Below are 56403 nucleotides of genomic sequence, written 5' to 3'. Positions count from 1 at the left end.
CTACCGCAAGGCCATCGAGGACGGCGCAGACGCCCTCGAATGCGATGTCCGGCTCACCGCCGACGGCCACCTGGTCCTGGTCCACGACCGTCGGGTGAACCGCACCTCGAACGGCCGCGGCGCCGTCTCCGCCCTGGAGCTGGCCGATCTCGCCGCCCTCGACTTCGGCTCGTGGAAGGACCGCGAGGAGTCCCCCGACTGGGACGCCGACCCGGAGCGCACCTCGGTCCTCACCCTGGAGCGCCTCCTGGAGCTGGTCGCGGACACGGGGCGGCCCGTCCAGCTCGCGATCGAGACGAAGCACCCGACCCGTTGGGCCGGACAGGTGGAGGAGCGCCTCCTCTTCCTCCTCAAGCGCTTCGGCCTGGACGCCCCGCCGGCCGAGGGTCCGCACCCGGTCAGGGTCATGAGTTTCTCCGCGCGCTCCCTGCACCGGGTCCGGGCTGCCGCGCCGACGGTCCCCACCGTGTACCTGATGCAGTTCATCTCGCCCCGGATGCGCGACGGGCGACTGCCGGCCGGGGCGGCGATCGCCGGCCCCGGGATGCGGATCGTCCGCAATCATCCCGGCTTCATCCGCAAGCTCCAGGGCGCGGGCCATTCCGTTCACGTATGGACAGTGAACGAACCAGAAGACGTTCAGCTCTGCGCTGATCTGGGTGTGGAAGCGATCATCACGAACAGGCCCCGTCAAGTTCTGTCCCAACTGGGGCGCTGACATCCCGGTTTGCGCACCGGCCACCACCACCCCCTCCGTCACAGGGTGTGCCCCGGCGCATCCGCTCCGCATTCACCCGGCGCGAATGCGTCAGAGCGGCCCGCTTCGGCGGTTTCCGGTCCAGGCCAAGGGGGCATCCAGACCATGCGTGGGGCTAAGGAGGTTCCGGGGGTGGCGTTGGTGGTGGCACAAGAAGTGCCCACGTCGTCGTGCATGGACGTACGCCATGGTCCTGCGGGCGTGGGTGAGGCCAGGCACCGGATGCGCGAACAATTGCGTATCAGCGGGGTGGCCGAATCAGTCGTGGACGATGCCGTACTGATCCTTTCCGAACTGCTCAGCAACGCGTGCCGACACGGCAGGCCGCTGGGCGCACGGGAAGTCGGGGACGGGGAGATTCGCGCCGCATGGCGCATTGACAGAGCGGGGCGGCTGACGGTCGAGGTCACGGACGGGGGTGGGCCCACCCGGCCTGTTCCTTCCACGCCCTCGGTCACCGCACGCGGCGGCCGGGGGCTGAACATCATCAGCGCCCTTGCCCAGGATTGGGGTGTCCGGGATGGAGCGGCGGGTGAGGTCACCGTCTGGGTGGTCGTCGCCTGTGGGCCCCGGCACGAGGATTTCGCTACGCGCGTTGCGCCCCCGGCGATCGACTTCAGCACGGCGTTCGACGATCTCGATGCCTGACCCCGTGGAACCCGGGAGCCAGGCGCCCTGGAACGGGGATCCCTGACCGCACAACAGCTCAACATCAGCACAGCAGTACCGGTCATCCGTACAGGCGGCCGTCCGGGAGCGCACGCCGACCGTGCTCCCGGCCGCACCCCACCGGTTCCGGCGGTACGAACGGCTAGGCTCGCGCCCAGACACGACGCCGTACCGCCGCAACCGGGAGACACGCACGATGGCCAAGAAGCGCCCCGCAGCCAAGTCCGCAAAGCCGCAGCTCAACAACGGTGAGATCCCCGTCGTGGGCGCCCGCGAGCCCTGCCCCTGCGGATCCGGGCGCCGCTACAAGGCCTGCCACGGAGCAGCCGCCGCGCACGCCGTCACCGAGCACGTCCAGCGGCCCTTCGAGGGTCTGCCGGGCGAGTGCGACTGGGTCGCGCTGCGCGAGCTCGTGCCCGCCGCCACCGTCCCGCTGTCGCTGAAGGGCGGCCTGCCCGAGGGCGTCCCCTCCGTCACGCTGGTGACCGTACTGCCCATGGCCTGGCCGGCGCTGCGCCGTGAGGACGGGTCCGTGCTGCTCGGCCTGCAGAACGAGACGACCACCGGGGACCTGAGCCGCGACATGGCCGACACCCTGGAGCGCGCACTTGTCGCGGAGCCGGGAACTCCGGTCGCCGCCCGCCGGGTGCCCGCCGAGGGTCCCCGACTTCAGGATCTCCTGGACACCGACGGCGGTTTCGAGCCGGTTGTGCACAGCGGCTTCGAATTCTGGATTCCGGAATCCGAGGGCGGCCAGAACGCGTCCCCGGAGATCGCCGCCTCGCTGGAGCGCGCCAACGCGGCCGCCATCCCCACGGTCAAGCTGACCGGCGTCGACGCCGCCTACTGGTGCGAGACCCCGGACAAGAACCACCTGCGCTGGGTCATGCCGCACCCCGAGGAGAAGCTGCTCGACGCCCTCGCGCGGCTGCACGCGGCCGGCACGTCCTCGCTCGGCGAAGGGACGAAGCTCGTCGGCTCCTTCCGCGCCCACGGTCTGATGGTCCCGGTATGGGACCTGCCGACCGGAGTAACGGCCGACGACGTCGAGAAGCCGGCGGCGGAGTTCGCGGAGCGGCTGGCCAAGGCGCTGGCCGCGGATGCTCCGCTGACCACGGAGGAGCGCCGGGCACGCGGCGGCCTCACCAACCGCCAGGTGACCCTCAGCTGACGTCGCGGGTCCGCGTGGAGTCGGTGACCGGAGTCACAACTCCCGCTAATCGTCTGCAAATCGGTGTCTGAATATCAGAGATCGAATTTGCGAACAGGCGATCTCTTGTTACCGTTCTTGTAGCCCGGTCGCTGGTGCATCCCCCGTCGCCAGCGACCGGGCCCTTCCATTTACGGCGGTGCTCAACCGTCACCTGGCGCCGGTGAGTTGCTCCCGGACCGCAAGAGCAGCTGCCCTTCATCATCCGGAACTGCAAACTCCGCAACGGCCGAGTAACTCTCCGGACCTCCGGACGAGTCCTCTTTCGGCGTCTCGCACAGACCGGGTTCATCACCGGCGCCGACCGAACAGCGGATCTGCACCGTACGCCCGGCAGGCGCCATCACCGTCAGCACGGCATGCAGCGCGCGGCCACTCGTATTCCTGTAGTAACTCCTGCCCCATGTCTGGCCTTCGGCCACCAGCACGCACGTCTGCGCCTCGACGCCGTGGGGCGAGGACAGTTCGGGCCCGCAGCGGGAATCGGTGCGGGGCTGCTCCGCGGGGCCGCGCTGTGCGGCCGCGGCCGGCTCCGCCGCGCGCCCGGTCGGCGTGGGAGAGGTACGAGCGGGGTCCGAAAGGCCGAGGGTCTTGAACAGGCCGCCGCCCTTTCCGTCGTCCTGACCGGCAAAATCAGGCCCGGCGATCGCGCCGGCGAGCGGGAGCGACAAGATGATCAGCACACCGGCGCCGATACCGATCAGGCGGAGATTCATTCGCCGAAGATAGCGACGCGGGAAAGGGGCGCGGAGATGCCCGCGCCCAATTCCCTTGGAAACTCGCCCCGCTGACACCCGTACGAGTGATCTCGCGGGACCTCGCAGGTCAGTACGCGAGCCGGCTGCCGCCGCCGGGTGCACTGCTGCTCGCCTCGACCAGCGCGTCCACGACCGCCTCGACGTCGGGCAGCCAGAGCTGCGCCCCCGCGGCCTGCGACGGCCGCGCGCCGGGGGACTCGGGACCGGCCGCACCCTGCGGCAGCGCACGGGGCTCGCGCTCCCAGCGCACCCGTCCGCCAGTGGACGCGGTGGACGGCGGCAGGAGCAGGTAGCCGCCCTCGCCGTGGAACCGCAGCGAGGACGGAACGCGGTCCTTCGCGTAAAGGAGTTCCCCGAGCCGCTCCAGCGAGTACGGCGCCACGAGCAGCGCCCAGCGGGTGGGCGTGGCGACGACCGGTCCGAGCCTCAGGCCCTGCGCCTCCAGTCGCACGAGGGCCCGCGCGGCCGCGCCGGCCGGCAGACTCACGGCGCACGGGGCGGTTCCGCCGGTTGCCATCAGGACGGGTGCGGTGGGCCGGTTGGTCCACCACCAGGACACCATGCGCGGGTCGGTGGAGGCGGCGAGCAGACCCGGGTCGAAGGGATGGGCGCCGGGGACGACGCAGTCGGGGTCGGGGCAGGCGCAGCGCGTGCCGTCCGTACCGGACCGGCCGACGCCGGGCAGAACGGGCCACTGCCATGCGGTGGCACACGTGAGCGCCGCCTCGAGTGGAGCGGAAGTGCCACCGCTGCGCCCCCGGTCGGGGCGTAGGGACTGAAAGCGATCGCGGAGCCGCTGGAGACGCCTTCCGAGGATCTCGCGCATGAGCGCTCGTTCCTTTCCGTTGAACGCCGAGGGCCACATCACACCATGTAACCGGTGACTCACCACACGTACAGGTTTCGCGTCACTGTCCGCCAGGGGCAGGTTCACGCGGTCCGTGCAGTTTCTTACGGGTCCGTCAAACGTCCGGCGGGGGTGGAGCGCGACCCGCGCCGACTGCCGAGACCGGCTGCCGCCGCTTAGGACGACAGACCGCGACCGAGCGGTTCCCGGTACGCCAACTGACCTCGGCCACCACCGAGTACGTACCCGACCCCCCTGCGCAGCTCGTCCAGTCGACCTTAAAAACCTACTGCTTCCAGCTTTTTCCGGCCAAGTTCTAGCCTTGGCCCGACAGTGAGTTGCCGCCTCATGGACACCAGGATTCCCACCTGGGCAATGCTGGACATGCATCCATGTGTGCGTGTAGATGTGGATTCCTTGATGGCGGCGCAGCACGGTCTGGGGGTTTGCGATGCTATTCAGCGAATCGCACCAGGTGGAAAGGCGGACGCCATGAGCGCCCCGCATCTGCCGAAAGTGGCTGGAATCGATCCAGCAGTCACCGCGTCACCGCACACTGCGGCGCCCGCGCCAGCCCTACCCACCCCCGCACCGGCTCCTCCGACCGCACCCGGCAGCCTCATCCAGGACCGGCTGGCGGGCATGGTCTCGGACCTCACCACCCTGCACGAGCTCACCGAGCGCCTGACCCGCGCCGGCGACCTCGACGCCTCCCTCCACGAGTTCCTGCGCGCCGGAGCCGCACTCGTCGGCGCCCGCCGCGGCCTGATCGTCCTGGAGCCCTCCGACGGGCTCGGCCCCACCGCCACCATCGGCCTGGGACTCGGCCACGCCGAACTGGGCCACATCGAGACCGTGCCGCGCAGCGCGACCTGCTACGGGCGGATCCTCGACGGCCTGCCCGACGCCCAGGGCGGCTCCGAAGTCCTCCCCGAATCGGACCCGCCCCCCGGCACCGGCGGATTCGCCTCCCCCGTGGACCCCCGTCACCGGGAGGTCGCCGCTCGCCTCGGCTACGCCGCCAGCTACGCGCTCCCGCTGGCCGCCGAGGCCACCGGCCGGCTCGGCGCCGCCGTATGGCTCTACGACGAGCAGGCAGAGCCGAACGACCGCCAGCGCGACCTGGCCGGTCTGTACGTGCGGCATGCCGCCGAGCACCTGGCCCGGATGCTGGAGGTGGAACGATCCCGCACCCGCCTGGCCACCGTCGCGGAGGAACTGCTGCCCAGCAGGCTCCCCCGGATCCCCGGGGTGCAGCTCGCGGCCCGCCACCACACGGGACCGCTCGGCGGGGGCGACTGGTACGACGCGCTGCCGCTGCCCGAGGGCGCCCTCGGACTGGCCGTGGGCTCCGTCACCGGATCCGGCCCGAGCGCCGTCGCCGCCATGGGGCGCCTGCGCGCGTCGCTGCGGGCCTACGCCGTCATGGAGGGCGAGGACCCCGTGGCCGTCCTGTCCGACCTGGAACTGCTGCTGCGACTGACCGAACCCGCCCGATCGGCCACCACGCTCTTCGCCTACTGCGAGCCCGCCGGAGGCCCGCAGACCGACGGCCAGGGCAGCAAGATCATTCTGGCGGGTGCCGGGCACGCCCCGCCGCTCGTCATCGGCGAGCACCGCACCGAGTACGTGGAGACCTCGCTCTCCGCTCCCCTGGGCATGCTGTCCTGCTGGGAAGCACCGAGCATGGAGATCGAACCCGCCCCGGGAGAAACGGTGCTTCTCTACACCGACGGGCTGCTGCGCCACACCGGCGACCCCATGGACCGGGCCTACGCGCGGCTGCACGCGGCGGCGGCAGGGGTGCCCCGCGCCGCCCGGGAGGACCCGGCGGCTCTGTGCGACCACATCCTGCGGACCGTGCTGCCCGACGGGCGGCCGACCGACGCCCCCGAGGACATCGTGCTGCTCGCAGCCCGCTTCGAGTGATCCGCCGTGGGTCCCGGACCGCGACAACCCGCACGATCCGAACCACGTTTTCCCCGTACACGCATACGATGGACGAGGTCCACACCCAGGTCCGTACCGTCGTAGCTGAGGAGAAGACGTGGCTGACGAGCTCACCCCGGAGACCCCGGAAGAAGAGCAGCCCAAGAAGACGCACAAGCAGCGCAAGAACGGTCTGTACCCGGGCGTCAGCGACGAACTCGCCGAGAGCATGCGCACCGGCTGGGCCGACACCGAGCTGCACGGACTGGAGCCGATCGCGCAGGCCGCGCACACCGCCGCCCGGCGCGCCGCGCTGTCCGAGCGCTTCCCGGGAGAGCGCCTCGTCGTTCCCGCGGGCCGTCTGAAGACCCGCTCGAACGACACCGAGTACCCCTTCCGCGCCTCGACCGAGTACGCCTACCTCACCGGCGACCAGACCGAGAACGGCGTTCTCGTCCTGGAGCCGACCGGCGCGACCGGGCACACCGCGACCATCTACCTCCTGCCGCGCTCCGACCGTGAGAACGGCGAGTTCTGGCTGTCCGGCCAGGGCGAGCTGTGGGTCGGCCGCCGCCACTCCCTCACGGAGGCCGAGCAGCTGCTGGGCATCCCCGCCCAGGACGTGCGCGAGCTCGCCGCGGCCCTCACCGAGGCCGAGGGCCCCGTCCGCGCCGTGCGCGGCCACGACGCGGTGATCGAGTCCGCCCTCACCGACAAGGTGACCAAGGAGCGCGACGAGGAGCTGCGCGTCTACCTCTCCGAGGCCCGCGCCGTGAAGGACGAGTTCGAGATCGGCGAGCTGCAGAAGGCCGTCGACTCCACCGTCCGCGGTTTCGAGGACGTCGTGAAGGTCCTCGACAAGGCCGAGGCCACGTCCGAGCGCTACATCGAGGGCACCTTCTTCCTGCGCGCCCGCGTCGAGGGCAACGACGTCGGCTACGGCTCGATCTGCGCCGCCGGCGCGCACGCCTGCACCCTGCACTGGGTGCGCAACGACGGGGCCGTCCGCTCCGGGGACCTGCTGCTGCTCGACGCCGGTGTGGAGACGCACTCCCTCTACACCGCCGACGTCACGCGCACGCTGCCGATCAACGGCAGGTACACCGACATCCAGCGCAAGATCTACGACGCGGTCTACGAGTCCCAGGAAGCCGGCATCGCCGCGGTGAAGCCGGGCGCGAAGTTCCGCGACTTCCACGACGCCTCCCAGCACGTGCTGGCCGAGAAGCTCGTCGAATGGGGCCTGCTCGAGGGCCCCGTCGAGCGTGTTCTGGAGCTCGGCCTCCAGCGCCGCTGGACCTTGCACGGCACCGGCCACATGCTCGGCATGGACGTCCACGACTGCGCCGCCGCGCGCACCGAGGCGTACGTGGACGGGACGCTGGAGCCGGGCATGTGCCTCACCGTCGAGCCGGGTCTCTACTTCCAGGCCGACGACCTGACCGTGCCCGAGGAGTACCGCGGCATCGGCGTCCGGATCGAGGACGACATCCTCGTCACCGAGGACGGCAACCGGAACCTGTCGGCCGGGCTGCCCCGCACCTCGACCGAGGTCGAGGCCTGGATGGCGCGCCTGAAGGGCTGACGCCGACCGGACCGAGGTCGACAGGACCGACGTCCGCGCCGAAGCGTGCCGGTGGGCGGGATCCAGGACGGGGTCCCGCCCACCGGCGTACTACGACGCCTTCAGCACCGCGTCGTCACGCCACTTCAGCATCTTGTCGAAGCTCACCACGGCGCCCCGACCCGGCCGGTTGCGGAACCGCACGTGGTCGGATAGCTCGGCGATCAGGTGCAGGCCCCGACCGTGCTCGGCCAGGGCGGGTCTGCGGCGGGCCACCGTGGCGGGCGGGAATCCCGGCCCGGAATCGGTCACCTCGATGCGGCAGCAGTCCCCGTCCAGATAGGCCGTGACGTGGTACGCCTCGACACCGTCCGGAACGTCGCCGCCCCCGCCGTGCTCCACCGCGTTCGCACAGGCTTCGCTCAGCGCCACCGAGAGATCGAAGGAGATGTCCGGGTCCACCCCCGCGGTCTCCATCGTCCCCAGCAGCAGCCGCCTGGCGAGCGACACGCTCGCGGCTTCGCGCCTCAAGTGGAGAGACCACCAGATGCTCATACGGTTACCTATTGCCGCCCGCGAGGGGCCGTAAGCGCCCTTGGGCCGTCCGGGACCTCGTTGCACACGTCCGGCGGATGCAGCTCCGCGGCAGAGCGGTGTATGCGGCGGCGGGCGCTCCGTACCGCCTCGGTGGCGGGGACGACTCTGTCGAAACCGCCGGCGCAGAGGGGACTCATGGGGACCTTCCGGACCTGCCGTATGGAGGACATCCGCGCAGTGCGATGATGTCCCGGCCATGTCTGCCCCCCACGTGACGCACGCCGGAGCCGGCCTCCGGCTGATCCGGGCCGCGGTGTTCACCGCGGTCTGTGTCGTGCTGTCCGCGGCCGGGCACGCGCTGGCGTCATGCGCCACTGTGCCCTGGTGGTCCCTGTGCGTCGGCTTCCTCGCCGTCTTCGCCATCGCGGCCCCGCTCGCGGGACGCCGCCGGACGCTGCCCGGTCTCGCCGCCGGGCTCACCGCCGGACAGCTGTCGCTGCACGCGCTGTTCGGCCTTGGCCAGCACACCACCGCGGCCGCCCAGACACCCGGCAGCGCCTCCGACGGCTCGCTCGCGGAACTCGCCGCGCGGCTGGTGTGCGGGGGCAACTCCGTGCCCCTGAGCCCGGCCGACGCCCGTCGGATCCTGGAATCCGCCGGCCTGGACCCGGTCGCCCTGGCCGAGCAGGCCGCGGAGCAGGGGCACGGCGGGCACGTCGCCCAGGCTGTCACCACCGTGCCCGAGACCGGCCTGTTCAGCCCGGCCATGCTGCTCGGGCACCTGCTGGCCGCCCTCGTCGCAGGCTGGCTTATCGGCCGCGGCGACGCCGCGCTCTTCCGGCTCGTCGAGCTATCCCGGCTCACCGCCGAGGCAGCCCCGATGCGTCCGCTGCGCGCCGCAATCGCCATCGTGCGCGCCCTCGGCGCCGGACTCGGCGCGTCCGTGCGCACCCCCCGGACCGGGCGCCCGACCAGGACCGACCCCGCCGCCTCCACGGGCCGCGAAGCACTCCAGCACATGGTGATCCGCCGCGGGCCGCCCGCGGCGTTCGCCCTCGCAGCCTGACGCGGCACCCGCCTTCCCGGGACACCCAGCAGGAACCCCGGTGCCGCGTACTCCGCGCGCGCCCGTGCGCGGAGCCACAGCCACCACTGCTTCCGTGGAGTGTTTCTGCCATGAAGACCTCTCGCGTCTCCCTCGCCGCCGCCCTCGCCGCCGGCTCCGTCCTCGTCCTCTCCGGCACCGCCTTCGCGCACGTCGGCGTGCAGCCGGTCGGGGAAGCCGCCAAGGGCGGGTATGCGACGCTCAACTTCAAGGTCCCCAACGAGCGCGACAACGCCTCGACCACACAGCTCGAGGTCAACTTCCCGGTCGACCAGCCCCTCACCTCCGTCATGCCGCAGGACGTCCCCGGCTGGACCGTGAACGTCGAGAAGACGAAGCTCGACAAGCCCTTGACCGTGCACGGCAAGCAGGTCAACGAGGTGGTCACCAAAGTGACATGGTCCGGCGGCAAGATCGGCCCGGGGATGTTCCAGCAGTTCCCGGTCTCCGTCGGCAAGCTCCCCGAGACCGGCGACCAGATGGTCTTCAAGGCGATCCAGACCTACGACAACAACGAGGTCGTCCGCTGGATCGAGGAGCCCAAGGAAGGCGCCGCGGAACCCCAGACCCCGGCCCCGGTGCTCAAGCTGACCGCCGCGAAGGGCGACGACCACCACGCCGGCGCCAAGAGCGACGAGGCGAAGAACACCGAGAAGGGCGCCGGCAAGGAAGCCGGCCACGGCCACGACGGAGCCTCCGCCGACCACGGCTCCGACACCACCGCGCGCGTCCTCGGCATCGCCGGCATCGTCGTCGGACTCGGCGGTATCGCCTTCGGCATCGCCTCACGCCGCCGCTCCGTCTGACGGGCAGCTCCATCCGACCGGCCGCGCCATCCGGCGGGCCGGTCCATCCGACCGGCCGCGCCATCCGGCGGGCCGGTCCATCCGACCGGCCGCACCCCGACACGGTCGCGCCCGGCATCCCCATCACCACATCCCCGATCCCAGGGACATCTCTCCATGCGCACCACACGTGTGACGGTCGCCGCGCTCCTCGCCGCGGCCGTACTCACCCTCACCGCCTGCGGCGGTGAACCCGCCAAGAGCAACAGCGGAGTCACCCAGATCTCCGGCGGCCAGGACGCCAAGAAGGCGGCCACCGTCCTGGACCGCCCCTTCAACAAGCCGGAGCTCGTCCTCACGGACACCACCGGCAAGCCGTGGAACCTCCGCGAGCAGACCAAGGGCAAGCCGACGCTCATCTACTTCGGTTACACCAGCTGCCCCGACGTGTGCCCGCTGACGATGAGCAACGTCGCCGTCGCCAAGAAGAGCCTGCCGAAGGAAGACCAGGACAACCTCCGGGTCGTCTTCGTCACCACCGACCCCGAACGGGACACACCCGAATCGCTCGGTGCGTGGCTCAAGGCGCAGGACCCGTCCTTCATCGGACTCACCGGGGACTTCGCGGCCATCCAGGCCGCCGCACGGACCCTCGGCATCGGTATCGATCCCGCCAAGAAGGGGGCCGACGGAAACGTCGTCTCCATGCACGGCGCGCAGGTCATCGCGTTCTCGCCCAAGACCGACGAGGGCTACGTCCTCTACGGCGAGGGCACGACCGTCGACGACTACGCCAAGGATCTGCCGAAGCTCGCCAAGGGGGAGAACCCGTGAACGCCCGCACCATCCGTACCCTCGCCGCCGCCTTCTCCCTGACGGCAGCGCTCGCCATATCCGGATGCTCCGGCGAAGCCGAACCGCAGCTGGTCGTCAAGGGCGCCTTCATGCCCCAGCCCGTGAACGACAAAATGGCCGGGGCTTTCATGGTCATCGGCAACCCCACCGAAGAGCCCGACAAGCTCATCGGCGCCACCTCCCCGCTCTCCGACGATCTGCAGATCCACGAGACCAAGGACCAGAAGATGCAGCAGGTCCAGTCGATGGACGTGCCGGCGGACGGCGAACTCCGGCTGGAGCGCGGCGGCAACCACATCATGTTCATGGGGCTCAAGAGCACTCCCAAGGTCGGCGACAAGGTCACCGTCGAGCTCCGCTTCGAGAAGGCCGGCTCCGTCAAGGTCGAGCTGGACGTGAAGGAACGCACGTACAACGCGCAGGCTCCGACATCCACGGCCGGCCACGGCCACTGACGGACCGAGGACTGACACGTCATGACGGCCACCGCCCCCGCCCCCTCCACGGCCCGCGCCCGTGCCACGGCCTCCCTGCCACGGCTCGCGCTGGTCCTCGCAGCTCTGCTGGCGACCCTGTTCACCGCGGCCGCACCGGCCACGGCGCACGCCGCACTCACCGCGAGCGACCCCACGGACGGGGCGGTGGTCGCCACGGCACCCGCCCAGGTGACGCTCTCCTTCTCGGAGCAGGTCGCCATGGGCGACGATTCGATCCGCGTCCTCGACCCCCAGGGCCGGCGGGTGGACACCGGTGAACTGCGCGACATGTGCAGCGGGCACACCATCCGCTACGGCACCGCCCTCCACTCCGGCCTGCCCAACGGCACCTACACCGTCGCCTGGCAGGCCGTCTCGGCGGACAGCCACCCCATCTCCGGTGCGTTCACCTTCTCCATCGGCGCACCCTCGGTCACCGAGGTCTCCCTCCCCACTACGACGGCGGGCGGCGGGCCCGTCGGTATCGCCTACGGCATCGCCCGCTATGCCGCCTACGCCGGCTTCACCGTCCTGGTGGGCGGCGCGGCGTTCATCCTGCTGTGCTGGCGCCGGGGTGCCGCCGAGCGGCCGCTCCAGAAGCTCGTCGTGCGTGCCTGGGTCACCCTGACCGCCGCCACCCTGGCGATGCTGGTGCTGCGAAGTCCCTACACGGGGTCCGGCCGGTTCGCCGACGCCTTCGACCTGGCCAGCCTCCGGGCGGTCCTGGAGACGAAGACGGGCGCGTCGCTGGTCTCCCGACTGCTCCTGCTGGGCGCGGCCGCCCTCTTCGTCGCCGTCCTCTTCGGTGTGTACGCGCGCCGCCCGGAGGACGCCGGGGCAGGGGAGGAGAAGGCCAGGGACACCCGCGACCTCACCTTCGGCCTCGCCATCGGCGGCGCCGTGGTCTCAGGCGGCATCGCGGCCACCTGGGCCCTGTCAGAGCACGCTTCCACCGGTATCCAGCCCGGCCTCGCGATGCCCGCCGACATCCTGCACATGATGGCCGTGGCCACCTGGCTCGGCGGTCTCTCCGCGCTGCTCGTCGCTCTGCACAAGGTGCCGGGGATCGAGCGCTCGGCGGTCCGGCGGTTCTCCCGAGTCGCCTTCGTCAGCGTGGCGGTCCTGGCCGTCACCGGGGTCTACCAGGCCTGGCGACAGACCGGCACCTGGTCCGCGCTCACCGGCACCGAGTACGGGCGGCTGCTGCTCCTCAAGGTCGCCCTGGTGGCGGTCCTGCTCGCCGCCGCCTCCACGTCGCGGAAGTGGACCGCCCGGCTCGCCGAGGCCCCTGCGGCGCTCGAGGAGGCCGATACGAAGGTGGGCGCGCAGGTTGCTGCCACAGTCGACGATGTTTCACGTGAAACAGAGTCCGCGGCCGTACCCGGGGACCCGGAGCGTGCCGCCCAGCTCGCCCGCCAGCGGGCCGCTCTGGCCAGTGCCCGCGAGAAGCGGGTGCGGGACGCGGACCCGGACCGTGCGGGCCTGCGCCGCTCCGTCCTGGCCGAGGCGGCGGTCGCCGTGGTCCTGCTCGCCGTCACGACGGTCCTCACGAGCACCGAGCCCGGGCGCACCGTCGAGCAGGAGGCGGCCCGCGGATCCACCGCCCCCGCGGTCCCCGACCGCGCCGTGAAGATCACCTTGCCGTTCGACACCGGCGGCCCGAACGGCAAGGGATCCGTCCGGCTCGAGCTCGACCCGGGCAGGGTCGGCGCCAACACCCTGCACCTCTGGGCGGACACCGGCGACGGGCAGCCCTTCGGCCTCCCCGAGATCAAGGTCGCCTTCACCCTCCCGGCCAAGGACATCGGCCCCCTGCCGGTCGTCCCCGACCAGGCCTCCCCCGGGCACTGGACCGCATCCGGCGTCCAACTGCCGCTCGCCGGCGAATGGCGCATCGACGTGACCGTCCGTACGTCCGACATCGACCAGACCACCGTCCAGAAGACCGTGAAGATCGGCTGGCCAGCGTGACCGAGAGCAACCCCGACATCGAGATCTCCCGGCGACGGCTGCTGGGCACCGTCGGCGCCGTCGGCGCCGCCGGACTGGCCCTCGGCGGCGCGAGCGGCGCCCTCGCGCACTCCGCGCTCGCCGACTCCGTCAGTGGCTCCGCCACCGGAGCGGCCGGGAGCCTTTCCTCCCTCGGAGCAACCCAGGTGGCGTTCCACGGGGACCACCAGGCCGGCATCACCACACCCCTGCAGGCGAAGGGCCACCTCGTCGCCTTCGATCTGGCCCCCCGAGCAGGCCGCACCGAGGCCGCGGCGCTGCTGCGCCGCTGGTCCGACACGGCACGACGGCTCATGGCAGGTCAGACCGCACCGACCGCCGACAGCGGTATCGCCCTCGACGCCGGGCCGTCCTCTCTCACGGTCACCTTCGGCTTCGGACACTCCTTCTTCGAGCGCACGGGCCTCGGGGCCCGCCGCCCCACAGCCCTCGACCCGCTGCCAGACTTCTCCTCCGACCGGCTCGACGCCCAGCGCAGCAACGGCGACCTGTGGGTCCAGATCGGCGCGAACGACGGACTGGTCGCCTTCCACGCCCTGCGCGCCCTCCAGAAGGACGCCGGTGAGGCCGCGCGCATCCGCTGGCAGATGAACGGCTTCAATCGGTCCCCCGGCGCGACCGGGACCCCGATGACCGCCCGCAACCTCATGGGGCAGGTCGACGGCACCGGCAACCCGAAGCCCTCCGAGCCCGACTTCGACAAACGGATCTTCGTTCCCGCCGCGGGCCCCGGGCCCGCGGAGCACGCCTGGATGGGCGGGGGCTCGTACGCCGTCGTGCGGCGCATTCGCATGCTCCTCGACGACTGGGACAAGCAGTCCCTCACACAGCAGGAGCAGGTCATCGGCCGGACCAAGGCCACCGGGGCGCCATTGACGGGCGGCGGCGAGACCTCCGAGATGGAGCTCGACAAGATCGGCCCCGACGGCAAGCCCGTCATCCCGTCCAACGCCCACGCCCGGATCTCGGCCCCCGAGCAGAACGGCGGGGCCGCCATGCTGCGGCGTCCCTTCTCCTTCCACGACGGGATCGGCTCCGACGGCGCTCCCGACGCCGGGCTCCTGTTCATCTGCTGGCAGGCCGACCCGTTGCGCGGGTTCGTACCCGTACAGCGCAAGCTCGACCGCGGGGACGCGCTGTCGGCGTTCATCCGGCACGAGTCCAGCGGCCTGTACGCGGTTCCGCCCGGCCCGCGCAGCGGCGAGTACGTGGGTCAGCGGCTACTCGAAGGGTGAACAGCACCGCGGTGGCCGGCACCCCGGCATTAGGCTGATCGCATGTCAGCCACCCGCTTCACGTATCTCGGTCCCGAGGGCACCTTTACCGAGGCAGCCCTGCGCACCCTGCCGGAAGCCGCGACCCGGGAGCTCGTCCCCATGGTGTCGGTCCCGGCCGCCCTGGACGCCGTGCGCAACGGCGAGGCGGCCGCTGCCCTCGTGCCGATCGAGAACTCGGTGGAGGGCGGGGTCACGGCCACCCTCGACGAGCTGGCCTCGGGCGAACCGCTGATGATCTACCGCGAGGTCCTGCTGCCCATCGCGTTCGCCCTGCTCGTACGCCCGGGGACCGCCCTGTCGGACGTGAAGACCGTCACCGGGCACCCGGTCGCCCAGCCCCAGGTACGCAACTGGCTGCGGGCGAACCTGCCCGACGCGGTGTGGGAGTCGGCTGCCTCGAACGCCGACGGCGCCCGGCTGGTCCAGGAGGGGCGCTTCGACGCCGCCTTCGCGGGCGAGTTCGCCGCCGCGACCTACGGCCTCGTGCCGCTGGTCACCGAGATCCACGACGCGGAGAACGCCGAGACCCGGTTCGTGCTGGTGGGACGCCCCGCACGGCCGGCCGCACCGACGGGCGCCGACAAGACCTCCGTCGTGCTGTGGCTCGGCGACGACCACCCCGGTGCACTGCTGGAACTCCTCCAGGAGTTCGCCGTCCGCGGGGTGAACCTGATGCTGATCCAGTCCCGTCCGACCGGACAGGGCATCGGCAACTACTGCTTCGCCGTCGACGCAGAGGGCCACATCTCGGACCGGCGGGTCAGCGAGGCGCTCATGGGCCTCAAGCGGACCTGCCCCCAGGTCCGCTTCCTCGGCTCCTACCCCCGTGCCGGCGTTGCGCAGAGTGACGTCCGTTCCCCGCGGCACGGAACCTCCGATGGCGACTTCACGGCTGCCTCCGACTGGCTGGCGCGCTGTCTCGACGGCCGGGCGTAGCGCCGTCCACTGTCCACAGAGTTATCCACAGGCCCAGACGGGAACCTGGGGACAAGTCGACAGGTCGGCATGGCAAGGTCGACATATCGGTCGGGCGGTCCGGGTTTCGCACCGGGAAGCAGAAGGTGAACGGTGTCACCTGTACATCGCCGATCAACTCTTTGGAGCGAGTCTTTCCCACCCGAATGAGTGTGTGAGGGCGGTTTGAACCCTGATTCACCTCGACCATCCATCGATCAGGAATGATCTATTCCTGTGTCCACAGATGTAGCACACAGCCTGTGGATAAGCTGCGGGCGACCGCAATTCCTGTGGACAAGAAGCATCTCCGGCGCTGCTCAGGGGCGGCGCGGGAGCTGACATTGTGCCCCTTTTCGGGGAATGGGCCCTCTTTTATCGACAGCCCGAGAAGGGTCACTTCCGGTCAACGATCAAGACTTGTCCATTCGTTGCAATTGGGACATAGTGCCACGCAGCGTGATATCGGTGTGATCCCAGGAAGCCCAGGCCGGTAGCCTGGAGGGGTGATTGACCTCCGGCTGCTCCGTGAAGACCCTGACCGTGTCCGCGCCTCGCAGCGCGCTCGTGGAGAGGACGTCGAACTCGTCGACGCCCTGCTCTCCGCGGACGAGCGCCGCAGGTCCTCTGGCATGCGCTTCGACGAACTGCGCAATGAGCAGAAGTCGCTCGGCAAGCTCATCCCGAAGGCCTCCCCGGAGGAGCGGACGGAGCTGCTGAAGAAGGCCGAACAGCTCAAGCAGGACGTCAAGGCCGCCGAGGCCGAGCAGAACGAGGCCGACGAAGCCGCCAAGCGTCTGCTCCTCCAGCTCGGCAACATCGTCCACGAGGACGTACCCGTAGGCGGAGAAGAAGACTTCACCGTCCTGGAGACGCACGGCACCATCCGCGACTTCGCCGCCGAGGGCTTCGAGCCCAAGGACCACCTGGAGCTCGGCGAACTGCTGGGTGCCATCGACGTCGAGCGCGGTGCCAAGGTCTCCGGCTCGCGCTTCTACTACCTGACCGGTGTGGGCGCCCTACTGGAGCTGGCGCTGGTCAACGCCGCGATCGCGCAGGCCACCGAGGCCGGCTTCATCCCGATGCTGACCCCGGCGCTGGTCCGCCCGCGTGCCATGGAGGGCACCGGCTTCCTCGGCCAGGCCGCGGAGAACGTCTACCACCTGGAGAAGGACGACTACTACCTGGTCGGCACCTCCGAGGTCCCCCTCGCCGCGTACCACATGGACGAGATCATCGAGGGCGACAAGCTGCCGCTCCGATACGCCGGCTTCTCCCCTTGCTTCCGCCGTGAGGCCGGTACGTACGGCAAGGACACCCGCGGCATCTTCCGAGTCCACCAGTTCGACAAGGTCGAGATGTTCTCGTACGTCGCACCGGAGGACGCCGAAGCCGAGCACCAGCGGCTCCTGGAGTGGGAGAAGCAGTGGCTGACGAGCCTGGAACTGCCGTTCCAGGTGATCGACGTCGCCACCGGTGACCTGGGGGCCTCTGCCTCGCGCAAGTTCGACTGCGAGGCGTGGATCCCGACCCAGGGCAAGTACCGCGAGCTGACCTCCGCCTCGAACTGCGACAGCTTCCAGGCCCGCCGCCTGTCGATCCGCTACCGCGACGGCAAGAAGACCCAGCCGCTGTCCACGCTGAACGGCACCCTGTGCGCGGTTCCGCGCACGATCGTGGCGATCCTCGAGAACCACCAGCTGGCCGATGGTTCCGTGCGGGTGCCCGAGGTGCTCCGTCCGTACCTCGGCGGCCGCGAGGTCCTGGAGCCGATCACCAAGTGAGTTCGGCCACGTTCCCGTACAAGCTCGTCGCGACCGACCTCGACGGCACGCTGCTGCGTGGCGACGACACCGTCTCGGAACGCACCCGTGAAGCGCTCGTCGCGGCCACCGCGGCGGGCGCGGCCCACATCATCGTCACCGGCCGCGCCGTGCCCTGGACCCGGCACGTACTGGACGATCTCGGCTACAAGGGGATCGCCGTCTGCGGACAGGGCGCCCAGGTCTACGATGCGGGCTCGCACCGCCTGCTGACCTCCGTGACGCTGGACCGGCAGCTCGCCGGGCTGGCGCTGTCGAAGCTGGAGGCCGAGGTCGGGCCGCTGGCCCTGGCCGCAAGCCGGGACGGGGTGGACGGCGAAGTCCTGTTCGGGCCCGGCTACCAGGTGCAGGAAGGCCTCCCGGCCGTCTACCTGGAGGACACCGCCGCGGTGTGGACGGCTCCGCTCAACAAGCTCTACATCCAGCACCCGGAGCTCGATGACGACCAGCTCGTCAAGGTGGCCCGGGAGACCGTGGGCAACCTGGTCGACGTCGTCATGGCGGGGCCGGGGATAGTCGAGATCCTGCCGCTGGGCCTGACGAAGGCCACCGGCCTGTCCCTGGCAGCGCGTCGGCTCGGAGTCAAGGCGGCGGAGACGATCGCCTTCGGCGACATGCCGAACGACATCCCGATGTTCGGCTGGGCCGCTCGGGGGGTGGCCATGGCCAACGCCCATGCCGAACTCAGGGCGGTGGCCGACGAGGTGACGGCTTCCAACGAGGAGGACGGGATCGCGGTGGTGCTGGAGCGTCTGCTGGGCGCCGCTTAGCGCCGCACGTACGGGAGGTCCGGGGTAGCCCGCGCCAGAAGGCGCGCTCGAAGTGGCTGCCCCGGACCTTTTGTTGCTCCCCGCACGGCTCACTCTGCCCCGCCCCGAAGCCCCGTACCAGCGATTTTCCGCGCCTCAGCCGCGGGTTGGACGGCGCTGCGCCGTAGGCGACGGCGAGCAAAGCCGGCCGGCGCAGGCGACTGTGCTCGCCCGGCCCGCGGAGCGCGGCGTCGCGAAAGCGGAGGCCGAGCAGTCACGTTTCACGTGAAACGCGTCGTTGTTTCACGTGAAACAACGTGGCGCGTGAGCGGCCAGCACAGCAGTCCGACGGCGAGCGCAATGGCGTGGCCGAGGGCGGTGAAAGTGCCGCCGGTGGCGAAGGGGATCCCGAAGAAGGCGATCACTCCGGCCAGGTAGAACCATCTCCAGGGTGTGGGGAGCCGGTAGCTGAGGACCCCGATGGAGGCCGCGAGCCCGTAGCTGACTCCTATGTCGACGACGTGGGTCATGCTGCGCGGGGCCCGGTTGTCCTGGATGGCCGTCAGGAGCACCTTCTGGCTGATCAGGGTGGCGACGACGTGGGCGGTGGCCACGATCACGAGCCAGCGAAGGGTTCCGAGCCAGCGTTCGACGGGTGCGTGGAACATCTCGAACAGCACGGCGTAGAGGGCGAGAGAGGCCGGGTTCTCGATCCAGAATGCACTGCTGATGAGGGCGCGCACCGGGCGCTGGACCAGCTGATGGATGTTGCTGCTGTTGCGTTGGAGCAGTACACGGTCCAGCTGGTCCGGTGCTATCGCGACGATGATGCTGGTCACAGCGATGATCAGCAGCCAGATGTGCGTTCCGGGCGAGGAACGTATCCAGGACCGCAGGGGCCTGGACGGCTCCGGGTCGGTGCGCTCGATCATGCACCGATGATGACCCGCAAAACTGTGCCCCGCCCGGCCGGTGGGCCGGGCGGGGCACAGGTGCGCGAGCGCTGCGGCCAGTCCTACTCCTCGCCTGCCAGCGTGAGGCGGCGCAGCTTCTGGCCTGCGTAGACGGTGGCTCCGACAGTGACCGCGACGAGCAGGACCGACGCCGTCGGCAGGGCCACCGTGGCGTCGACGTACCCCTCCCCGGCGACCTTCTCGGCCAGGGCCAGGGCCCACTGCTGGACGCTGAGTGTCTTGGCTCCCGAGACCAGGCTGCCGAAGAGTGACTCCCAGATCAGGGCGTAGACCAGGCCGAAGACGACTGCGTGCCGGCTGACCGTGCCGAGCAGCAGGAAGAGGGCGCTGTAGGCGATCGAGGCCACGAGCGCGGCGATCGTGTAGGCGACGGCGATCTGCTGGCCGTTGCCGTTGAGGATGAATCCGGCGATCAGGGTGGGGATCGCGGAGAATGCCATGGTGACGGCGATCGCCACGATCAGCTTGGTCATGATGATCTTCGGGCGCTTCACCGGCTTGGCCAGCAGGTAGACGATGGAGCCGTCGTCGATCTCGGGTCCGATGGCGCCGGTACCGGCGATGACACCGATCAGCGGGACCATGGTGGCGAGGGCGAAGCCCCCGAGGAGGTCGGCAGCGACCTTGTCGTCCACACCGACGAAGGCACGGACGACGAAGGCGATGACGATCAGCAGGGCGGGAAGTGCGAAGAGGATGAGCGCGCGGCGCCGACCGAGCAGGGCCCGGTAGGTGAGCCGGGCAACGGTGGGGTCGTACACGTACATGGGTGCCAGCTCCTTTCAGGCCGTGACGAGGTAGGAGAACACGGACTCGAGGGACTCGTCGGAGGGCGAGACCGTCAGCAGTCGGATGCCGTGCTGCCGGGCCACCAGGGGCAGCAGCTCGGTGAAGCGGCCGAAGTCGACGGCCTGGATGCGCAGTGCACCCTCCTTCAGGTCGACCTCGATGCCGGCCGTGGAAGGGTCGGCGATCAGGGCTGCGGCGAGCGACCGGTCGTCGGAGGAGCGGACCAGGTAGCGGTGCGGTCGGTCCGTCATCAGGCGACGGATCTTGCGGAAGTCACCGGAGGCGGCGTGCCGGCCGGCCACGACCACCTCGATGTGCGAGGCGAGCTGTTCGACCTCCTCCAGGATGTGGGAGGAAAACAGAACGGTGCGTCCTTCGGCGCCCATGCGTCGCAGCAGGTCCATCAGCTGCATGCGCTGGCGGGGGTCCATGCCGTTGAACGGCTCGTCCAAGAGCAGGACGGACGGGTCGTGGACGAGGGCGGACGCCATCTTCACGCGCTGGCGCATGCCCTTGGAGTAGGTGGAGATCTTGCGGTCCTGCGCGTACTCCATCTCGACGGTGGCGAGAGCTCGCTGCGCGGCCGCGTCGTCGAGGCCGTGGAGCTCGGCGTTGGCGACGACGAACTCACGGCCGGTGAGGAAGTCGTACATCGCCTCGCGCTCGGGCACGACGCCCACGTGCTTGTAGATCTGCTCGTTGCGCCAGATCGGGGCGCCGTCGAGGGTGACGGTGCCCGTGGAGGGGGCGAGGAAGCCGCCCATCATGTTGATGAGGGTGGACTTGCCGGCGCCGTTGGGGCCCAGCAGTCCCGTGACGCCGGGGCCGATGTGCATGGTCACGTCGTTGACGGCGACGACGTTCCCGAACCAGCGGGAGGTGTGGTCGATATCGATGGTGGTCACAGCCCGGCCTTCCGGTAGCGGGCCATCAGGGCGGCGTAGGAGCCGGCGATCAGGCCGAGGGCGACGAGCAGGTAGACGAAGCCGATACCGGCCGAGGGGCCCTCACCACCGGGGAAGGCGGAGGTGGCGCCGAGGAACGCGGTCTGCACGCCGTCGATCAGAGTGATCGGGGAGAAGAGGCCCATCCAGTCGATGGCTCCGGCGTTCCCGGTGCTGTAGGCGATGCCCTGCACCGCGGTGACCGCCCCGTAGGGGATCAGGAGCACTGCGATGATCGCGGCGACGCCGAACCCGCGGCGTGGCGTGAGCGCGGCCATCACCAGGCCGATCCCCGAGAAGAGCAGCGACAGCAGCAGAACCGACACGAGTCCTTGCCCGAATCCCTTGGTCTGGTCGGCGAAGTCGAACTTCGCCAGGAGCGCGCCGATCCACATGATCAGCAGCGGGGTCGCGGTGAGGATGAACATGGCCGAGGCCATGGCCGCGTACTTGGCCACGACGTAGTCGACGCGCTCGATGGGCCGCGAGAAGTAGAGCGGGACCGTCTTGAAGCGCAGGTCTCGCGAGACGGACTGCGGCGCCTGGGAGGCGAGGTAGAGGCCGATGACCACCTGCGTGGTCAGGGCATACGTCGTGTACTTGATCGGCAGGTCGGTGGAGCCGGGCACCGCGATGGCCACTGCGACGATGATGAGCGCCGGAACGCACATCACCGCGAAGAGCAGCATCGGGAGGACCTTGGACTTGGCGGACCGGCCGAGCCCGTAGGCGCCGCGCAGGGACTGCGAGAACAGCGACGTGCGGGCGTAGGCGCGGCCGAGCCGGGGTCCGTCGTAGGACCGGTAGCCGATGTTGTGGATCTGTGTCGACGTCTCAGGCGCCATCGGAACCGGCTCCCTTCTGCTGAGCGGTGTACACGGGCTGGTCGTTGTCGCGGAAGACCTCCGCAATGTGGTGGCGGCGCTGTTCCATCCGGACCAGGCCGATGCCCAGCTCCGCGACGGTGTCGCGGATGGTGTCGTAGGTGTGCTCGCCGGTGGCCTCGACGAGGAGGATGTGGCCGGCGCCGGGCAGGCCCTGCTCGGCGCCGGCGTGCAGGGTGAGGCCCGCCTCGGTCAGCGCTTTGCGCAGGGCGGTGGTGCCGTCCGGGTGGGCGTCGGAGTCGGTGACTTCGACCGCGAGGGTCGTGGTGGTCTGGGTGAAGTCGCTGGTGGAACTGGAGCGCAGCAGCTTGCCGCCGTCGACTACCACGACATGGTCGCAGGTCCTCTCCAACTCGCCGAGGAGGTGGGATGTGACCAGGACGGAGATGCCGAAGTCGGTGTAGACCCGGCGGATCAGACCGAGCATCTCGTCACGGCCGACCGGGTCCAGGCCGTTGGTCGGCTCGTCGAGGAGGACCAGCTGGGGGTCGTGGACGAGGGCCTGGGCGAGCTTGACGCGCTGCTTCATGCCGGTGGAATAGCCGCCGATGGGCCGGTAGCGCTCCTCGTACAGCCCGACATGGCGCAGGGTGTCGGCGGTGCGCTCGCGGGCCGCGGTCGGCGGCAGCCCGGACATGCGTGCCATGTGGACGACGAACTCGGTGGCCGAGACGTCGGGTGGCAGGCAGTCGTGTTCGGGCATGTACCCGACGCGTTCACGGATGGCGCTGCCATGCGTATTGACGTCGAGGCCGAGCACGGCGGCGCTGCCCTCGGTGGCGGGGGACAGTCCCAGCAGAATCTTGATCAGCGTGGACTTGCCGGCTCCGTTGGCGCCAACGAGCCCGGTCACGCCGGGGCCGATGTCCAGGGAGAGCCGGTCGAGGGCGGTCACTCGGGGGTACCGCTTGCTCAGGCTTTCAGTCGCGATGACAGTCACGGATCCGACGTTAGTGGCGCGGCTCTCGTGAGGCGTCAGACCTGGAGCTGGATCCCGTCTCCGCCTTCAGGCGTACATGCCCGTACTGGAGGCTGATGTGGACCGGACAACTTCGTCCACAGGTCCGTGCACGGCCCTTGACGTGATCTCCGCTCATTGTCACATTCATCAGTGTCAACTTACGGGCGCGTACGGCTACACGGATGGACGGCGACATGGCTGGGGACACCAGGCAACGCACCGCACGGGACTCCGGACGGCTCTCCGCCGACCTGAGCGGCTTCAGAGAGGTGCAGCGCCTCTCGTACGAGTGCGCCGAGGCGGTCGCTGCCCAGCTGCGGCCCGGAGTGACGGAGCGCGAGGCCGCGCGCATGCAGCGCGAGTGGCTGCGCGACCGTGGCGTGCGGGACTGGTTCCACCTGCCGTTCGCCTGGTTCGGGGACCGCACCGCCTTCGCGAACTTCCGGATTCCCCTGCAGTTCTTCCCGACCAACCGGCGGCTGGAGCCGGGCATGCCGTTCATCCTCGACATGGCGCCGGTCTACAAGGGCTTCTCGGCGGACATCGGCTACTCGGGCAGCCTCGGCCTGAATCCGGTGCAGGACCGGCTCATGTCCGATCTGCAGGCGCACCGGTCGCTGATTCTGGAACAGGTGCGCGAGCGCCGCTCCCTGCGCGAGATCTACGAGGAGGTCGAGCGGCTGATGAACCGGCAGGGGTATGCCAACCGGCACCGCGCCTACCCGTTCGGCGTGATAGCCCACAAGATCGATCGGGTGAAGGAGCGACGCTGGTCGCCGACCGCGTTCGGATTCGGCACCCAGTCCCTCAAGGGGCTGGCCAGTGACGCCCTGCGCGGGCACCGTGAGGGCTGGTCCCCGCTGTGGAGCCCCTACCACTTCTCCGACCATCCGCCGCAGCCCGGCCTGTGGGCGGTGGAACCGCACCTCGGCTTCCGGGGCACCGGCGCGAAGTTCGAGGAGATCCTCGTGGTCACCGACTCACGGGATCCCGAGGAGAGCGCGTTCTGGCTCGACGACGATCTGCCGCACGTGCGGCGCTGGGCCGAGGAGGAGAAGGCAGCATGAGCGGCATGAGCGGCATGGGTGGAGCAGGAGCGGCGGGGCTCGAGGGTGCGCGGGAGAGCTGGGTGCGCACCGGCGGGATCGAGTTGTGCGTGGTCGAGCTGGGCGAGAAGGGCCGCCCGACCGTGCTGCTGGTGCACGGCTACCCGGACAGCAAAGAGGTCTGGACAGAGGTCGCCGAGCGGCTCGCGACCCGCTTCCACGTCGTGCTCTACGACGTACGCGGCCACGGGCGCTCCACCGCGCCGCAGCCGCTGCGCGGCGGCTTCACCCTGGAGAAGCTGACCGACGACTTCCTCGCGGTGGCGGACGCGGTCAGTCCGGACCGGCCGGTGCACCTGGTCGGCCACGACTGGGGTTCCGTGCAGGGCTGGGAGTTCGCGACGGTCGGCCGTACGGAGGGGCGGATCGCGTCCTTCACCTCGATGTCGGGGCCTTCCCTGGACCACTTCGGGCACTGGATCAAGAAGCGCATGGCGCGGCCGACTCCGCGTGCGGCGGCGCAGCTCCTCGGGCAGGGCGCCAAGTCCTGGTACGTCTACATGCTGCACACACCCGTGCTGCCGGAGCTCGCCTGGCGCGGACCGCTCGGCAAGAGGTGGCCCGCGATGCTGCAGCGCGTCGAGAAGGTACCGGCCGGCTCCTACCCGACGGCCTCGCTGCCCTCGGACGCGGCGCACGGCGCCTGGCTCTACCGCGACAACGTGCGCCCGAGGTTGCGCCGGCCGCGCTCGGACGCCTACGCCCATGTACCGGTGCAGCTGATCACTCCGACCGGGGACGCGTTCCTGTCGGAGCGGCTCTACGACGGCCTCGAGCGGTGGGCTCCGGACCTGCTGCGGCGGACCCTGCCCGCCAAGCACTGGATACCGCGCACCCGGCCCGACCAGCTGGCCTCCTGGATCGCCGACTTCGTCACGGCCCGGGAGGAGCCCACCTCGCGGGCACCCGAGCAGAAGGCCCCGGCCAAGTACGCCGACCGTTTCGGCGGTCAACTGGTCCTGGTCACCGGCGCGGCCAGCGGCATCGGCAGGGCCACCGCCTTCGCCTTCGCCGAGGCGGGAGCACGGGTGGTGGCCGTGGACCGGGACGCGGAGGGCGCGGCGCGCACGGCCGACATGGCGCGGCTCGTCGGCGCCTCCGAGGCGTGGGCCGAGTGCGTGGACGTCAGCGACGAGCAGGCGATGGAGAAGCTGGCGGTGAAGGTCGCGGCCGAGTACGGCACCGTCGACGTCCTGGTCAACAACGCCGGGATCGGCCTGTCCGGACCCTTCCTCGACACCACCGCCGAGGACTGGAAGAAGGTCCTCGACGTCAATCTGTGGGGGGTCATCCACGGCTGCCGGATCTTCGGGAAGCAGATGGCCGAGCGCGGCCAGGGCGGGCACATCGTCAACACGGCCTCGGCCGCCGCCTATCTGCCCTCTCGGACCCTGCCCGCCTACAGCACCTCGAAGGCCGCGGTGCTGATGCTGTCGCAGTGCCTGCGCGCGGAGCTCGCCTCGAAGTCCATCGGCGTCTCCGCGATCTGCCCCGGCATCGTCAACACCAACATCACCGCCACCTCGCGCTTCGCCGGGGTGGACGAGGCCGAGGAGAAGCGCCGGCAGGAACGCTCCTCGCGGCTGTACGGCATGCGCAACTTCCCGCCGGAGAAGGTCGCCGACGCGATCCTGCGCGCCGTGGTCCGCAACGAGGCGGTGGTGCCGGTCACGCCCGAGTCCAAGGGGGCCCTGTGGATGTCCCGCTTCACGCCGCGCGTCCTGCGGCGCATCGCACGCCTGGAACCCCGGCTGTGAGCGGGGGCCCGTATCCGATCGCCCCGCGCCGGGTGCCCTCCGACTGAGGTAGGCCGTGGAGAGAGCTCGGCACGGCCATACCCCGCTACTTCCGGCGGTCGTACCATCCCTCGCAGGAGGGCTCGCTGCGCAGGGCGGTCGAGCACCTTGCGGCTTCATCTGCCGTCCGGGCCGCAACCGGCGCGGCCGGCCGAGCCGCGTGTCGTAGGGAGCGGGATTGTCCGATCAGGCGGTAGCCGAGTACCGGATCGAGGATCTGGCGCACCACAGCGGAGCGACGGTGCGCACGATCCGCGCGTACCAGGACCGCGGTCTGCTGCCCAAGCCGGAGCGGCGCGGCCGCTCCAACGTCTACCGGGACACACACCTGGCGCGGTTGCGCCAGATCGCCGACCTCCTGGACCGCGGCTACACCCTGGCCTCCATCAAGGAACTGCTGGAGGCCTGGGACGCAGGGCGCGGGCTGGGCGGAGTACTGGGGCTGGTCGCCGAGGTGCACGGGCCGTGGACCGACGAGGAGGCGGCCCGGATCAGCCGTGCCGAGCTGCACGAACGGTTCGGCGGCCTGCCGGACGACGAGGCGGTGCGCGAGGCCTGCGAGCTGGGTGTGCTGGAGCGGATCCCGGGACGCCCGGACCAGTTCCTGGTGCCATCCCCGCAGGAGCTGGCGGTGGCGGCCGAACTGTACGCGGCCGGGGTGCCGCTCGCGGCCATCACCGGCCACTTGCGGGAACTGCGCGGGCAGGTGGAGCACATCGCCTCGCGATTCCTGGAGTTCACCACCGAGCACGTCTTCGCGCGTTACCTCGGGCAGGTGCCGCCCACAGACGCGGACGCCGCGGAGGCGGCGGCTATGGTGCGGCGGCTGCGGCCGCTGGCCCAGCAGACCGTGGACGCGGAGCTGGCGCGGGCGATGCGACTCTTCGCGACCCGGCACCTCCAGCGGCACCTGGGAGCGGCCGGGGGACCGGACCCGACGGGCCCTTCGCCGGTGGCGTTGCCGGCCGGGACGGTTCGGGCGGTGCAGGAGCTGGTCGGGGCCGACCACGTGGCGGAGTTCGTGCGCGCCGCGACGGAGCGGGAGCTCCAGGCCCGGACGATGAACGATCTGGCGCGCCGGGGTGACCGGTAGCGGGATGCCCCGTCCTGGGACGGCCGACAGCGCGGTGACCCGTGGCGGCTGAGCGGACCCGGTCCACAGGTTCCACAGGGCGGATCACGCGTTTGCCGTCAAAACCCGCCCAAACGGCTGTGGACAAGTCCCCTTTTCCTGTGGGCAACTGAGACGGCGTCTCAGCCGATGGTCCGGTACGCGGTCCTGTCGGGGCCCACGCCTTCCGCCGGCCCGGCCCCGGGGATCACGGCCGGCACGGCTGCCCCGCCCGGCCCCGGCTCGGCCTCGCGGGCCTCGAGGCCCCCGGGGTCCTCGATCTCGGCAGCGTCCTTCGCCCGGGTCCCGTAGAGGAAGGCCGCCAGGGCCAGACCGAGGATCCCGCCGAGGAACTGGGCGGCGATGAAGCCCGGCAGCGATCCGGGCGAGATGCCGGTGAAGGAATCGCTGAAGCTGCGCCCGATCGTGCCGGCCGGGTTGGCGAAGGAGCCGGACGAGGTGAACCAGATCGCGGCTGCGATGTACGCGGCCACCGCCGCCGGGACGAGACCGGCGCGCCCGATGCACCCCAGCCCCTGGATCACCAGGACGAGGCCGGCGGTGGCGATCACCTCGCCGACGAGCAAGTGGCCCCCGTCGAGCGCCTGGGTGGCGAAGGCGCCGGGGGTCCGGCCGAACATGGCCTCCGCGACAACCGCGCCGCCGATGGCTCCGGCCGTCTGGGCCACGACGTAGACGACCGCCTCGCGGCCGCCATGCCCCTCGCCGCCGGTCCTGCGGGCCCACCAGGAGGTGAGGGTGACCACCGGGTTCAGGTGGGCGCCGGACAGCGGCCCGAAGAGGGTGATGATCAGCCCGAGGCCGATGGCCGACACGAACGAATTGGCGATGAGGGCGACACCGGTGTCGGGGCTGAGCTCGGCGGCCTTGAGCCCGGAGCCGATCACGACCACGAGCAGGCCGGCGGTCCCGATCAGCTCGGCAGCCGCACGGCGTGGCAGAGAGGAATGGGCTGTCATGGTTTCTCCCCCAGGCAGACGTGATAGTGGAAAATATATTCCGCATCTTGGAATGACGGTAGAGGGAGTCCACAGGTCGTATCCCGCCGGGCGGCGACGAAAATGCCTGCCGGAGGCCTTCACGAGCGGGCACGCTGGGGTCCATGGATGAAAGACGCACCGTGAAGGTGTCCAAGTACATCTCGAAACACCTGCGGCACCAGCCCGAACGGATCGGACTGACGCTCGATCCGCACGGCTGGGTGGAGATCGACGATCTGCTGAGCGCAGCCGCAGCGCACGGCTTCCACTTCAGCCGCGCCGAGCTCGACCACGTGGTGGCCGCCAACGACAAGCAGCGGTTCGCCGTCGTCGGCACCCGCATCCGGGCCAGCCAGGGCCACACCGTCGCCGTGGACCTGGACCTTCCGGAGGCCGAACCTCCCGCCTACCTCTACCACGGCACCGTGGCCGCCGCCCTCGACTCGATCCGCGCCGAGGGCCTGCGTCCGATGGCGCGCCACCACGTGCACCTGTCCCCCGACCGGGAGACCGCGACCCGCGTCGGCTCGCGCCGCGGCCGGCCCGTCGTCCTCAGCATCGACGCCGGGGCGATGCGGGCGGCCGGGCATGTCTTCCGGATCAGCGCCAACGGGGTGTGGCTGGTGGACGCCGTGCCGCCGCAGTTCCTGCGCTTCCAGTAGCCCGGCCGGCAGCCCCTGCGCGGACGCCTGGTGCCGAACTGTGGCTGGCCCATGCCACGGGCGACGACGAGCGGGCGGAGCGTGCCTTCCGGAGCTGGCTCGCGGCGGAGCGCGACGACATGAGCGACTGCCAGGCCTGCGAACTCGGGGGTCAGGGCCACTACGCCGTCCTGCAGGGCGAGGACACCGAGGCCCTGGAACTGTGGCGGCCGGTCCTGACGGGGAAGCTGGTGTGCGCCGAGGAGCCTCACCGCGTCCTCGCCAGTTCGCTGCTGCCGCTGCTGCGGCTCGGCCGGACCGACGAGGCGCGTTCGAACCACCTGCGCGGCTACCGCATGGCACGCGGCAACGAGAGCCTCCTGCCGTCGGTCGGCAAGCACATCGAGTTCTGCGCGCTCACCGGCAACACCTCGCGCGGCCTGGAGATCCTGGCCGAACACGCCTCCCACGTGGCGCCCCTCGCGAACCTCGACGACCGGCTGGCCTTCCACGGCGGCATCCTCGTCCTGCTGCACCGCCTGCGGGAACTGGGCCACGGGGATCTCCCGGCCGTCCCCTACGAGGGCATTCCCCGCACCGTCGCCGGGCTGTACGAGGTGCTGTACGCGGGCTGCCTGGACGTCGCCGGCCAGTTCGACGCGCGCAACGGCACCACGCGAATCTCGCAGCGATTCCTCGCCCGGGTCGTCCGGGAGCCGCTGGCGGCGGACCTGCCGCTGGGGGTGCGCAGCACCGGGCTGCCCCGGCCGACCGCCTCCCCCGTGGAGGCCGCTCCCGCCGTGCCGGGGCCGGACACGGCGACGCCCACCGGTTTCTCCGAGCTGGTGGCCCGGGCCCGCAGCGCCCGGGACCTGAGCCATCCGGATGCGGACGCACTGTGGGCGCAGGTGGCCCTGCGGCTGGACGCGCAGCCGGGTACGGACGCGCTGGTCCGCGCAGACCTCGCGGACCAGCAGGCGCTGGCCGCCGCGCGGCGCGGGGCCGAAGAGGCGCCCGAACTCCTGGCCGCCGTCCGGGACGAGTACCGGGCGCTCGGCCGGGCGGAGCGGGCATCCCTCGCGGAGCTGCGGATGGCGGGCGCGGCCGCCCAGTCCGCAGCCGCGCCCGCCGAAGTCCGCGAACTGCTGCGGGCAGCCCTGCGATCCGCCGAGGCACTGGACCACGCCGAACCACTACGGGCGCGGCGGATCGCCCTCGCAGAGCTGTCGGCGATCCGGCTCGAGTCGTACCTGCGCACGGTGGAGGCATCCAGCCCGGGCGGGCAAGCCGGCCACGGCCATTCCCACGACGAGGACCAGGAACACGGTCACGGTGAGCTCGCCGCCGAGCTGACCGCCTTCATCGCCGCCCACGAAGAAGCCGCACCGGATCTGGTGGCGGAAGCAGAGGAGATGCTGGGCCGGGTGACCCTGGCACAGGGCGACCCGGAGCGGGCCCTGTGCCTGCTCGCGACGAGCGCCGCGCGGGCGATCACGGCGGGCCGCCCCTGGCAGGCGGTGGACCCGCTGGTGCTGCGGGCCGGGGTGCTGATGTCGCTGGACCGCACCGAGGAGGCGGAGCAGGCGGCACGGTCCGGGCTGGAGCATGCCGCCGCGCTGACCGATGCCGAGGCGCAGGGCGTCGTACGGCTGACCCTCGCGGACATCCTGCTGCGGCGGGGCAGCACGGCGGCGGAGGCCGCGGCGCACGCACTGACCGCGGCCCACTGGTTCGACCGGGCCGGTCTGGGGCCCGACGGCGGTGCGCAGGCCCGGCTCCTCCTCGCCAGGGCGTACGCGCGGGAGGAGCGTACGGCAGAGGCCGCCGAGGTACTGCAGTCGACGCTGCCGGACCTGCTGGAGCACGGCGACGGGCAGACCGTGTTCGTACGGGAGTTCCTTGGGGACCTGCTGCGGCGGCTGGGCGAGCTCCGCCCCGCGGCGGAGCAGTACCTGCTGGCGGCGGAGGTGACCAAGGGCTGGGAGGACCCCCGCCCACAGGCGAGCCTGGCGCAGTCGGCTGCCGACGCCCTGGACGACGCGGGGCTGGCCGAGGAGGCGGTCGCCGCCTATGAGCGGGCCCTGGAGCTGCACCGCAGGACGGGCGCCGACCCTGTCGCCGAGGTGCGGGTTCTGCGCTCCCTGGCCTGGCTGGGGATGCGCGAGGAGATCACCGCAACGGCGGTACACCGTGCCCGCGGGCGTATGGAGGAGGCCGCGGCGGTACTGGAGGCGGCCCTCGCCGCCGGTCCCGGAGCCCCAGCCCTGCGGTCCGAACTCGCCCAGACCTGGCATCAGCTGGCGCAGGTGCTCGACCGGTACGTCGCCACCGCGCGGGAGGCCGACGGGAACGACGACACCGGCCCCGCCCGGCCGGCCCCGCTGAGCCCGGCGCAGGTCGACGCACTGCGCCTGGAGGAGATCGAGCTGTGGGACCGGGCAGGCCGCGCCTACGCTGAACTCGGCCCGGACCACCTGCGGGACCGGTTCCAGTGCCTGAACAACGCGGCCTGGACGGAGCAGGAACGCGGCGACGCGGAAGCGGGGGCGGCCCGGGTCACCGCGCTGATCGAGGAGGCCCGGGCGCTCCCCGAGGGCGAGGTGCCGGACTGGCTCCTGCCCTCCGCCGAGCGGCTGCTCACGCAGCTGGACGGCCGACACGGGTAACGGGCCCGGAATCCCACACCGGTTGTCGCCGCTCCGTGCGGCAGCGGCGACAACCGGTGGATCAGCGGTCGAGCTGCGCCAGGGCCTCGGTGGCGATCTTCTCGAAGACGGCCTCGTCCGCGGCGAAGTCGGAGTCCGGGATCGGTGCGTGGATCACCAGCTCCGTGAATCCCAGCTCGCGGTGCCGTCCGGCGAAGTCGACGAACGCGTCCACGGACGCGAGCACGGTGTTGGCTTCGGGGGTGAAACCGGTCAGCAGGATCTTCTCCATGGGCTCGGGGGCCCGGCCGATCTCCACGAAGGCCTTCTCAAGCCGTTCGAGCTGCCCTCGCAGAGCCTCCAGCGACTGCTCCGGCGTGCCGCTCTCGAAGAGCTTCGGGTCGCCCGTGGTCACCCACGCCTGGCCGTACCGGGCTGCGAGCCGCAGACCGCGCGGTCCGGTCGCGGCAACCGCGAACGGCAGCCGCGGCTCCTGCACACAGCCGGGAAGGTTGCGGGCCTCCTCGGCGGAGTAGAAGGTGCCCTCGTGGCTCACGGACCCCTCGGTCAGCAGCCGGTCCAGCAGCGGCACAAACTCGGCGAAGCGATCGGCGCGCTCACGCGGGGACCACGCCTCCTGACCCAGGGCTGTCGCGTCGAACCCGTTTCCACCGGCGCCGATACCGAGGGTGACACGGCCGCCAGATACGTCGTCCAGGGTGATGAGGTCCTTGGCGAGGGTCACCGGGTGACGGAAGTTCGGCGAGGTGACAAGCGTGCCCAGGCGCATCCGCTCGGTGGCGGCGGCCGCCGCGGTCAGGGTGGGCACCGCACCGAACCAGGGGCCGTCGCGGAAGGTCCGCCACGACAGGTGGTCGTAGGTGTAGGCGGTGTGGAACCCGAGCTGCTCGGCGCGCAGCCACTGGTCCCGACCCCCCTCGTGCCATCGTCGTACCGGAAGGATCACCGTGCTCAGACGCAGACTCATGCATGGAGCCTACGACTGGCCGATGTTTCACGTGAAACACATCCCTCAGACGTGTTTCACGTGAAACACCGCCCATGGCCCACCGAGGCGGCCTGGCTTGATCATGGTCTGGTTGTCCCCGCCCATGGGCGAAGATGGAGCCGTGACCTCGGCTCCTCAGTGCCCGGACGGGCAGACCCCCACGCCCCGGCTCATCGCCACCGACCTCGACGGCACCTTGCTGCGGGATGACCAGTCCGTCTCGCCGCGTACCGTCGCCGCGCTCGCCGCCGCCGAGGAGGCGGGAATCGAGGTCTTCTTCGTCACCGGCCGCCCCGCTCGGTGGATGGACGTGGTCGCCGACCATGTCCACGGCCACGGCCTCGCGATCTGCGCCAATGGCGCGGCGGTCGTCGACCTGCACGCCGGACGGGAATTCGTACAGGTCAGAGCCCTCCCGCGGGCGGCAGCCCGCTCCGTCGTCGAAGCCCTGCGCGTGGCCGCACCCGGCACGTCCTTCGCGGTCGAGCTGACCACCGGCATCAACTACGAGCCGGCCTACCCGCCCTTCTTCAAGGATCCGGGCGCCAAGTTCGCGCCCGCCGAGCAACTGCTCGATGAGAACCCGGACGGAAGTGCCGCACCCGTTCTCAAACTCCTGGCACACCACTCCGAGATCACTCCGGACGAGTTCCTCGCACTGGCCCGCTCCGCCGCCGGCGCACACGCATCGATCACCAGGTCCAGCCCCACGGCTCTGTTGGAGATCAGCGGGCACGGCGTGTCCAAGGCGAGCACCCTGGCCCTGTGCTGCGCCGAGCGGGGCATCGCCCCCGCCGAGGTCGTCGCCTTCGGGGACATGCCGAACGACGTCGAGATGCTCAGCTGGGCCGGATCCTCCTACGCGATGGGCAACGCCCACCCCGATGTGATCGCGGCGGCGTCCGGCCGGACGGTGGCCAACAACGAGGACGGGGTCGCCCTCGTCATCGAGCGCATCCTGGCGGAACGTTTGGCACGGCACCAGGCCTAAGGGCTACTGGAGCGGGGCCTCCCACACCAGGGTGGTCCCGCCGCCGTCCTCCCCGATGCCGGGGCCGTAAGAGCTCGTGCCGCCCAACGACTCCGCCCGCCGCCGCAGGTTGCGCAGGCCGCTGCGCCGACCGCTCTCGGGGATGCCCACCCCGTCGTCGGCGACTTCAAGCCGGACTCCGGGCCTGCCGTCGGGCAGTGTGACGGTGGAGTCCAGGACCACCTCGATCCGGGAGGCGCCGGCGTGCCGGAAGGCATTGGACAGCGCCTCGCGCAGCGCGGCGATCAGGTTCTTGCCGACGAGCTCGCCGACAACCGCGTCGACCGGTCCGAGGAAGCGGTGTGCGGGCTTGAAACCCAGTGGCACGGCCGCCATGTTGATCTCCCGCAGGACGCGCGTGCGCAGCCCGGACGGGGCCTCCGCAGGACCCTGCTGGAGGGCGAAGATCGCCGTGCGGATCTCCTGGATCGTCACGTCCAGTTCGTCGACGGCCTTGCCCACCCCGTCGCGGACTTCGGGGACGATCGACCGGCGCTGGGCCCCTTCCAGCATCATTCCCGTGGCAAAAAGCCTCTGGATGACGAGGTCGTGCAGGTCGCGGGCGATCCTGTCGCGGTCCTCGAAGACCGCCAACCGCTCCCGGTCGCGTTGCGCCTCGGCCATCATCAGGGCGAGCGCCGCCTGGGAGGCGAACTGGGTGGCCAAGGTGCGTTCGGCCTCGGTGAAGGGACGCTTGCCGCGCGCCCGGGGGGTGACCAGCGCGCCCAGCACCCGCCCGCCGCTGTGCAGGGGCAGCATCATGCAGGGCCCGTACGGACTGGTGAGGCGGCTGATCATGCGGGGATCCGCCGAGGCGTCGTCCGTGAAGACCGGCTCGCCGCGCAGCAGATGGTCGACCACCGGACTCTCGGCCGGGATCACCACGCCGAGCGACGTGGCCGGGTTGTCCGCCGATACGGCGACGATCTCCATCCCGCCTTCTTCGGCCGGCAGCAGGACGATCCCGGCGGCGGAGTCGGCCAGTCGGCGGGCCTGCTCGGCCACCACCGCGAGGGCGTCGTCGGCATCCCCGCCGGACAGCAGGGCGGTGGTGACGGCGACCGAGCCGTCGATCCAGCGCTCGCGCTGGGTGGCCGCCTCGTACAGCCGGGCATTGCCGATGGCGATGCCCGCCTCGGTGGCCAGCACCCGGACCATGTGGACGTCGTAGTCGTTGAACTCGACGCCGCCGTTCTTCTCGGCGAGGTAGAGGTTGCCGAAGATCTCCCCCTGCACCCGGATCGGGACACCGAGGAAGGTCTTCATGGGCGGATGGTGCTTCGGGAAACCCGCCGAGCGCGGGTCCTTCGTCAGGTCGGCGAGCCGCACGGTGTCAGAGTGCGAGATCAACGCTCCGAGCAGGCCCCGTTTCCCGTCCGGACGGTGTCCGATCCTCCGGGACACCTCCGGGCTGATCCCGTGGGTCACGAAGTCGGAGAGTCCGCGGCCCTCCGTGTCGACGACACCGATCGCCGCGTAGCGGGCCCCCGCGAGCTCGGCGGCGGTCTCGCAGATGCGGTCGAGCGTGGAGTGCAGCTCCAGGCCGGTCCCGACCGACCGCATGGCCTCCAGCAGCTGCGGTACCCGCGCCGTGAGCTCGGTGGACAGTCCGTGCAGGCTCTTGGTGGCCTCGGTGGCGGCGACCAGGGGGTCCGATGCCCCCTGCGATGGATCGGGCAGGGGATCCGGTGATTCCTGCGTCGGCTGCACTGACATGTCCTCGAGAGTAGTTAGTCCCCATTAGCGGGGAAAGTTGGCCAAAGTCCCGTCCGCCGCCCGTTCCCGCTCCAGCATCCGGCTCAGCGGCCCTTCGACCGCAGCCAGCTCCGCGTACCCGCCGCGCTGCACGACTTCGCCACGGTCCAGCACGAGCACCTCGTCCACCGCCTCCAGGCCGGCCAGCCGGTGTGTGATCAACACGGTGGTGCGGCCTTCCGTGGCGGCCAGCAGATCCGCCGTCAGGGCGTCCGCCGTGGCCAGGTCCAGGTGCTCGGCCGGCTCGTCCAGGACCAGTACGGGAAAGTCCGCCAGCAGCGCCCGGGCCAGGGCGAGGCGCTGGCGCTGGCCGCCCGAGATCCGCTCGCCGTGTTCACCGACCAGGGTGTCCAGCCCGTCCGGGAGACCGTCCGCCCACTCCAGCAGCCGGGCCGCCGCCAGCGCGTCCCTCAGCTGCTCCTCGCTCGCCCCGGTCCTGGCCAGCCGGAGGTTCTCCCGGACCGAACTGTCGAAGAGATGCGCGTCCTGGGCGCACAGGCCCACGAGCGCCCGTACGCCGTCGCTGTCGAGCGTGCGCGCGTCCGCGCCGCCCAGGCTGTAGGAGCCTTCCGCGGGATCCAGGAACCGGAGCATGACCTGGGCCAGCGTGGTCTTGCCGGAGCCCGAGGGGCCGACGACCGCGATGCGGCGCCCGGCTTCCAAGCTGAGGTCCAGCCCGCGCAGCGCGTCACGCTCCTGGCCCGGATGGCGGGCGGAGAGCCCTGCCAGCCTGAGGGGGAAGGGCGAGGCGGGGGCACCGGCAGGCTGCTCGGGCTCGGCAACGGGAACGGGCGCGTCGATGACTTCGTAGACCCGTTCGGCGCTACGGCGCACCCGCTGGCGGTACTGGACGGCGAGGGGGAGTCCGGTCACCGCCTCGAACGCGGCGAGGGGCATCAGGACGGCGACGGCCATGGCGACGCCGGCGAGCCGTCCGTCCTGGACCGCGTTCGCGGCAACGGCCGCGGCGACCACTACCGTGAGTCCACAGACGAGGGCGGACAGCCCGGCGCCCAGCCCGCCCGCGGCAGCGCCCCGGGCGGCGATGCGGGTCAGCACGCCGTCGCTCTCCCGGGCCCGGTCCTTGCGGTCCGCCAGCGCCCCGGCGACCGTCAGCTCCGCGGTGCCGGTCAGCAGGTCGGCCACCCGGGTGGCGAGCTCGCCTCGTGCGGGCGCGAGCCTGCGCTCCGCACGGCGGGCGCAGGCGCCGCTGACCAGCGGCACCCCGATGCCTGCGGCGAGGAGGCCGACGGCGAGCACGGCTCCGGCCTCGGGCAGCAGCCATGTGGTGAAGGCGACGGAGCCGGTTCCGACGAGGACAGCGGTGCCGACGGGCAGCAGCCAGCGCAGCCAGTAGTCCTGCAGGGCGTCGGCATCGGCGACCAGCCGGGCCAGCAGGTCCCCGCGCCGGTGTTCGCGCAGCCCGGCGGGCGCGATGCGCTCCAGCCGCTGGTACACGGACACCCTGAGGTCGGCGAGCATCCGCAGGACGGCGTCGTGCGAGACGAGCCGTTCGGCATACCGGAAGACGGCACGGCCCATCCCGAAGGCCCGGGTCGCGGTGACGGCCACCATCAGGTAGAGGACGGGCGGTTGTTCGGAGGCCCTCGAGATCAGCCAACCCGACACGGCCATCAGTCCGACGCTGCAGCCGACGGCCAGCGACCCGAGCAGCAGCCCCAGCCTGAACCGTCCCTGCCATGCCCTGGCCACCGCCCGCACCCGGCTCAGCGGATCGGCTCCGCCCGCGTCCGGCGAGGTCACGCCGATCCGCAACCGCTCGGGAGCGGCGCCGAGGATCCACTCCCCGGCATCGCGGCAGAGGTCACCGGCGGCCGGCTCCTCGGCGTCCCCTGCAAGCACACCGGTGCGGGCGAGGGTCGCGGACCCGTCGGGTACGGGGCCGGCCGTCATGCGGACCACCCGGTCCGCGACGGCGAGCAGGGCCGGCCGGTGCACGACCAGCAGAACCGTCCGTCCCGCGGAGAGACGCCTGACCGCGTCCACGATCCCGGCCTCGGTCTCGCCGTCCAGCGCCGCCGTCGGCTCGTCCAGCAGCAGCACCGGCCGGTCCGCCAGGAAGGCCCGCGCCAGCGCCAGCCGCTGCCGCTGCCCGGCGGACAGCCCCACGCCGCCCTCGCCCAGCAGGGTCTCGGCCCCGCGCGGCAGCGCCGACACGAAATCCCAGGCGCCGGCGTTCTCCAGGGCGGCGGTCACCTCGCTGTCACGGGCGCCGGGCCGGGCCAGCCGTACGTTCTCGGCGACGGTGCCGGCGAACAGGTGCGGCCGCTGCGGCACCCACGCGATCCGCTCCCGCCAGTGCTCCGGCGACAGTTCGGTTAGGTCCACGCCCGCGATCCGCACCTGTCCGGCGGTGGGCCGCACGAACCCCAGCAGCACCTGGAGCAGCGTGGACTTGCCGGCGCCGCTCGGGCCTGTGAGGGCCACGCACTCCCCCGGTCCGACGGTCAGCGAGACAGGGCGGGGCGAGTCCTCGTCCCGGCCCTCGTAGCGGACGGCGACCCCGTCGATCTCGATCCGCAGGGGAGCGCCGCCGGTCAGCTCCGCAGTACCGGCCGGGGCGGCGGCGGGGCTCTCCAGGACCTCGAAAATCTCCTCTGCGGCCGCCAACCCCTCCGCTGCCGCGTGGTACTGCGCGCCCACCTGCCGCAATGGCAGGTAGGCCTCGGGCGCCAGAATCAGGATGACCAGGCCGGTGTAGAGGTCGAGTTCGCCGTGGACCAGTCGCATGCCGATGGTCACGGCCACCAGCGCGACCGACAGGGTCGCCAGCAGTTCCAGGGCGAAGGACGAGAGGAAGGCGATGCGCAGCGTCCGCATCGTCGCCCGGCGGTGGTCATCGGTGATCTTGCGGATCGACTCGGCCTGCGCCTTGGCCCGGCCGAAGACCTTCAGTGTGGGGAGACCGGCCACGACGTCGAGGAAGTGCCCCGACAGTCGCGACAGGAGCCGCCACTGCCGGTCCATCCGGGACTGGGTGGCCATGCCGATGAGGACCATGAAGACCGGAATGAGGGGGAGGGTGACCACGATGATGGCCGCCGACACCCAGTCCTCGGTGACGATGCGGGCGAGTACCGCCACCGGCACCACGACGGCGAGCCCCAACTGGGGCAGGTAGCGGGAGAAGTAGTCGTCGAGCGCGTCCACTCCCCGAGTGGCCAGCGACACCAGCGATCCGGTCCGCTGACCGCCCGGACGCCCGGGCCCGAGCTCCGCGGCCCGGTCCAGCAGTCGGCTCCGCAGCTCCGACTTGACCGCCGCACTGGCACGGTGCGCGGCCATCTCCGTCAGCCATGCGATCAGAGCGCGGCCGAGCGCGACCGCTGCGAGCAGCACCAGCGGCGTACGGAGCGCCGCGCCGTCGAGGCCCTGCTCGAAGGCGCCGACCACGATCTCGGCGATGAGCATCGCCTGACCGACGACCAGCCCCGCCCCGGCAAGCCCCAGGGCCACCACCGCTCCCAGGAAGAGGCGGGTGGACCGGGCGTACCGGAGCAGGCGCGGGTCGATCGGTTTCACGTGAAACATCCTCCCGGGGAGGGCCGGCCGGGCCGGCGGGTCAGGTGGCGCGGGGCCGTGGGCACGTCCGCGGACACGGACTCAGTGCGCATCGACGATGTGCTGGGTCCCGATCCGCTTGCGGAACACCCAGTACGTCCACCCCTGGTAGAGCAGCACGAGCGGAGTGGCCACAGCAGCGCACCAGGTCATGATCTTCAGCGTGTACGGGCTGGATGAGGCGTTGGTGACCGTGAGGCTCCACGCCGGGTCGAGCGAGGAGGGCATCACGTTCGGGAAGAGCGTCAGGAAGAGCATCGCGACGGCTGCGGCGATGGTGATCCCGGACAGGGCGAACGACCAGCCCTCGCGGCCCGCCAGGTTGAAGCCGAGCGCCCCGAGCAGGGCCGGCACCGCGACGGCCATCGCGATCAGGCTCTTGCCGTCGCCGCTCGAGACCTGCGTCCAGATGAGAAAGACCAGCGCCAGGACAGCGGTGACGAGACCCAGCACGGTAGCCATCCTGCGCGCCCGGTCGCGGATGTCACCGACGGTCTTGAGCGAGGCGAAGACCGCACCGTGGAAGGTGAACAGCGTGAGAGTGACCAGCCCGCCGAGGAGCGAGTAGACGTTGAGCAGGTCGAGGAAGGTGCCGACGTACTCCTTGTTCTGGTCGATCTTCACTCCGCGCACGATGTTGGCGAAGGCCACACCCCACAGGAAGGCTGGGATCAGCGAGGTCCAGAAAATCGCGTTTTCCCAGTTGGCCTGCCAGCTCTCCTCGGCGCGCTTGTGCCGGTACTCGAAGGCCACGCCCCGGATGATCAGGCAGACCAGGATGAGCAGCAGCGGCAGGTAGAAGCCGGAGAAAAGGGTGGCGTACCAGTCGGGGAAGGCGGCGAACGTGGCGCCGCCCGCCGTGAGCAGCCAGACCTCGTTGCCGTCCCACACGGGCCCGATCGTGTTGATCAGAACCCGCTTCTCCCTACGGTCACGGGCGAGCAGCTTGGTCAACACGCCGATGCCGAAGTCGAAGCCCTCCAGGAAGAAGTAGCCGATCCACAGGACGGCGATCAGCGCGAACCAGACGTCGTGGAGCTCCATGGTGCGTTCTCCTCAGCCTCAGTACGAGAAGGCCATCGGCCGGTCGGGGTTCTTGTCGTCCCCGCCGATCTTGGTGGGCGGGTTGAGGTCGGCCTCGGTGAGCTCCGGCGGGCCGAGCTTGACGTACTTGACCAGGAGCCTGACCTCGATCACGGCGAGCACGGCGTAGAGCAGGGTGAAGCCGATCATCGAGGTGAGCACCTCGGCCTGGGAGACGTTCGGCGAGACCGCGTCGCGGGTGCGCAGGACGCCGTAGACCACCCACGGCTGGCGGCCCATCTCGGTGAAGATCCAGCCCCAGGAGCTGGCGATAAGCGGGAAGCCAGTCGTCCAGAGGGCGACGATCCAGTAGAGGTTGCCGATCTTGGGGCTCAGAGCCTTCTTGAAGAGCACCAGGTTCGGGACCTCGTCCTCCCCGGTGCGCAGCCCCGGCGGCAGCAGGAACTTCTTGCGGGTCAGCCAGAGTCCCAGCACGCCCACACCGAGCGAGGCCATGCCGAAGCCGATCATCCAGCGGAAGCCCCAGTAGGCGACGGGGATGTTGGGACGGTAGTCGCCCGGCCCGAACTTCTCCTGCTCGGCCTTGTTGACGTCGTTGATGCCCGGGACGAAGGAGGTGAAGTCGTCGTTGGCCAGGAAGGACAGCAGACCGGGGATTTCTATGGCCACCTTGTTGTGGCCCTTCTCGACGTCTCCGTAGGCGAAGACGGAGAAGGGCGCCGGCGCTTCACCGTCCCAGAGGGCCTCGGCGGCGGCCATCTTCATGGGCTGCTGCTTGAACATGACCTTGCCGAGCAGGTCACCGCTGATCGCGGTGCCCAGGCCGGCGATGATCAGGACGACGAGGCCAAGGCGCAGCGAGCTGCGCATCACGGGGACGTGCTTCTTGCGCGCCAGGTGGTAGGCGGAGATGCCGGCCATGAACGCGCCGCCGACGAGGAAGGCGGCCGTGATCGTGTGGAAGAACTGGGTGAGGGCGGTGTTCTGGGTGAGCACCAGCCAGAAGTCGGTGAGCTCGGCCCGGCCCCGCTCCTCGTTGATCCGGTACCCGACGGGGTGCTGCATCCAGGAATTCGCCGCCAGGATGAAGTAGGCGGACAGGACGGTGCCGATGGACACCATCCAGATGCAGGCCAGGTGGATCTTCTTGGGCAGCTTGTCCCAACCGAAGATCCACAGCCCGATGAAGGTGGACTCGAAGAAGAACGCGATCAGCGCTTCGAAGGCGAGGGGGGCACCGAAGACGTCACCCACGAACCGCGAGTAGTCGGACCAGTTCATGCCGAACTGGAACTCCTGGACGATGCCGGTGACGACACCCATCGCGATGTTGATCAAGAAAAGCTTTCCCCAGAACTTGGTGGCTCTGAGGTACTTCTCCTTCTCGGTGCGCACCCAGGCGGTCTGCAGGCCGGCCGTGAGCGCGGCGAGCGAGATCGTCAAGGGCACGAAGAGGAAGTGATAGACGGTGGTGATGCCGAACTGCCATCGCGCCAGGGTTTCTGGCGCCAGAGCCAGGTCCACGTCCTCGTCTCCTTCGTGTCGCCGTGATCACAGGGGAAGCCCGCCTTCCAGCCCGGCACAATCCGGGAGGAAGCAGACGCGCTTGTGAACGCGTTCACATTCACAAGCATTATTGCGCACGGCTTTCGGCTGCCTTCACCCGGGGTACCCCTCTAGCCAATCCATTCAACAGATTGTTGAATGCGGCTCATGCAGATTCGAATCTCCTGGCCCTCGGGCCAGCTCACCGCAACCCTCGACGAGACCCCGACCAGCAAGGCGCTGGCCGAGGCCCTTCCGATCTCCGCCTCCGCGAACACGTGGGGCGAGGAGGTCTACTTCGACACGGGCGTCTCCGTGGACCTGGAGGACGATGCCCGACAGGTGGTCGAACCCGGCACGGTCGCGTTCTGGACCGAGGGCGACGCCCTCGCGCTGCCCTACGGCCCGACACCCATCTCCCGCGGGGGCGAGAGCCGCCTGGCGAGCCCGTGCAACGTGCTCGGCTCGTTCGACGGCGACCCCCGCCTGCTGTCCACCGTCCGCGACGGCGATCCCGTCCGCGTGGAACTTGCCTGAGGCTGCGCCCCACCGTCTGCCCGGCGGTCCGGCCGACAGGACGTCCCCCGGCGCCCTCGCCGCGCCCTCGCCGCGTCCGCGTCCGGCGCCGTGTCCGCGTTCGCAGGTTCGCGTTCGCGTTCGCCGCAGAGCCTGGAGCCCGCAGAGCCTGGAGCCCGCAGAGGCCTGGAGGCCGCGGAGCGTAGAGGCCTCGGAGCCTAGAGCTCCTTGAAGAACGCCCCCGCCGTGTGCAGGAAGAGATCGTTCGCCTCGGGCTCACCGATCGTGACCCGCAGGCCCTCACCCGCGAAGGGCCGGACCACCACACCGGCCTTCTCGCAGGCAGCCGCGAAATCCACGGTCCGCTCGCCGAGCCGCAGCCACACGAAGTTCGCCTGCGTGTCCGGCACGGTCCATCCCTGAGCCAGCAGCGTCTCGTGGACCCGCGCGCGCTCGCCCACCAGCGCCCCGACCCGGCCCATCAGCTCGTCCTCGGCGCGCAGCGAGGCCACCGCGGCGTCCTGCGCGAGCTGGCTGACACCGAAAGGTACCGCCGTCTTGCGCAGCGCCGCGGCCACCCGCTCGTGCGCAACCGCGAAGCCGACCCGCAGGCCGGCGAGGCCGTACGCCTTGGAGAACGTTCGCAGGACGGCGACGTTGGGGCGGTCGCGGTAGAGCTCGATGCCGTCCGGGACGTCCGTGTCCCGCACGAACTCGCGGTACGCCTCGTCCAGGACCACCAGGACGTCCGAGGGCACCTGGTCCAGGAACCGCTCCAGCTCGGCCCGGCGCACGGCGGTTCCGGTGGGGTTGTTCGGGTTGCACACGAAGATCAGCCGGGTCCGCTCGGTGATCGCCGCGGCCATGGCGTCCAGGTCGTGCACGTCACCCTCGGTCAGCGGGACCTGCACCGAGGTGGCGCCCGAGATCTGCGTGATGATCGGGTACGCCTCGAAGGAGCGCCAGGCGTACATGACCTCGTCGCCCGGGCCCGCGGTGGACTGGATCAGCGACTGGGCCACGCCCACCGAGCCGGTGCCGGTGGCCACGTGCTCGACCGGCACGCCGAACCGCTCGGCGATCTCGTTCACCAGACCGGTACAGGCCATGTCGGGGTACCGGTTGAAGGCCCCGGCCGCCGTGACGGCGCTCTCCAGCACGCCCGGCAGCGGCGGGTACGGGTTCTCGTTCGAGGACAGCTTGTACGCGACGGGCCCGCCCGCGGCGGCCGGCTTGCCGGGCTTGTATGTCGGAATGCCGTCCAGCTCGGCGCGCAGCTTCGGGCTGTTCTCGCTCACCGCAGGTCCTCCTCGACCGTCCCGTACGACGTCGCCGTCGACTCAATACTGCTCACCTTATGAGGATTCCGGCCTTCCGAGAATGGGGGCGCCTGGAATGAGGGGGAGCGCACGCATATATGCGCGCGCCGGTGGCCTGCGCCGTGGCGCGCATCCCTCGTGCAGGTGAGTTGAGACCGACCCGAAACCACACCGTTTTGGCATGCCCGGTCCCGCCGACAAGCCCCACCATCTACCCCCACCACCAAAAGCCTTCATTTCCAAGGTCATTGGGGGTGGCGAACCATGCAGAAACGTGCCTGTCAACGCGTGCATATGCACCCGGGCCGAGCACCCCACCGAGCCCTACTATCGGCTCGCCATGACAGCAGCAGGGAAGCATCAGGTGAGCCGGACCGAGACCACCCGGCGGGCCGCCGGCCGACAGGGCCGGGCCGGCATCAGGGACGTGGCCGCCGCGGCGGGCGTCTCCATCACGACCGTCTCCGACGCGCTCAATGGCAAGGGACGGCTGCCCGACGCCACCCGCCGCCACGTTCGCGAGGTCGCCGACCGGCTGGGCTACCGCCCGTCGGCCGCCGCCCGCACCCTCCGTACCGGCAAGTCCGGCCTCATCGGCCTGACCGTGACGACATACGGGGATGAACCTTTCACCTTCACCGAATTCGCCTACTTCGCCGAGATGGCCAGGGCCGCCACCTCGGCGGCGCTCGCCCGCGGATACGCCCTCGTCATCCTCCCGGCCACGTCCCGCCACGACGTGTGGTCCAACGTCGCCCTCGACGGCACCGTCGTCATCGACCCCTCCGACCACGACCCCGTCGTCACCGAGCTCGTCCGCCAAGGGCTCCCCGTGGTCTCCGACGGCCGGCCCGCCGGCTCCCTGCCCGTGACCGCCTGGGTCGACAACGACCACGAGGCCGCCGTACTCGGCCTCCTCGACCACCTCGCCGCGGCCGGCGCCCGCCGGATCGGCCTGCTGACCGGCACCACCACCGACACCTACACCCACCTGTCCACCACCGCCTACCTCAACTGGTGCGAGCGCGTCGGACAGGACCCGGTCTACGAGTCCTACCCGGCCCACGACCCGTGCGCGGGCGCCGTCGCCGCCGACCGGCTCCTCGCCCGACCCGACCGCCCCGACGCCGTCTACGGGCTCTTCGACCCCAACGGCACGGACCTGCTGGCCGCCGCCCGACGCTACGGCCTGCGCGTCCCCGAGGACCTGCTGCTCGTCTGCTGCAGCGAATCCACCGTGTACGCCAACACCGAGCCGCCCATCACCACCCTGTCCCTCAAACCACGCCGCATCGGCACCGCCGTCGTGCAGTTGCTCATCGACGCGATCGAGGGCGTGGACACCGGTCGCCCGGTCGAACAGGTGGTCCCGACCGAGCTGATCATCCGTACCTCTTCGCAGCGCAGGCACCCCCGAACGACCGTCAGCCCGCCCCGATCTCCGGCCCAGGACTGACCGGCAGACCGTCCGGTCGGCCTGATCGGCGGTCGGTCCAGGATTTCAGGAACGGCAATATCGGGCAAAAACGGTAGGAACGATACGCTCCGCAAAGGATTCACCACCCCTGGTGCGTCACAGAGCGCGAGCCGCATTCCTATGATGGGCGCACGACATCACGGACCCTCCGCCCCGGAGGTCAGGAGGGTCCGCAGGTGTACGGCAGCGCGACGGTGGTGGAGGGGTCGATGACTCAGGGGGCCGGTCAGGGACCCGCGATGCGGACGGAAACGCTGCGGGACTTCCGGGTGCCAGTCACCGAACCCGCCGCTCCGTACGCCGTATCCACCGGTCTGCCCGACGAGGCCCCCGTGTACGGCGAGTACCCCGCCTACTACGACGACGGCGCACCGGCCGCCGTGCCGCCGCAGCCCGGCTACCCGCCGCAGCCGCCCGCGTCTCCCGCGCCGCCGGTCCCGCACCGCGATCCGCGCCACGAGGAGCATCTGCACGGGCGGCCCCAAGGGCAGGGAGAGGGGCACTCCCACCCGCACGCCGACGCCGAACCGGTGCGCGCGACGGCGCAGGGTCCCGAGGAGGACGACCTCGAGGGCTACACCCCGACCTACCGGGACCTCCCCGTCATCGGCCGCAGCCCGCTCGGCGGTCCCGGCGACACCGTCCAGGTCCAGTACGTCCCGCAGGACACCGCCGGTCCCGGCCCGCTGTACGTCGTCGGCGACGTCCACGGCTACCTCGACGAGCTCGTCACCGAGCTGCACGCCCAGGGCCTGACCGACGGGGAGGGCCGCTGGTCCGCGGGCAACGCCCGGCTCTGGTTCCTCGGCGACTTCACCGACCGCGGCCCGGACGGCATCGGCGTCATCGACCTCGTCATGCGGCTGTCCGCCGAGGCGGCCGCCGCCGGCGGCTACTGCAAGGCCCTGATGGGCAATCACGAACTGCTGCTCATCGGCGCCAAGCGGTTCGGCGACACCCCCGTCGTCTCGGGCGCCGGCACCGCCACCTTCCAGGCCGCCTGGCTGCTCAACGGCGGACAGCGCACCGACATGGAGCGCCTGCAGGACGTACACATCCAGTGGATGTCGCGGCTGGACGCCGCCGTGCTGGAGGACGACCATCTGCTGCTGCACTCCGACACCACGGCCTACCTCGACTACGGTGACTCCATCGAGGACGTCAACGACACCATCCACGAGCTCCTCAACCGGGGCGACGTCGACATCACCTGGGACCTCTTCCGGAAGTTCACCAAGCGCTTCGCGTTCCGCGACGAGGAGACCGGCCCGCAGGCCGTCCGCGAACTGCTCGACACCTACGGCGGCAGCCGCGTCGTGCACGGCCACAGCCCCATCCCGTACCTGCTCGGCGAAGTGGGCACCGAGGACGGCGACGAGACGCGCGGCCCCGAGGCGGTGGACGGCCCGCACGTCTACGCGGACGGGCTCGCCATCGCGATGGACGGCGGCGTGACGATGGCCGGCAAGCTCCTCGTCGTACGGCTTCCGCTGAGCGACTGAGAGCTTACGCAGAGGGGTATTTCCGGAAAGCCCCTGTCACCGCGCGGTGTGGGAGCTCTACCATCGCTCTATCCGTAGCAGGCTCTCCTCCGTTTCAGCCGGCACCCGGGTCTACGCGGGCAAACCGGCTTCTACGGAGCATCGGGGGATGCACATGACCAGCGCTCCGCACCTGCTGACCGAAGACCGACCCGAGTTCGACCGGCTCATCGACGAGGCACTGCGCGCCGCGAGCGAGCGGCCCGAGCTCGCCACACTCGGCGAGCGGCTGAACGCCGAACAGCTGCGCACCATGGCCCAGGGCGCCAGCGCCCTGCTGGCGGCCGCGGCCGCCGCAGAGTACGGCCACTACGTGAAGGTCCGCGAGGAACGCCGCGACGAGGCGCTCTCCCCACCCGCCACGAGGGGGGACGAGGACGACGACCGCAACAGCGGCGGCGGGGCGGGCGTCAGCGCCGTGGTCGCGGTCCTCGCACCGGTCCTCGCGGGCACCGCCATGCTGATCTTCCTGCTCGTGGGTTACATCCTGAAGATGATCGAGCCCGAACCGGCCTTCGCACAGACCATGGTGACGGCGGGTTGGCTCTTCGGGGCGCTCACCGCGGCGGCCCTGCTCTTCGCCGTGATCGGGTTGCTGGTCACGGCCGTCCGCAACAGTGCGACCGAGGTGTCCGCGGACGAGACCGAGGCGATACCCGACGAGGTGGCGCGGGCCCGCGAGGCCTGGCGGCACGCCCTGCTGGAGCGCGGCATCATCCCGTTCCTGCGCGACGCGCTGGCCGACCCGAGCGCGGGCCCGGGCTTCCCGACCCCCCGCACGCCGGGGGCCGGGCGCATCCCCAGTCTGGGGTACACCCGGCCCGATTTCACCAGTCCGGGAACCCCGTCGCAGGGATCCCCGCCCGGCTACACGCCCCCGGACTTCACGAGCCCGGACTTCGGCGGCCCCGAGCACCGGCCGGAGCGGTGACTCCGGCCGGCCCGGTGTCTACTTCAGCGTCTTCGGCAGCTGGTCGGGGCTCGTGCCCTCGATGGGTCGACTGCGCAGGGGCGGGGTCTCGACCAGCGCGTTCACCGGCGTCCAGTCATCGGTGCAGGTGAGGGTGGGCGGGGTACCGGGGTTCTGCGTACAGGTGGTCTCCCAGACCCTTCCGTTCGGGGCCACCGTCTCGACATTGGTGACACCGGCCTGGTCGCTGACCGAGATGCCGCAGGCCCCCTCGGGGAAGTCCGTGTTGTCGCTGAGGTTGACCCACGCGAAGTCGTCCGGCGGAGCCGGGGTGAGGCTCCGGATGCCGACCCAGGCCTGGCCGTTGAGCAGTACCGCCTTGACCTCCTCGGAAGCGCTGGGCCTGTAGGCGGCGACGTCGGTGCACTGGCCCGCGCCGGTCGCACCCGTGGCACCCGTGGCGCCCGTGGCACCTGTCGCGCCCTGCGGGCCGCGCGGGCCCGTGGGACCCGTCGGACCCCGTTGGCCCTCGCAGTCGCCGCCGCCGCGTGGGCCGGCCTGGGCGTCCGCCATTCTCGGGTCCTGGTTCGAGCTCTTCCTCGCCGTGCAGTCACCGCCGGTCGGGCTCGCCGACCGGACCGTCGCGGCCTCCTGGACGCCCTGCGCGGTGGCGAACGCCGGGCTGGCGATTCCCGCCACCACCAGAGCGAGAGATGCCAGCGTGCCTCCCTTCACCACAGCCGTCCGCCGGGCCACCGGGCCGAGGGGTGACCTGGTCCTGTTCACGGGGCTCATATATGCCGCTCCTTCTCGAAACCGAATCGAACGATGTGCGATCGGCCCGGACCGGGCCGCCTGACCCATGGTGGGTAAATCGGATTCGAAGCGGCGATCGCCGCGCGCGGTAGTCATCTCATCGGACCAGCGACCAAGCCTTAATGGCGGCACGCCCCGTGGCTTCCTTGCACGCCATTGGCGGGGTCCCTACGGTCGCCTCACGGTCGTCTTCACCACCACCGGGGACGGGATCCTTGAAAACAAAAGTCTGCCTGAACATGATCGTCAAGAACGAGGCCGCGGTGATCAGGCGCTGTCTCGAATCCGTGCGCCCTTTGATCGACACCTGGGTGATCGTCGACACCGGGTCGACGGACGGCACCCAGGAGATCATCCGGGAATTCTTCAACGACCTGCCCGGAGTCCTGCACGAGCGCCCTTGGAAGGGATTCGACGGCAGCCGCAGCGAGGCGATCGAGCTGGCCCGCTCCAGCGCCGACTACCTGCTGTTCGTCGACGCGGACGACGTGATCGAGGTGGACCCCGGATTCCAGATGCCGGAGCTCACCGCCGATTCGTACGGCATCGCGGTGCACCACCGGCCCGTCATCCACTGGCGGCCCGCTCTGGTCTCCACCCGATTGCCCTGGAAATACGTCGGCGTCCTGCACGAGTACCTGGATTGCGAAGCGCCGTTCACCCGCGGAGTTCTCGAAGGGTTCCATATCCGCGTCGTCGGCGGCGGAGCCCGGCAGGGCGAAGGAGGGGACCGGGAGAAGTACCTGCGCGATGCCGAGATCCTCGAAAAGGGGCTGCTCGAAGAGCCGGGGAATGCCCGCTACGCCTTTTACCTGGCCCAGAGCTGGCGTGACGCGGGCGAGTCGGAGAAGTCCCTGGCCGCCTACGACCAGCGGGCGGCCATGGGCGGCTTCGCCGAGGAGGCCTTCTGCGCACGGCTCTACGCGGCCCGGCTCGCGGCGGGCCTCCAGCGCCCGCCGGCCGAGGTGATGGACCGCTACCTCCGTGCCCACGAGAGCCGCCCCGGACGGGCCGAGGCTCTCGGCGATCTGGCCCGCCTCTGCCGTCTCGACGGCCGCTTCGAGCTGGCGTACCTGTTCGCCCGTCAGGCGGCGCGGATCCCGCGTCCCGAGGACATCCTGTTCGTCGAGTTCGACTGGTACGAGTGGCGCGCGCTCGACGAGCTCGCCGTGGCCGCGTACTGGGTCGGGGCGTACGAGGAGTCGCTGGAGTGCTGCGAACGCCTCCTGCGTGAGGGCGGGCTTCCGGAGAGCCAGCGCGAACGGGTCGGCGAGAACCGCGCGTTCGCCCTGGCCAAGCTGGGCCCGGAGTACCAGGTGGTGGCCTGACGGCCGCCGCTCCGGCACGGAAGAACGGGGCGGACCCGCGGCTCCCCCCATGGGTCGCGGGTCCGCCCCGTGGCCGGTCTGCCGGTCTGCCGGGCCTTCCGGACCGGTCTCAGTCGGCCAGCGGCAGGTAGACGCGGTTGCCCGAGGCCGCGAACTCGGCGGACTTCTCCGCCATGCCGGCCTGGATCTCGTCCGCCTTCAGGTCCCCGCCGTGTTCACGGCGGATGTCCTGCGAGATCTTCATCGAGCAGAACTTCGGACCGCACATGGAGCAGAAGTGCGCGGTCTTGGCCGGCTCGGCGGGAAGGGTCTCGTCGTGGAACTCACGGGCCGTGTCCGGGTCCAGGGCCAGGTTGAACTGGTCCTCCCAGCGGAACTCGAAGCGCGCGTCGGACAGCGCGTCGTCCCACTCCTGGGCGCCCGGGTGCCCCTTGGCCAGGTCGGCGGCGTGCGCCGAGATCTTGTACGTGATCACGCCGGTCTTGACGTCGTCCCGGTTGGGCAGCCCCAGGTGCTCCTTGGGCGTGACGTAGCAGAGCATCGCCGTGCCCCACCAGGCGATCATCGCGGCGCCGATGCCCGAGGTGATGTGGTCGTACGCGGGCGCGACGTCCGTGGTCAGCGGGCCGAGCGTGTAGAACGGCGCTTCCTCGCAGATCTCCTGCTGGAGGTCGATGTTCTCCTTGATCTTGTGCATCGGGACGTGGCCCGGGCCCTCGATCATCGTCTGGACGTTGTGGCGCTTGGCGATGGTGTTGAGCTCGCCCAGCGTCTTCAGCTCCGCGAACTGCGCCGCGTCGTTGGCGTCCGCGATGGAGCCGGGGCGCAGGCCGTCACCCAGGGAGTACGTGACGTCGTACGCCGCCAGGATCTCGCAGAGCTCCTCGAAGTTCGTGTAGAGGAAGTTCTCCTTGTGGTGCGCGAGGCACCACGCGGCCATGATCGAGCCGCCGCGGGAGACGATGCCGGTCTTGCGGCGGGCGGTCAGCGGCACGTACGGCAGGAGCACGCCGGCGTGGACCGTCATGTAGTCGACGCCCTGCTCGGCCTGCTCGATGACCGTGTCCTTGTAGATCTCCCAGGTCAGGTCCTCGGCCTTGCCGTCGACCTTCTCCAGCGCCTGGTAGAGGGGCACGGTGCCGATCGGCACGGGGGAGTTGCGCAGCACCCACTCGCGGGTGGTGTGGATGTTGCGGCCCGTCGAGAGGTCCATGACCGTGTCCGCACCCCAGCGGGTCGCCCAGGTCATCTTCTCCACCTCCTCCTCGATGGAGGAGGTGACGGCGGAGTTGCCGATGTTGGCGTTGACCTTCACCAGGAACTTCTTGCCGATGATCATCGGCTCGATCTCCGGGTGGTTCACGTTCGCCGGAAGCACCGCGCGACCTGCGGCGATCTCCTCGCGGACGACCTCGGGGGAGACGTTCTCGCGGATCGCGACGTATTCCATCTCCGGGGTGATCTCGCCCCGGCGGGCGTACGCGAGCTGCGTGACGGCGGCGCCGTCACGGCCCCGGCGGGGCTGGCGGGGGCGGCCCGGGAAGACCGCGTCGAGGTTCTTGAGGCCACCGCGCGGCGAGGTGTGCTTGATGCCGTCGTCCTCGGGGCGGACCGGGCGGCCGGCGTACTCCTCGGTGTCGCCGCGGCTGATGATCCAGTTCTCGCGCAGCGGCGCGAGGCCCCGTCGCACATCGGTCTCGATCTGCGGGTCGGTGTACGGACCGGACGTGTCGTACAGCGTCACGTCCTTGCCGTTGGTGAGGTGGACCTGGCGGACCGGCACCCGGATGTCGGGGCGGGACCCCGCCACGTAGCCCTTGTGCCAGCCCGGCTTGCGCTCGGTCGAGCCGTCGGCGTCCTGGCTGACGGCAGGCGTGCGTGCGTCCTGAATGGTCATGAGACCTGATCTCCCTACGCCGGCATTACCCGGTAACAGGTTCGGCGGTCGACGCAGCCTCCTCCCGTACGCATTCGTGATCGCGTACGGTGATCAGCGCCCTCTCAGCCCGGTGCTCCGAGCTCCCGCGTTGTGCAAAGTAGCCCCCACGCTAGCGTCATCCATGGCGTGCTGAACAGTGGACCCCCTCATCTCTTGCGATGATCTGCTGGTGACGTCCTCGCCGCAGCCCCCCACCGAGCCCACTGAGCCCCACGGCCACTCCGGCCACGCACACGCGGAACACGGGCCCTCCTCCGGCCACTCCCACAGCCACGGTCACGGACCTGCGGCCCCCGTCTCCAAGCACCTGCGCAAGGTCATCGCGGCCGTACTGATCCCCTTCGCCGTCGCCGTCCTCGTCGGCCTGGCCGTCCTCTGGCCGAGCGACACGCCGGACCACGAGCGCACCGGGGTGGGCTTCGACCGGCAGACCCAGCAGGCCAAGGTCGTCTCGCTGGAACTCGTCGACTGCAAATCCGTGAACGCCGCACAGGTGCCGCCGGGTGGCGGGGGCTCCACGCCGGCGGGCGGCGGGGCCCGGGCCGCGCAGACCGGCGAGTGCAAGAAGGCCACCGTCGAGATCGGGAGCGGTCCGGACAAGGGACGCACCTTCGTGGAGATCGTCCAGCCGGGCGCGCCACGGCAGTTGAGCGACGGTCAGGAGGTGGTGGTGGCGTACGCCCCGGACGCGCCCCGCGACCTGCAGTACTCGGTGATCGACGTGAACCGCAAGCTCCCGCTGGCGGTGCTGGCCGGGATCTTCGCGCTCTCGGTCGTCCTGGTCGGGCGCATGCGCGGGCTGTTCGCGCTGATCGCACTGGTCATCAGTTTCGGCGTGCTGACGCTCTTCATCCTCCCCGCCATCCTGCAGGGGTCGAACCCGCTGGTGGTCGCGGTGGTCGGGGCGAGCGCGATCATGCTGATCGCGCTCTACATGTGCCACGGTCTGACCGCCCGCACCTCGGTGGCCGTCCTGGGCACGCTCGTGTCGCTGCTGCTGATCGGCCTGCTGGGCTCGGTGTTCATCGACTGGGCGTTCCTCAGCGGCAACACCGACGACAACACGGGGCTGATCCACGGGCTCTACCCGGACATCGACATGAGCGGCCTGCTGCTCGCCGGCATCATCATCGGATCGCTCGGCGTCCTCGACGACGTGACGGTCACCCAGACCTCGGCGGTCTGGGAACTCCACCAGGCGGACCCGTCCATGGGCCCCCGCTCCCTGTACCGGGCCGCCATCAGGATCGGCCGCGACCACATCGCTTCGGTGGTCAACACCCTGGTGCTGGCCTACGCGGGCGCCGCACTCCCGCTGCTCCTGCTGTTCTCGATCGCCAACAGCAGCATGGGGTCGGTGGCGAACAGCGAGCTGGTCGCGGTGGAGATCGTACGAACCCTCGTCGGTTCGATCGGGCTGGTGGCCTCGGTCCCCGTGACGACGGCGCTGGCAGCGCTGGTGGTTTCGGCCGACCGGCCGCAATCCCCGGCCGTCGCACCGGGCTCGGGACCGGTACGCGGCGGCCGGGGCCGACGGCGCAAGCGCTGAAAGGTGGTTCGGCCCGGGTGGTGGGCCGGTCCGGGCGGCGGCTCAGCCGGCGTTCTGCTCGTTCTGCTTCGACTCGGCAAGGATTCTGCCGAGCGCCTCGTCCAAGTGTTCTTCGAAATCGCCCGTGTTCCGCTCCTGCCCGAGCGGAACGAGCCGGTCCGTGCGGTCGAGGAACGCGACAAGTGGCGCCGCGCTGGCCCGGAACAGAGCCCGGTCGCCTCCGACCTGAAGCCGGATGTGGACGTCGGACAGCTCCTCGGGACTGGTGGGGGCGATGTGGACATCGCCGTCACCACACGGCTTGTTGATGCCGTCGAGGAGCAGCTCCCGGCCGAACGCCCAGGTCACGGGTGCGTCTCCGGGAAGGTGGAAGGTCAGGCGGACTGCGTAGGGGTCACGGGCGTCGTACCGGAGTTCCACCGGGATCCGGAACGAGAGCTCCTCGGAAACGAGGAAACTCATCATGACCTCTGCCTGTACGGACTCGCGCATTGCCTACCCCGCTGTAGTGGAAGTGGCCAGGAATGATCCCCCAGGGCCCTCTTGACAAGAGTGGTGGAAGCGCATGCAGATCACAAGGAGTGAGTTTTCAGATACTGATAGAGAACGAGAGGGTGCTCAGCAGCGCGCCTACTTCACTCCGTAGTCGATCGACTACATACAGCAATCGATCTTCCTGGTGCAGGGGCAAAGAAATGGCCATCGTCGCGGCCGTATCCCCGGCCGTGATGGGGATGGCGGCACAGACTGTGCCCAGGGCATATTCCTGCCGCTCGATTACGGGCTGCATTCGCCCGAGGGCCCCGATCCGGTTCTCCAGCGCCCGCAGATCGCGCACGGTATAAGGGGTGATCGCCTCCACCGGGTGGCGGTCGTAATAGTCCTTGCGTGCGCTCTCGTCGAGCTGGCCGAGCAGGCACTGCCCGATCGCGTGCGCGAATCCCGTCGCGCGGAAGTCGGCCCACTCCTCGCACGCCGGACTGCCCGGCGTGTCCGACACACCCAAGAGCTCGATTTCACCCTCGCGGTAGACCGCGAAGTAGACGGGGGCCCCGACCGCGTCGCGGAAGTACGCGAGCGAGTCGAGGATCATGCTGCGACGTTTCTGCTGGAGTCCCCGACCGGCCAGCCTGCCGGCCGCGGCACCGAGTACGAAGACTCCGCCCTCTCGGCGCAGATAGCCCTCGTGCGTCAGGGTGCGCAGCAGGTGGTAGGCAGTGGGAAGCGGGAGCCCGGCCTCACGCGCCAGCTGCTTCGCCGGGGCTCCCCCGCTGTGGGATCCCGCGGCTTCGAGCAGCCTCAGCGCCCTCTGTACCGAACCGATCAGTGTCGGCACACCCGCATTGTGGACCGGAGACAAGCTCACCCCCAGGCGTGGCGGCGGGCCTTCAGGGGTGGCCCGCCCCGCGGGGGCCGCCCCCGCTCATGCCGGTCCTGGGGATCGCGCTCGGCGGGTCGTCGGCGTCACCACGGGTCAGGGGGTGTCACCGGCTCTCGTGCCCAGGGAACGGCACAGTTCGCGACTCTATCCACCGATTCCGCGGCTGTGAGCGCTTCAAGGCGTCCGGTTCCCTCAGCTGGGTTAACGAGGGAAGAGACCCCGCCCGTCACTCACCACTCGGTGGAGGACGACTTCGAACGTCCGCCGCCGAGCTTCTTCACGACGAAGATCAGACCGCCGACGAGGCCGACGAAGAGCAGCAGCTTGAAGACCAACGAGATCAGCGCGCCCAGGATGCTGGTGATGACGCCGCCGAAGACGAACAGCGCCAGCAGCGGAACGGCGACCCACTTCACCCACCAGGGCATGCCTGCGAATATCTCCCGGATCCCGTTCATGTCCTCGACCTCTTCCTGGTCTTCCCGTCCGTGGCTTCCTGCTCTCGATGCTAGGAGGCCGCAGGCTCCGATCGGGGCCCGCAAGCCCTCGGAGTCCCCTGATCCGCCCCTTAGGGGGATCAGGGGCGCGACCCTCACCGCGCGGCCCGCTCAGCCCTCCGGCGGGGAGAAGACCACCATCACCTTCAGGTCCTCGGTGATGTGGTGGAACTTGTGCGGGACACCCGCCGGCACGTAGACGACGCTGCCGCGCGCCACGGTGGTGGTCTCCTCGCCGACCGTGATCGAGGCCCTCCCGCTGACGACGAAGTACACCTCGTCCTGACCGTGCGGCCGCTGCGGATCGCTCTGGCCGGCATCGAGCGCGTACAGCCCGACCGACATGTTCCGCTCTCGCAGGAACTGCAGATAGGCGCCGTCATTGGCAGCCCGCTCCGCTTCGAGCTCGTCAAGCCGGAAGGCTTTCATCGTCGTTGTGCCCCTTGTACTCGATCGTTCCCTCGCATCCGCTGATCTGCGGATGTCCCACCGGGATCTTCTCTGCCACGATCAGACACATGACGAATTTCGTAGTCAAGACGCTCGCCAACGCGGCGGCCCTGGCCGTGGCCATCTGGCTGGTTGCCGGCATCACCCTGGACGACGGCAGCACGATGGGCCGCCGGACGCTGACCCTGATCCTGGTCGCCCTGCTCTTCGGCCTGGTCAACCTCATCGTCAAGCCCCTGGTCAAGCTGCTGTCACTGCCGCTGTTCATCCTCACACTCGGCCTGTTCACCCTCGTCGTGAACGCGCTGATGCTGCTGCTGACCTCGTGGCTGGCCGACCAGTTCGACCTGAGCTTCCACGTGGACAACTTCTGGTCGGCGCTGATCGGGGGACTGATCATCTCCATCGTCTCCTGGGCCGCCAACCTGGTCCTTCCCGACAACGACTGAGCGGGCTGCGCATGTACCGCGTCTGCTTCGTCTGCACGGGCAACATATGCCGCTCCCCCATGGCCGAGTCCGTCTTCCGCGCCCATGTGGAACGGGCCGGACTCGACGCCCTCGTCGAGGTGGACAGCGCCGGCACCGGCGGCTGGCACGAAGGCGACGGCGCCGACCCGCGCACCGTCTCCGTCCTGGAGGCCGCCGGCTACGCCCAGGACCACCGCGCCCGGCAGTTCCGATCCGCCTGGTTCTCCCGTCTGGACCTCGTCATCGCGCTCGACTCCGGGCACCTGCGCGACCTGCGGGCACTTGCACCCACCCCGCAGGACGCCGCCAAGGTCCGCCTGCTGCGGTTCTACGATCCGGCGGCCCCGGCCGGGCAGCACGACGTACCGGACCCCTACTACGGGTCGCTCGACGGCTTCGAGGAGTGCCTGGAGCTGGTCGAGGCGGCGAGCCCAGGTCTGCTGGACGCCGTACGCGAGGCGATGAAGGAGCACACCCCGTGAACGAGCACTCCCCCGAAGGCCCCGGCGAGCCGATCGGCGACGGCACCCGCGCCGTGCGCGCCGGTCTGCCCGAGGTCGCCAAGAACGAACCGCCCCTGCCCGGGCCGGTCTTCGCCGCCCACTTCCACCTTCCGGGAGACGTCGAGGGCCCGTACGCCTACGGCCGCGACACCAACCCGACCTGGACCCTGCTGGAACGGGCGATCGGAGAGCTGGAGGCCCCCGGCCAGGACGTGCACGCCGTGGTCTTCGCCTCGGGCATGGCGGCGATCGCCGCCGTCCTGCTGTCCCAGGCCCGGACCGGCGACACCGTCGTCCTGCCCGACGACGGCTACCAGGCGCTGCCCCTCCTGCGCGAACAGCTCGAGGCCTACGGGATCCACGTCCGCACCGCGCCCACCGGCGCGGACGCCCAGCTCGAGGTCCTCGACGGGGCCCGGATGCTGTGGATCGAGACGCCCTCCAATCCCGGGCTCGACGTATGCGACGTACGGCGCCTCGCGGAGGCCGCCCACGCCGGCGGGACCCTGGTCGCCGTGGACAACACCCTCGCCACGCCGCTCGGACAGCGGCCCCTGGAGCTCGGGGCGGACTTCTCCGTGGCGA

The 56403-nt window shown here is 70.5% G+C and carries 49 protein-coding genes and 2 pseudogenes (2 of these 51 cut by a window edge); 30 read left to right on the top strand and 21 right to left on the bottom strand.

Annotated features, from left to right (window positions below):
* The 3 genes and pseudogenes from ACZ6JS_RS12430 to ACZ6JS_RS12420 all read left to right on the top strand — a co-directional run.
* Positions 1-718, top strand: partial view of a glycerophosphodiester phosphodiesterase gene (locus ACZ6JS_RS12430; protein ID WP_469297670.1) — the 3' portion only. 71 nt of this gene lie to the left of the window's left edge; the window shows 718 of its 789 coding nt (coding positions 72-789); the start codon falls outside the window, past its left edge; it ends in the stop codon at positions 716-718.
* Between the two features lie 85 nt (positions 719-803).
* Positions 804-1405, top strand: a pseudogene (locus tag ACZ6JS_RS12425) (ATP-binding protein).
* 217 nt (positions 1406-1622) lie between these two features.
* Positions 1623-2597, top strand: coding sequence for a DUF5926 family protein (locus ACZ6JS_RS12420; protein ID WP_469297573.1), 975 nt, complete (start codon positions 1623-1625; stop codon positions 2595-2597).
* 182 nt (positions 2598-2779) lie between these two features.
* Here the strand turns inward: ACZ6JS_RS12420 and ACZ6JS_RS12415 are convergent, their stop codons facing one another.
* Positions 2780-3352 carry a hypothetical protein gene (locus tag ACZ6JS_RS12415; protein WP_469297572.1) on the bottom strand — a complete coding sequence of 191 codons (573 nt, stop codon included), beginning with the start codon at positions 3350-3352 and terminating at the stop codon, positions 2780-2782.
* A gap of 109 nt (positions 3353-3461) precedes the next feature.
* Positions 3462-4220: a bifunctional DNA primase/polymerase gene (locus ACZ6JS_RS12410; RefSeq protein ID WP_469297571.1), complete on the bottom strand. Its 759-nt coding sequence runs from the start codon at positions 4218-4220 to the stop codon at positions 3462-3464.
* A gap of 396 nt (positions 4221-4616) precedes the next feature.
* On the opposite strand from ACZ6JS_RS12410, the gene ACZ6JS_RS12405 reads away from it, so the two are divergent.
* Complete coding sequence (locus tag ACZ6JS_RS12405; RefSeq protein WP_469297669.1) at positions 4617-6170, top strand: PP2C family protein-serine/threonine phosphatase; 1554 nt, start codon at positions 4617-4619, stop codon at positions 6168-6170.
* A 118-nt stretch (positions 6171-6288) separates the two neighbouring features.
* A complete protein-coding gene (locus ACZ6JS_RS12400) occupies positions 6289-7755 on the top strand; it encodes an aminopeptidase P family protein (RefSeq protein ID WP_469297570.1) in 1467 nt (488 codons plus the stop codon).
* A 90-nt stretch (positions 7756-7845) separates the two neighbouring features.
* Here the strand turns inward: ACZ6JS_RS12400 and ACZ6JS_RS12395 are convergent, their stop codons facing one another.
* Entirely contained in the window at positions 7846-8289 is a 444-nt protein-coding gene (locus ACZ6JS_RS12395; protein ID WP_469297569.1) for an ATP-binding protein, read from the bottom strand.
* 238 nt (positions 8290-8527) lie between these two features.
* Here ACZ6JS_RS12395 and ACZ6JS_RS12390 point away from each other — a divergent pair, with 238 nt between their 5' ends.
* The 9 genes from ACZ6JS_RS12390 (at position 8528) to ACZ6JS_RS12350 (ending at position 18326) form a co-directional block, all read left to right on the top strand.
* A complete protein-coding gene (locus ACZ6JS_RS12390) occupies positions 8528-9337 on the top strand; it encodes a hypothetical protein (RefSeq protein WP_469297568.1) in 810 nt (269 codons plus the stop codon).
* A 110-nt stretch (positions 9338-9447) separates the two neighbouring features.
* Positions 9448-10182, top strand: coding sequence for a YcnI family copper-binding membrane protein (locus tag ACZ6JS_RS12385; RefSeq protein WP_469297567.1), 735 nt, complete (start codon positions 9448-9450; stop codon positions 10180-10182).
* 156 nt (positions 10183-10338) lie between these two features.
* Complete coding sequence (locus ACZ6JS_RS12380) at positions 10339-10995, top strand: SCO family protein (protein ID WP_469297566.1); 657 nt, start codon at positions 10339-10341, stop codon at positions 10993-10995.
* Complete coding sequence (locus tag ACZ6JS_RS12375) at positions 10992-11471, top strand: copper chaperone PCu(A)C (protein ID WP_469297565.1); 480 nt, start codon at positions 10992-10994, stop codon at positions 11469-11471. The genes ACZ6JS_RS12380 and ACZ6JS_RS12375 overlap by 4 nt, the downstream gene beginning before the upstream one ends.
* Positions 11472-11492: 21 nt before the next feature.
* Entirely contained in the window at positions 11493-13463 is a 1971-nt protein-coding gene (locus tag ACZ6JS_RS12370; protein ID WP_469297564.1) for a copper resistance CopC/CopD family protein, read from the top strand.
* Positions 13379-14737, top strand: coding sequence for an iron uptake transporter deferrochelatase/peroxidase subunit (gene efeB, locus ACZ6JS_RS12365; protein WP_469297563.1), 1359 nt, complete (start codon positions 13379-13381; stop codon positions 14735-14737). Before ACZ6JS_RS12370 ends, efeB begins: the two co-directional genes overlap by 85 nt.
* A gap of 42 nt (positions 14738-14779) precedes the next feature.
* A complete protein-coding gene (gene pheA, locus ACZ6JS_RS12360; RefSeq protein WP_319819106.1) occupies positions 14780-15715 on the top strand; it encodes a prephenate dehydratase in 936 nt (311 codons plus the stop codon).
* Positions 15716-16239: 524 nt separating this feature from the next.
* On the top strand, positions 16240-17517 hold the full coding sequence (gene serS / locus ACZ6JS_RS12355; RefSeq protein ID WP_469297562.1) for a serine--tRNA ligase: 1278 nt from the start codon (positions 16240-16242) through the stop codon (positions 17515-17517).
* Complete coding sequence (locus ACZ6JS_RS12350; RefSeq protein WP_469297561.1) at positions 17514-18326, top strand: HAD family hydrolase; 813 nt, start codon at positions 17514-17516, stop codon at positions 18324-18326. The genes serS and ACZ6JS_RS12350 overlap by 4 nt, the downstream gene beginning before the upstream one ends.
* Before the next feature lie 260 nt (positions 18327-18586).
* Here ACZ6JS_RS12350 and ACZ6JS_RS12345 read toward each other — a convergent pair whose 3' ends face one another.
* The 5 genes from ACZ6JS_RS12345 to ACZ6JS_RS12325 form a co-directional block, all read right to left on the bottom strand.
* Positions 18587-19237, bottom strand: a complete 651-nt coding sequence (locus ACZ6JS_RS12345; protein WP_469297560.1) for a rhomboid-like protein — start codon at positions 19235-19237, stop codon at positions 18587-18589.
* 83 nt (positions 19238-19320) lie between these two features.
* Entirely contained in the window at positions 19321-20040 is a 720-nt protein-coding gene (locus ACZ6JS_RS12340; RefSeq protein ID WP_469297668.1) for an ABC transporter permease, read from the bottom strand.
* Positions 20041-20061: 21 nt separating this feature from the next.
* On the bottom strand, positions 20062-20973 hold the full coding sequence (locus ACZ6JS_RS12335) for an ABC transporter ATP-binding protein (protein ID WP_469297559.1): 912 nt from the start codon (positions 20971-20973) through the stop codon (positions 20062-20064).
* A complete protein-coding gene (locus tag ACZ6JS_RS12330) occupies positions 20970-21857 on the bottom strand; it encodes an ABC transporter permease subunit (RefSeq protein ID WP_030839467.1) in 888 nt (295 codons plus the stop codon). The genes ACZ6JS_RS12335 and ACZ6JS_RS12330 overlap by 4 nt, the downstream gene beginning before the upstream one ends.
* Positions 21847-22836, bottom strand: coding sequence for an ABC transporter ATP-binding protein (locus ACZ6JS_RS12325; protein WP_469297558.1), 990 nt, complete (start codon positions 22834-22836; stop codon positions 21847-21849). Before ACZ6JS_RS12325 ends, ACZ6JS_RS12330 begins: the two co-directional genes overlap by 11 nt.
* Before the next feature lie 215 nt (positions 22837-23051).
* Here ACZ6JS_RS12325 and ACZ6JS_RS12320 point away from each other — a divergent pair, with 215 nt between their 5' ends.
* From ACZ6JS_RS12320 to ACZ6JS_RS12305, 4 genes and pseudogenes are all read left to right on the top strand, one after another.
* Positions 23052-23924 (top strand): M24 family metallopeptidase, encoded by an 873-nt coding sequence (locus ACZ6JS_RS12320; RefSeq protein ID WP_469297557.1) that lies wholly within the window; start codon positions 23052-23054, stop codon positions 23922-23924.
* Complete coding sequence (locus ACZ6JS_RS12315) at positions 23921-25720, top strand: SDR family oxidoreductase (protein ID WP_469297556.1); 1800 nt, start codon at positions 23921-23923, stop codon at positions 25718-25720. The genes ACZ6JS_RS12320 and ACZ6JS_RS12315 overlap by 4 nt, the downstream gene beginning before the upstream one ends.
* A gap of 56 nt (positions 25721-25776) precedes the next feature.
* Positions 25777-25956: pseudogene (locus tag ACZ6JS_RS12310) on the top strand (hypothetical protein); the annotation flags it as partial.
* Complete coding sequence (locus ACZ6JS_RS12305; RefSeq protein WP_469297555.1) at positions 25938-26852, top strand: MerR family transcriptional regulator; 915 nt, start codon at positions 25938-25940, stop codon at positions 26850-26852. The pseudogene ACZ6JS_RS12310 and the gene ACZ6JS_RS12305, both read left to right, overlap by 19 nt.
* A 161-nt stretch (positions 26853-27013) precedes the next feature.
* On the opposite strand, the gene ACZ6JS_RS12300 is transcribed toward ACZ6JS_RS12305, so the two are convergent.
* Positions 27014-27850 carry an aquaporin gene (locus ACZ6JS_RS12300; protein WP_469297554.1) on the bottom strand — a complete coding sequence of 279 codons (837 nt, stop codon included), beginning with the start codon at positions 27848-27850 and terminating at the stop codon, positions 27014-27016.
* Positions 27851-27993: 143 nt separating this feature from the next.
* Between ACZ6JS_RS12300 and ACZ6JS_RS12295 the strand changes: the two genes are divergently transcribed.
* Positions 27994-28533, top strand: coding sequence for an RNA 2'-phosphotransferase (locus ACZ6JS_RS12295; RefSeq protein WP_469297553.1), 540 nt, complete (start codon positions 27994-27996; stop codon positions 28531-28533).
* A 119-nt stretch (positions 28534-28652) separates the two neighbouring features.
* Positions 28653-31178, top strand: a complete 2526-nt coding sequence (locus tag ACZ6JS_RS12290) for a tetratricopeptide repeat protein (RefSeq protein WP_469297552.1) — start codon at positions 28653-28655, stop codon at positions 31176-31178.
* 61 nt (positions 31179-31239) lie between these two features.
* Here ACZ6JS_RS12290 and ACZ6JS_RS12285 read toward each other — a convergent pair whose 3' ends face one another.
* The gene (locus ACZ6JS_RS12285) at positions 31240-32145 is read right to left on the bottom strand and encodes an LLM class flavin-dependent oxidoreductase (RefSeq protein WP_469297551.1); all 906 of its coding nucleotides are present in this window, start codon (positions 32143-32145) and stop codon (positions 31240-31242) included.
* 124 nt (positions 32146-32269) lie between these two features.
* On the opposite strand from ACZ6JS_RS12285, the gene ACZ6JS_RS12280 reads away from it, so the two are divergent.
* The gene (locus ACZ6JS_RS12280) at positions 32270-33157 is read left to right on the top strand and encodes a Cof-type HAD-IIB family hydrolase (protein ID WP_469297550.1); all 888 of its coding nucleotides are present in this window, start codon (positions 32270-32272) and stop codon (positions 33155-33157) included.
* Between the two features lie 3 nt (positions 33158-33160).
* Here the strand turns inward: ACZ6JS_RS12280 and ACZ6JS_RS12275 are convergent, their stop codons facing one another.
* The 4 genes from ACZ6JS_RS12275 to ACZ6JS_RS12260 form a co-directional block, all read right to left on the bottom strand.
* Positions 33161-34912, bottom strand: a complete 1752-nt coding sequence (locus ACZ6JS_RS12275; RefSeq protein ID WP_469297549.1) for a GAF domain-containing sensor histidine kinase — start codon at positions 34910-34912, stop codon at positions 33161-33163.
* Between the two features lie 24 nt (positions 34913-34936).
* Positions 34937-38494 (bottom strand): thiol reductant ABC exporter subunit CydD, encoded by a 3558-nt coding sequence (gene cydD, locus ACZ6JS_RS12270; protein WP_469297548.1) that lies wholly within the window; start codon positions 38492-38494, stop codon positions 34937-34939.
* Between the two features lie 81 nt (positions 38495-38575).
* The gene (gene cydB / locus ACZ6JS_RS12265) at positions 38576-39577 is read right to left on the bottom strand and encodes a cytochrome d ubiquinol oxidase subunit II (RefSeq protein WP_469297547.1); all 1002 of its coding nucleotides are present in this window, start codon (positions 39575-39577) and stop codon (positions 38576-38578) included.
* An 18-nt stretch (positions 39578-39595) separates the two neighbouring features.
* Positions 39596-41101, bottom strand: coding sequence for a cytochrome ubiquinol oxidase subunit I (locus tag ACZ6JS_RS12260; RefSeq protein ID WP_469297546.1), 1506 nt, complete (start codon positions 41099-41101; stop codon positions 39596-39598).
* A gap of 189 nt (positions 41102-41290) precedes the next feature.
* Between ACZ6JS_RS12260 and ACZ6JS_RS12255 the strand changes: the two genes are divergently transcribed.
* Positions 41291-41659, top strand: a complete 369-nt coding sequence (locus ACZ6JS_RS12255; RefSeq protein ID WP_469297545.1) for a cyclophilin-like fold protein — start codon at positions 41291-41293, stop codon at positions 41657-41659.
* Between the two features lie 197 nt (positions 41660-41856).
* On the opposite strand, the gene hisC is transcribed toward ACZ6JS_RS12255, so the two are convergent.
* Positions 41857-42936 (bottom strand): histidinol-phosphate transaminase, encoded by a 1080-nt coding sequence (gene hisC / locus ACZ6JS_RS12250; protein ID WP_469297544.1) that lies wholly within the window; start codon positions 42934-42936, stop codon positions 41857-41859.
* Between the two features lie 361 nt (positions 42937-43297).
* Here hisC and ACZ6JS_RS12245 point away from each other — a divergent pair, with 361 nt between their 5' ends.
* The 3 genes from ACZ6JS_RS12245 to ACZ6JS_RS12235 all read left to right on the top strand — a co-directional run bounded on the left by ACZ6JS_RS12245 (position 43298) and on the right by ACZ6JS_RS12235 (position 46906).
* Positions 43298-44413: a LacI family DNA-binding transcriptional regulator gene (locus tag ACZ6JS_RS12245; protein ID WP_469297543.1), complete on the top strand. Its 1116-nt coding sequence runs from the start codon at positions 43298-43300 to the stop codon at positions 44411-44413.
* A gap of 230 nt (positions 44414-44643) precedes the next feature.
* Positions 44644-45936: a metallophosphoesterase gene (locus ACZ6JS_RS12240; protein WP_469297542.1), complete on the top strand. Its 1293-nt coding sequence runs from the start codon at positions 44644-44646 to the stop codon at positions 45934-45936.
* A 148-nt stretch (positions 45937-46084) separates the two neighbouring features.
* Complete coding sequence (locus tag ACZ6JS_RS12235) at positions 46085-46906, top strand: hypothetical protein (RefSeq protein ID WP_469297541.1); 822 nt, start codon at positions 46085-46087, stop codon at positions 46904-46906.
* A gap of 18 nt (positions 46907-46924) precedes the next feature.
* Here the strand turns inward: ACZ6JS_RS12235 and ACZ6JS_RS12230 are convergent, their stop codons facing one another.
* A complete protein-coding gene (locus ACZ6JS_RS12230; protein ID WP_469297540.1) occupies positions 46925-47680 on the bottom strand; it encodes a hypothetical protein in 756 nt (251 codons plus the stop codon).
* A 260-nt stretch (positions 47681-47940) separates the two neighbouring features.
* Between ACZ6JS_RS12230 and ACZ6JS_RS12225 the strand changes: the two genes are divergently transcribed.
* Complete coding sequence (locus ACZ6JS_RS12225) at positions 47941-49029, top strand: glycosyltransferase (RefSeq protein WP_469297539.1); 1089 nt, start codon at positions 47941-47943, stop codon at positions 49027-49029.
* A 109-nt stretch (positions 49030-49138) separates the two neighbouring features.
* Here ACZ6JS_RS12225 and thiC read toward each other — a convergent pair whose 3' ends face one another.
* Complete coding sequence (gene thiC, locus ACZ6JS_RS12220) at positions 49139-50926, bottom strand: phosphomethylpyrimidine synthase ThiC (RefSeq protein ID WP_469297538.1); 1788 nt, start codon at positions 50924-50926, stop codon at positions 49139-49141.
* Positions 50927-51137: 211 nt separating this feature from the next.
* Between thiC and ACZ6JS_RS12215 the strand changes: the two genes are divergently transcribed.
* Positions 51138-52517 carry a YibE/F family protein gene (locus ACZ6JS_RS12215; protein WP_469297537.1) on the top strand — a complete coding sequence of 460 codons (1380 nt, stop codon included), beginning with the start codon at positions 51138-51140 and terminating at the stop codon, positions 52515-52517.
* A 42-nt stretch (positions 52518-52559) separates the two neighbouring features.
* On the opposite strand, the gene ACZ6JS_RS12210 is transcribed toward ACZ6JS_RS12215, so the two are convergent.
* From ACZ6JS_RS12210 to ACZ6JS_RS12195, 4 genes are all read right to left on the bottom strand, one after another.
* Entirely contained in the window at positions 52560-53009 is a 450-nt protein-coding gene (locus ACZ6JS_RS12210) for an SsgA family sporulation/cell division regulator (RefSeq protein ID WP_030647381.1), read from the bottom strand.
* A gap of 97 nt (positions 53010-53106) precedes the next feature.
* Positions 53107-53853, bottom strand: a complete 747-nt coding sequence (locus ACZ6JS_RS12205; RefSeq protein WP_469297536.1) for an IclR family transcriptional regulator — start codon at positions 53851-53853, stop codon at positions 53107-53109.
* A 275-nt stretch (positions 53854-54128) separates the two neighbouring features.
* Positions 54129-54356: a DUF5326 family protein gene (locus ACZ6JS_RS12200; RefSeq protein WP_469297535.1), complete on the bottom strand. Its 228-nt coding sequence runs from the start codon at positions 54354-54356 to the stop codon at positions 54129-54131.
* Positions 54357-54506: 150 nt separating this feature from the next.
* Positions 54507-54824 carry a cupin domain-containing protein gene (locus ACZ6JS_RS12195; RefSeq protein WP_469297534.1) on the bottom strand — a complete coding sequence of 106 codons (318 nt, stop codon included), beginning with the start codon at positions 54822-54824 and terminating at the stop codon, positions 54507-54509.
* 89 nt (positions 54825-54913) lie between these two features.
* Between ACZ6JS_RS12195 and ACZ6JS_RS12190 the strand changes: the two genes are divergently transcribed.
* The 3 genes in view from ACZ6JS_RS12190 to ACZ6JS_RS12180 are tightly spaced (at most 11 nt apart) and all read left to right on the top strand, a layout consistent with a single transcriptional unit that may run on beyond the window.
* On the top strand, positions 54914-55294 hold the full coding sequence (locus tag ACZ6JS_RS12190) for a phage holin family protein (protein ID WP_030839390.1): 381 nt from the start codon (positions 54914-54916) through the stop codon (positions 55292-55294).
* Positions 55295-55305: 11 nt separating this feature from the next.
* Entirely contained in the window at positions 55306-55797 is a 492-nt protein-coding gene (locus tag ACZ6JS_RS12185; protein WP_469297533.1) for a low molecular weight protein-tyrosine-phosphatase, read from the top strand.
* A protein-coding gene (locus tag ACZ6JS_RS12180; protein WP_469297532.1) for a cystathionine gamma-lyase crosses the window boundary here: on the top strand, positions 55794-56403 show its 5' portion. Its footprint extends 560 nt past the window's final position; the window shows 610 of its 1170 coding nt (coding positions 1-610); the start codon lies at positions 55794-55796; the stop codon falls past the right edge of the window. Before ACZ6JS_RS12185 ends, ACZ6JS_RS12180 begins: the two co-directional genes overlap by 4 nt.

It is taken from the genome of Streptomyces sp. NPDC046349 (assembly GCF_055587885.1).
This window is presented reverse-complemented; position numbering and strand designations above follow the sequence as displayed.

Bases quoted from the DNA above. Each gene is read 5' to 3' on its own strand.
- ACZ6JS_RS12420 (WP_469297573.1), top strand. From the start codon at position 1,623: ATGGCCAAGAAGCGCCCCGCAGCCAAGTCCGCAAAGCCGCAGCTCAAC.
- ACZ6JS_RS12415 (WP_469297572.1), bottom strand. From the start codon at position 3,352: ATGAATCTCCGCCTGATCGGTATCGGCGCCGGTGTGCTGATCATCTTG.
- ACZ6JS_RS12410 (WP_469297571.1), bottom strand. From the start codon at position 4,220: ATGCGCGAGATCCTCGGAAGGCGTCTCCAGCGGCTCCGCGATCGCTTT.
- ACZ6JS_RS12405 (WP_469297669.1), top strand. From the start codon at position 4,617: ATGCTGGACATGCATCCATGTGTGCGTGTAGATGTGGATTCCTTGATG.
- ACZ6JS_RS12395 (WP_469297569.1), bottom strand. From the start codon at position 8,289: ATGAGCATCTGGTGGTCTCTCCACTTGAGGCGCGAAGCCGCGAGCGTG.
- ACZ6JS_RS12390 (WP_469297568.1), top strand. From the start codon at position 8,528: ATGTCTGCCCCCCACGTGACGCACGCCGGAGCCGGCCTCCGGCTGATC.
- ACZ6JS_RS12385 (WP_469297567.1), top strand. From the start codon at position 9,448: ATGAAGACCTCTCGCGTCTCCCTCGCCGCCGCCCTCGCCGCCGGCTCC.
- ACZ6JS_RS12380 (WP_469297566.1), top strand. From the start codon at position 10,339: ATGCGCACCACACGTGTGACGGTCGCCGCGCTCCTCGCCGCGGCCGTA.
- ACZ6JS_RS12370 (WP_469297564.1), top strand. From the start codon at position 11,493: ATGACGGCCACCGCCCCCGCCCCCTCCACGGCCCGCGCCCGTGCCACG.
- efeB (WP_469297563.1), top strand. From the start codon at position 13,379: ATGGCGCATCGACGTGACCGTCCGTACGTCCGACATCGACCAGACCAC.
- pheA (WP_319819106.1), top strand. From the start codon at position 14,780: ATGTCAGCCACCCGCTTCACGTATCTCGGTCCCGAGGGCACCTTTACC.
- ACZ6JS_RS12345 (WP_469297560.1), bottom strand. From the start codon at position 19,237: ATGATCGAGCGCACCGACCCGGAGCCGTCCAGGCCCCTGCGGTCCTGG.
- ACZ6JS_RS12330 (WP_030839467.1), bottom strand. From the start codon at position 21,857: ATGGCGCCTGAGACGTCGACACAGATCCACAACATCGGCTACCGGTCC.
- ACZ6JS_RS12320 (WP_469297557.1), top strand. From the start codon at position 23,052: ATGGCTGGGGACACCAGGCAACGCACCGCACGGGACTCCGGACGGCTC.
- ACZ6JS_RS12315 (WP_469297556.1), top strand. From the start codon at position 23,921: ATGAGCGGCATGAGCGGCATGGGTGGAGCAGGAGCGGCGGGGCTCGAG.
- ACZ6JS_RS12300 (WP_469297554.1), bottom strand. From the start codon at position 27,850: ATGACAGCCCATTCCTCTCTGCCACGCCGTGCGGCTGCCGAGCTGATC.
- ACZ6JS_RS12295 (WP_469297553.1), top strand. From the start codon at position 27,994: ATGGATGAAAGACGCACCGTGAAGGTGTCCAAGTACATCTCGAAACAC.
- ACZ6JS_RS12290 (WP_469297552.1), top strand. From the start codon at position 28,653: ATGAGCGACTGCCAGGCCTGCGAACTCGGGGGTCAGGGCCACTACGCC.
- ACZ6JS_RS12285 (WP_469297551.1), bottom strand. From the start codon at position 32,145: ATGAGTCTGCGTCTGAGCACGGTGATCCTTCCGGTACGACGATGGCAC.
- ACZ6JS_RS12280 (WP_469297550.1), top strand. From the start codon at position 32,270: ATGGGCGAAGATGGAGCCGTGACCTCGGCTCCTCAGTGCCCGGACGGG.
- ACZ6JS_RS12275 (WP_469297549.1), bottom strand. From the start codon at position 34,912: ATGTCAGTGCAGCCGACGCAGGAATCACCGGATCCCCTGCCCGATCCA.
- cydB (WP_469297547.1), bottom strand. From the start codon at position 39,577: ATGGAGCTCCACGACGTCTGGTTCGCGCTGATCGCCGTCCTGTGGATC.
- ACZ6JS_RS12255 (WP_469297545.1), top strand. From the start codon at position 41,291: ATGCAGATTCGAATCTCCTGGCCCTCGGGCCAGCTCACCGCAACCCTC.
- ACZ6JS_RS12245 (WP_469297543.1), top strand. From the start codon at position 43,298: ATGACAGCAGCAGGGAAGCATCAGGTGAGCCGGACCGAGACCACCCGG.
- ACZ6JS_RS12240 (WP_469297542.1), top strand. From the start codon at position 44,644: ATGACTCAGGGGGCCGGTCAGGGACCCGCGATGCGGACGGAAACGCTG.
- ACZ6JS_RS12235 (WP_469297541.1), top strand. From the start codon at position 46,085: ATGCACATGACCAGCGCTCCGCACCTGCTGACCGAAGACCGACCCGAG.
- ACZ6JS_RS12230 (WP_469297540.1), bottom strand. From the start codon at position 47,680: ATGAGCCCCGTGAACAGGACCAGGTCACCCCTCGGCCCGGTGGCCCGG.
- ACZ6JS_RS12225 (WP_469297539.1), top strand. From the start codon at position 47,941: ATGATCGTCAAGAACGAGGCCGCGGTGATCAGGCGCTGTCTCGAATCC.
- thiC (WP_469297538.1), bottom strand. From the start codon at position 50,926: ATGACCATTCAGGACGCACGCACGCCTGCCGTCAGCCAGGACGCCGAC.
- ACZ6JS_RS12210 (WP_030647381.1), bottom strand. From the start codon at position 53,009: ATGCGCGAGTCCGTACAGGCAGAGGTCATGATGAGTTTCCTCGTTTCC.
- ACZ6JS_RS12200 (WP_469297535.1), bottom strand. From the start codon at position 54,356: ATGAACGGGATCCGGGAGATATTCGCAGGCATGCCCTGGTGGGTGAAG.
- ACZ6JS_RS12195 (WP_469297534.1), bottom strand. From the start codon at position 54,824: ATGAAAGCCTTCCGGCTTGACGAGCTCGAAGCGGAGCGGGCTGCCAAT.
- ACZ6JS_RS12190 (WP_030839390.1), top strand. From the start codon at position 54,914: ATGACGAATTTCGTAGTCAAGACGCTCGCCAACGCGGCGGCCCTGGCC.
- ACZ6JS_RS12185 (WP_469297533.1), top strand. From the start codon at position 55,306: ATGTACCGCGTCTGCTTCGTCTGCACGGGCAACATATGCCGCTCCCCC.